Origin of the sequence: Methylobacterium platani, assembly GCF_001653715.1 — a bacterium.
GTDB classification, from domain to species: Bacteria; Pseudomonadota; Alphaproteobacteria; order Rhizobiales; family Beijerinckiaceae; genus Methylobacterium; species Methylobacterium platani.
Genome location: NZ_LWHQ01000047.1, coordinates 1 through 56,004, shown reverse-complemented (window position 1 = coordinate 56,004; position 56,004 = coordinate 1). Strand labels below are relative to the sequence as shown.

52 protein-coding genes and 1 pseudogene (1 of these 53 only partly in view) are annotated in these 56,004 nt (G+C 72.3%); 19 read left to right on the top strand and 34 right to left on the bottom strand.

The annotated features are described in order from the left end of the window. Positions 1–259 carry the 5' end (the start) of an AEC family transporter gene (locus A5481_RS22905; RefSeq protein ID WP_064504330.1) on the bottom strand. 674 nt of this gene lie to the left of the window's left edge, so the window shows 259 of its 933 coding nt (coding positions 1–259); it begins with the start codon at positions 257–259; its stop codon lies off the left edge, out of view. Positions 260–782: 523 nt separating this feature from the next. On the opposite strand from A5481_RS22905, the gene A5481_RS22900 reads away from it, so the two are divergent. Next, complete coding sequence (locus A5481_RS22900) at positions 783–2,465, top strand: methyl-accepting chemotaxis protein (RefSeq protein WP_064504358.1); 1,683 nt, start codon at positions 783–785, stop codon at positions 2,463–2,465. A 90-nt stretch (positions 2,466–2,555) separates the two neighbouring features. On the opposite strand, the gene A5481_RS22895 is transcribed toward A5481_RS22900, so the two are convergent. From A5481_RS22895 to A5481_RS22865, 7 genes are all read right to left on the bottom strand, one after another. Then, positions 2,556–4,667, bottom strand: coding sequence for an ATP-binding protein (locus A5481_RS22895; protein WP_064504329.1), 2,112 nt, complete (start codon positions 4,665–4,667; stop codon positions 2,556–2,558). Positions 4,668–4,771: 104 nt separating this feature from the next. After that, a complete protein-coding gene (locus tag A5481_RS22890; RefSeq protein WP_064504328.1) occupies positions 4,772–6,127 on the bottom strand; it encodes a hypothetical protein in 1,356 nt (451 codons plus the stop codon). 72 nt (positions 6,128–6,199) lie between these two features. Then, complete coding sequence (locus tag A5481_RS22885) at positions 6,200–7,492, bottom strand: adenylosuccinate synthase (protein ID WP_064504327.1); 1,293 nt, start codon at positions 7,490–7,492, stop codon at positions 6,200–6,202. Positions 7,493–7,634: 142 nt separating this feature from the next. Further along, a complete protein-coding gene (locus tag A5481_RS22880; RefSeq protein ID WP_064504326.1) occupies positions 7,635–7,997 on the bottom strand; it encodes a hypothetical protein in 363 nt (120 codons plus the stop codon). A 127-nt stretch (positions 7,998–8,124) separates the two neighbouring features. Further along, on the bottom strand, positions 8,125–8,445 hold the full coding sequence (locus A5481_RS22875) for a HigA family addiction module antitoxin (protein WP_064504325.1): 321 nt from the start codon (positions 8,443–8,445) through the stop codon (positions 8,125–8,127). A 47-nt stretch (positions 8,446–8,492) separates the two neighbouring features. Beyond that, entirely contained in the window at positions 8,493–8,738 is a 246-nt protein-coding gene (locus A5481_RS22870) for a type II toxin-antitoxin system RelE/ParE family toxin (protein ID WP_280946044.1), read from the bottom strand. Positions 8,739–8,969: 231 nt separating this feature from the next. Next, complete coding sequence (locus tag A5481_RS22865; RefSeq protein WP_064504323.1) at positions 8,970–9,821, bottom strand: D-amino-acid transaminase; 852 nt, start codon at positions 9,819–9,821, stop codon at positions 8,970–8,972. Between the two features lie 190 nt (positions 9,822–10,011). Between A5481_RS22865 and A5481_RS22860 the strand changes: the two genes are divergently transcribed. Further along, positions 10,012–10,938 (top strand): dihydrodipicolinate synthase family protein, encoded by a 927-nt coding sequence (locus A5481_RS22860; RefSeq protein WP_064504322.1) that lies wholly within the window; start codon positions 10,012–10,014, stop codon positions 10,936–10,938. A gap of 8 nt (positions 10,939–10,946) precedes the next feature. Here the strand turns inward: A5481_RS22860 and A5481_RS22855 are convergent, their stop codons facing one another. From A5481_RS22855 to A5481_RS22835, 6 genes and pseudogenes are all read right to left on the bottom strand, one after another. Then, positions 10,947–11,228 carry a helix-turn-helix domain-containing protein gene (locus tag A5481_RS22855; RefSeq protein WP_064504321.1) on the bottom strand — a complete coding sequence of 94 codons (282 nt, stop codon included), beginning with the start codon at positions 11,226–11,228 and terminating at the stop codon, positions 10,947–10,949. Then, positions 11,218–11,548: pseudogene (locus tag A5481_RS32725) on the bottom strand (type II toxin-antitoxin system RelE/ParE family toxin). Before A5481_RS32725 ends, A5481_RS22855 begins: the two are co-directional and overlap by 11 nt. 643 nt (positions 11,549–12,191) lie before the next feature. Continuing rightward, complete coding sequence (gene purB / locus A5481_RS22850) at positions 12,192–13,502, bottom strand: adenylosuccinate lyase (RefSeq protein ID WP_048436632.1); 1,311 nt, start codon at positions 13,500–13,502, stop codon at positions 12,192–12,194. A 160-nt stretch (positions 13,503–13,662) separates the two neighbouring features. Then, the gene (locus tag A5481_RS22845; RefSeq protein WP_053082567.1) at positions 13,663–15,555 is read right to left on the bottom strand and encodes an autotransporter domain-containing protein; all 1,893 of its coding nucleotides are present in this window, start codon (positions 15,553–15,555) and stop codon (positions 13,663–13,665) included. Between the two features lie 159 nt (positions 15,556–15,714). Beyond that, a complete protein-coding gene (locus tag A5481_RS22840) occupies positions 15,715–16,467 on the bottom strand; it encodes an arginyltransferase (RefSeq protein ID WP_048436631.1) in 753 nt (250 codons plus the stop codon). Positions 16,468–16,610: 143 nt separating this feature from the next. Beyond that, complete coding sequence (locus A5481_RS22835) at positions 16,611–17,132, bottom strand: RDD family protein (RefSeq protein WP_048436630.1); 522 nt, start codon at positions 17,130–17,132, stop codon at positions 16,611–16,613. A 305-nt stretch (positions 17,133–17,437) separates the two neighbouring features. Between A5481_RS22835 and A5481_RS22830 the strand changes: the two genes are divergently transcribed. Both A5481_RS22830 and A5481_RS22825 read left to right on the top strand, forming a co-directional pair. Beyond that, positions 17,438–17,722 (top strand): hypothetical protein, encoded by a 285-nt coding sequence (locus A5481_RS22830; protein ID WP_156312089.1) that lies wholly within the window; start codon positions 17,438–17,440, stop codon positions 17,720–17,722. Between the two features lie 391 nt (positions 17,723–18,113). Continuing rightward, a complete protein-coding gene (locus A5481_RS22825) occupies positions 18,114–19,091 on the top strand; it encodes a transporter (RefSeq protein ID WP_245239132.1) in 978 nt (325 codons plus the stop codon). A gap of 13 nt (positions 19,092–19,104) precedes the next feature. Here A5481_RS22825 and A5481_RS22820 read toward each other — a convergent pair whose 3' ends face one another. The 3 genes from A5481_RS22820 to hemB are packed head-to-tail and all read right to left on the bottom strand — an operon-like array spanning position 19,105 to position 21,824. Then, on the bottom strand, positions 19,105–20,346 hold the full coding sequence (locus A5481_RS22820; RefSeq protein ID WP_048436629.1) for a threonine ammonia-lyase: 1,242 nt from the start codon (positions 20,344–20,346) through the stop codon (positions 19,105–19,107). A 48-nt stretch (positions 20,347–20,394) separates the two neighbouring features. Beyond that, the gene (locus A5481_RS22815) at positions 20,395–20,778 is read right to left on the bottom strand and encodes a hypothetical protein (RefSeq protein WP_048436628.1); all 384 of its coding nucleotides are present in this window, start codon (positions 20,776–20,778) and stop codon (positions 20,395–20,397) included. Next, a complete protein-coding gene (gene hemB, locus A5481_RS22810) occupies positions 20,775–21,824 on the bottom strand; it encodes a porphobilinogen synthase (protein ID WP_048436627.1) in 1,050 nt (349 codons plus the stop codon). The genes A5481_RS22815 and hemB overlap by 4 nt, the downstream gene beginning before the upstream one ends. Before the next feature lie 266 nt (positions 21,825–22,090). Here hemB and A5481_RS22805 point away from each other — a divergent pair, with 266 nt between their 5' ends. From A5481_RS22805 to fcl, 5 genes are all read left to right on the top strand, one after another. Further along, positions 22,091–23,134, top strand: a complete 1,044-nt coding sequence (locus A5481_RS22805) for an enoyl-CoA hydratase/isomerase family protein (protein WP_048436626.1) — start codon at positions 22,091–22,093, stop codon at positions 23,132–23,134. Positions 23,135–23,137: 3 nt separating this feature from the next. Continuing rightward, entirely contained in the window at positions 23,138–23,599 is a 462-nt protein-coding gene (locus A5481_RS22800; RefSeq protein WP_048436625.1) for a DUF6163 family protein, read from the top strand. Between the two features lie 173 nt (positions 23,600–23,772). Then, the gene (ldtR, locus tag A5481_RS22795; protein WP_048436624.1) at positions 23,773–24,288 is read left to right on the top strand and encodes a transcriptional regulator LdtR; all 516 of its coding nucleotides are present in this window, start codon (positions 23,773–23,775) and stop codon (positions 24,286–24,288) included. Positions 24,289–24,609: 321 nt separating this feature from the next. Next, positions 24,610–25,722, top strand: a complete 1,113-nt coding sequence (gene gmd / locus A5481_RS22790; RefSeq protein WP_048436623.1) for a GDP-mannose 4,6-dehydratase — start codon at positions 24,610–24,612, stop codon at positions 25,720–25,722. Then, complete coding sequence (gene fcl / locus A5481_RS22785) at positions 25,712–26,671, top strand: GDP-L-fucose synthase (protein WP_048436622.1); 960 nt, start codon at positions 25,712–25,714, stop codon at positions 26,669–26,671. The genes gmd and fcl overlap by 11 nt, the downstream gene beginning before the upstream one ends. Before the next feature lie 40 nt (positions 26,672–26,711). Here fcl and A5481_RS22780 read toward each other — a convergent pair whose 3' ends face one another. The 9 genes from A5481_RS22780 to A5481_RS22740 form a co-directional block, all read right to left on the bottom strand. Continuing rightward, the gene (locus tag A5481_RS22780; protein ID WP_048436621.1) at positions 26,712–26,969 is read right to left on the bottom strand and encodes a DUF6894 family protein; all 258 of its coding nucleotides are present in this window, start codon (positions 26,967–26,969) and stop codon (positions 26,712–26,714) included. Between the two features lie 250 nt (positions 26,970–27,219). Next, positions 27,220–27,705, bottom strand: coding sequence for a F0F1 ATP synthase subunit B family protein (locus A5481_RS22775; RefSeq protein WP_156312091.1), 486 nt, complete (start codon positions 27,703–27,705; stop codon positions 27,220–27,222). Between the two features lie 23 nt (positions 27,706–27,728). After that, a complete protein-coding gene (locus A5481_RS22770; protein ID WP_048436619.1) occupies positions 27,729–28,307 on the bottom strand; it encodes a F0F1 ATP synthase subunit B family protein in 579 nt (192 codons plus the stop codon). A gap of 196 nt (positions 28,308–28,503) precedes the next feature. Continuing rightward, positions 28,504–28,731, bottom strand: a complete 228-nt coding sequence (locus A5481_RS22765; RefSeq protein WP_048436618.1) for a F0F1 ATP synthase subunit C — start codon at positions 28,729–28,731, stop codon at positions 28,504–28,506. A gap of 127 nt (positions 28,732–28,858) precedes the next feature. Continuing rightward, positions 28,859–29,614, bottom strand: a complete 756-nt coding sequence (locus tag A5481_RS22760) for a F0F1 ATP synthase subunit A (RefSeq protein WP_048430691.1) — start codon at positions 29,612–29,614, stop codon at positions 28,859–28,861. A gap of 90 nt (positions 29,615–29,704) precedes the next feature. Beyond that, positions 29,705–30,082 (bottom strand): AtpZ/AtpI family protein, encoded by a 378-nt coding sequence (locus A5481_RS22755; RefSeq protein ID WP_048436617.1) that lies wholly within the window; start codon positions 30,080–30,082, stop codon positions 29,705–29,707. 169 nt (positions 30,083–30,251) lie between these two features. Continuing rightward, positions 30,252–33,701, bottom strand: coding sequence for a chromosome segregation protein SMC (gene smc, locus A5481_RS22750; RefSeq protein WP_048436616.1), 3,450 nt, complete (start codon positions 33,699–33,701; stop codon positions 30,252–30,254). A 97-nt stretch (positions 33,702–33,798) separates the two neighbouring features. Next, complete coding sequence (locus A5481_RS22745) at positions 33,799–34,443, bottom strand: DsbA family protein (protein ID WP_048436615.1); 645 nt, start codon at positions 34,441–34,443, stop codon at positions 33,799–33,801. 200 nt (positions 34,444–34,643) lie between these two features. Then, the gene (locus A5481_RS22740; RefSeq protein WP_048436614.1) at positions 34,644–35,129 is read right to left on the bottom strand and encodes a DUF721 domain-containing protein; all 486 of its coding nucleotides are present in this window, start codon (positions 35,127–35,129) and stop codon (positions 34,644–34,646) included. Positions 35,130–35,302: 173 nt separating this feature from the next. Here A5481_RS22740 and mutY point away from each other — a divergent pair, with 173 nt between their 5' ends. Then, positions 35,303–36,535 (top strand): A/G-specific adenine glycosylase, encoded by a 1,233-nt coding sequence (gene mutY / locus A5481_RS22735; protein WP_064504320.1) that lies wholly within the window; start codon positions 35,303–35,305, stop codon positions 36,533–36,535. A gap of 6 nt (positions 36,536–36,541) precedes the next feature. Here mutY and A5481_RS22730 read toward each other — a convergent pair whose 3' ends face one another. Together A5481_RS22730 and A5481_RS22725 are read right to left on the bottom strand one after the other, a co-directional pair. Then, on the bottom strand, positions 36,542–37,147 hold the full coding sequence (locus A5481_RS22730; protein WP_156312129.1) for a hypothetical protein: 606 nt from the start codon (positions 37,145–37,147) through the stop codon (positions 36,542–36,544). A gap of 159 nt (positions 37,148–37,306) precedes the next feature. After that, the gene (locus tag A5481_RS22725; protein ID WP_082173555.1) at positions 37,307–38,497 is read right to left on the bottom strand and encodes a site-specific DNA-methyltransferase; all 1,191 of its coding nucleotides are present in this window, start codon (positions 38,495–38,497) and stop codon (positions 37,307–37,309) included. Between the two features lie 880 nt (positions 38,498–39,377). On the opposite strand from A5481_RS22725, the gene A5481_RS22720 reads away from it, so the two are divergent. From A5481_RS22720 to A5481_RS22710, 3 genes are all read left to right on the top strand, one after another. After that, a complete protein-coding gene (locus tag A5481_RS22720; protein ID WP_082984950.1) occupies positions 39,378–39,761 on the top strand; it encodes a septal ring lytic transglycosylase RlpA family protein in 384 nt (127 codons plus the stop codon). A 73-nt stretch (positions 39,762–39,834) separates the two neighbouring features. Next, on the top strand, positions 39,835–40,149 hold the full coding sequence (locus A5481_RS22715; RefSeq protein ID WP_048433130.1) for a polyhydroxyalkanoic acid system family protein: 315 nt from the start codon (positions 39,835–39,837) through the stop codon (positions 40,147–40,149). Between the two features lie 64 nt (positions 40,150–40,213). Then, on the top strand, positions 40,214–40,420 hold the full coding sequence (locus A5481_RS22710; protein ID WP_048433129.1) for a hypothetical protein: 207 nt from the start codon (positions 40,214–40,216) through the stop codon (positions 40,418–40,420). Between the two features lie 64 nt (positions 40,421–40,484). Here the strand turns inward: A5481_RS22710 and A5481_RS22705 are convergent, their stop codons facing one another. The 3 genes from A5481_RS22705 to A5481_RS22695 all read right to left on the bottom strand — a co-directional run bounded on the left by A5481_RS22705 (position 40,485) and on the right by A5481_RS22695 (position 42,997). Beyond that, positions 40,485–42,317 carry a gamma-glutamyltransferase family protein gene (locus A5481_RS22705; RefSeq protein WP_048433128.1) on the bottom strand — a complete coding sequence of 611 codons (1,833 nt, stop codon included), beginning with the start codon at positions 42,315–42,317 and terminating at the stop codon, positions 40,485–40,487. 130 nt (positions 42,318–42,447) lie between these two features. Then, the gene (locus A5481_RS22700) at positions 42,448–42,765 is read right to left on the bottom strand and encodes a BrnA antitoxin family protein (RefSeq protein ID WP_048433127.1); all 318 of its coding nucleotides are present in this window, start codon (positions 42,763–42,765) and stop codon (positions 42,448–42,450) included. After that, a complete protein-coding gene (locus tag A5481_RS22695) occupies positions 42,725–42,997 on the bottom strand; it encodes a BrnT family toxin (protein ID WP_048433126.1) in 273 nt (90 codons plus the stop codon). Before A5481_RS22695 ends, A5481_RS22700 begins: the two co-directional genes overlap by 41 nt. Positions 42,998–43,163: 166 nt before the next feature. Between A5481_RS22695 and A5481_RS22690 the strand changes: the two genes are divergently transcribed. The 4 genes from A5481_RS22690 to A5481_RS22675 all read left to right on the top strand — a co-directional run bounded on the left by A5481_RS22690 (position 43,164) and on the right by A5481_RS22675 (position 49,388). Next, positions 43,164–45,005, top strand: coding sequence for an ABC-F family ATP-binding cassette domain-containing protein (locus tag A5481_RS22690; RefSeq protein WP_048433125.1), 1,842 nt, complete (start codon positions 43,164–43,166; stop codon positions 45,003–45,005). Positions 45,006–45,387: 382 nt separating this feature from the next. Beyond that, a complete protein-coding gene (locus tag A5481_RS22685; RefSeq protein ID WP_048433124.1) occupies positions 45,388–47,019 on the top strand; it encodes a porin in 1,632 nt (543 codons plus the stop codon). A gap of 200 nt (positions 47,020–47,219) precedes the next feature. After that, positions 47,220–49,091 (top strand): OmpA family protein, encoded by a 1,872-nt coding sequence (locus A5481_RS22680; protein WP_048433123.1) that lies wholly within the window; start codon positions 47,220–47,222, stop codon positions 49,089–49,091. A gap of 9 nt (positions 49,092–49,100) precedes the next feature. Then, positions 49,101–49,388: a hypothetical protein gene (locus tag A5481_RS22675; RefSeq protein ID WP_048433122.1), complete on the top strand. Its 288-nt coding sequence runs from the start codon at positions 49,101–49,103 to the stop codon at positions 49,386–49,388. Between the two features lie 4 nt (positions 49,389–49,392). On the opposite strand, the gene A5481_RS22670 is transcribed toward A5481_RS22675, so the two are convergent. The 3 genes from A5481_RS22670 to A5481_RS22660 form a co-directional block, all read right to left on the bottom strand. Continuing rightward, a complete protein-coding gene (locus tag A5481_RS22670) occupies positions 49,393–50,586 on the bottom strand; it encodes an MFS transporter (protein ID WP_048433121.1) in 1,194 nt (397 codons plus the stop codon). A gap of 94 nt (positions 50,587–50,680) precedes the next feature. Next, positions 50,681–52,918, bottom strand: coding sequence for an OmpA family protein (locus A5481_RS22665; RefSeq protein WP_064504319.1), 2,238 nt, complete (start codon positions 52,916–52,918; stop codon positions 50,681–50,683). Between the two features lie 135 nt (positions 52,919–53,053). Beyond that, complete coding sequence (locus A5481_RS22660) at positions 53,054–54,085, bottom strand: DUF2865 domain-containing protein (protein ID WP_048436675.1); 1,032 nt, start codon at positions 54,083–54,085, stop codon at positions 53,054–53,056. A gap of 182 nt (positions 54,086–54,267) precedes the next feature. On the opposite strand from A5481_RS22660, the gene A5481_RS22655 reads away from it, so the two are divergent. Further along, complete coding sequence (locus A5481_RS22655) at positions 54,268–54,783, top strand: CreA family protein (RefSeq protein WP_048436676.1); 516 nt, start codon at positions 54,268–54,270, stop codon at positions 54,781–54,783. A gap of 190 nt (positions 54,784–54,973) precedes the next feature. Beyond that, positions 54,974–55,798 (top strand): septum site-determining protein MinC, encoded by an 825-nt coding sequence (gene minC / locus A5481_RS22650; RefSeq protein ID WP_197514228.1) that lies wholly within the window; start codon positions 54,974–54,976, stop codon positions 55,796–55,798. Positions 55,799–56,004 lie beyond the last annotated feature (206 nt).

The following is a 56,004-nucleotide window of genomic DNA, read 5'->3' as shown; positions in this document are numbered from 1 at the left end:
GCGGCCGCACCGCGATCACCAGCCCGGCGACGACGAGCGTCGACAGAATCAGGGTCAGGGCGAGCGCGCCCACCGGCACCGCCTCGACCCGCGCGGTGGCGAGGCTGTGGAAGAACAGGCTCGGCAGCAGCACGAAGTAGCCCAGCCGCTCGGCCTGCGGCCAGAAGGCTTCCGCGAGGAAGCGGCGGCGGCGCAAGCCGAAGCCGAGGGCGGTGAGGAGGACGATCGGCAGGAGGGCCAGCAGGACGGCGGCGGTCATGGGGTGGTTTCCAGGGCTGAGGCCGCCTTCCGGTCGATCTCGATCCAGGCGGGGATACCCGCAGCGAACCGGGACGGGAAGCGAGGCCTGGGTCAAGCCTGACCGTTGCCTGCAGGGTCGGTTGCCGGCGCGATGCAGGGACGGGAACTCGCGAAAGAGGGCACGATCTGCGATCCGGCCGCGCCCGCCGGAATCGGCAAGGTCCGGTTCCCGCCTCGCGGCCGCCGGGGAGTGCCTCTCCCGCCCACTGGGCGGCAGCTCCGGGCGATCGTCGCCGGAGGGCCGGAGCCGGCGCGCGGGCGAGGCCCGGCTCTGGGGTCGGAAGCAGTCGACCGAAGTCAATTGTCTAAGCAGATGCGATCTTGGGTTGTGTCGAGTGCTCGGACAGGAGGAAATATTCCCTATATAACTGCATTCCTCTCGGTAATGAAAGCGAATTTCATTGTAATGATACAAAAATTAACTTTTGGAATATAGATCTTATTTTCACAAAATGACGGCATTGAAAATAGGAATGCTGACGATGTTCGGGGTAAGCGGAAGAATATCCGCGGGATTTGCCGTGATCGGCCTTATCCTGATAGCGCTGGCGAGCTTCAGCATCATTGAGATGCGGCAGATCTCAGCAGGCCTGGGGATGGTCAACGACGTCAACAGCGTCAAGCAGCGCTACGCCATCAACTTCCGCGGCAGCGTCCACGACCGCGCGATCGGCCTGCGCGACGTCGTGCTGATGGGCGAGGCCGACCTGAAGGCCAATCTCGGCGACATCGCCCGCCTGGAGCAGCAATACGCCGCCTCTGCGGTCAAGCTCGATGAGATGATGGCGACGGGCGACGCGACCGCGGACGAGAGAGCCGTCCTGGCCGACATCAAGGCGGCCGAGGCCCACACCATGCCGCTCGTCGCGGCCGTCGCGGCCAGGAGGCAGGCGGGCGATCTCGCCGAGGCGACCGCCCTGCTCATCGGAAAGGCGCGGCCGGCCTTCATCGCGTGGCTGGCGCATATCAACCGCTTCATCGATCTCGAGGAAACGAAGAACCGGATCCAGACGGCCGAGACCCGCACCGTCGCCGCGGAGTTCCATTACCTGATGCTCGGCCTCTGCCTGCTGGCCGTCCTGGTCGCGGCGGGCGTCGCGGCCTGGAGCGTCGCGGCGATCCGGATGCTCCGCCCGATCTCGGTCTGGATGCGGGACATGGCGGCAGGAAACCTGGCGGTGGTGATCCCGGAGAGCCGCGGGCGCAACGAGATCAGCGCGATCGTCGTGGCGCTCGGGGTGTTCAAGGACAGCTTGATCCGGTCGCGCCGCCTCGAGGAGGAAACGGCCCTGGCCCGGGCCGGCGCGGAGGAGCAGCGCAAGGTGGTGATGCGCGACATGGCCGACGCATTCGAGCGCGCGGTGGGCGGCGTCGTCGGCATCGTCTCGTCCTCCGCCACGGAGCTGCAGGCGACGGCGCAGGAAATGACCGCGACGGCGGCCGAGACGGCGGCCCAGTCGAGCACCGTCGCGGCGGCCGCCGCGGTGGCGGCGGTCAATGTCGGCACGGTGGCGGCGGCCGCCGAAGAACTGGGGGCTGCTGTGCAGGAGATCGGCCGGCAGGTCGCCGGCTCGGCGGGCCTCGCCCAGGCCGCGGTCGCCGAGGCGGACCAGACCTCGCGCCTGGTGCAGGAGCTCAGCCAGTCCGCCGAGCAGATCGGGGCGATGGTCGGCCTGATCTCGTCGATCGCCGGCCAGACCAACCTGCTGGCGCTGAACGCGACGATCGAGGCGGCGCGGGCCGGCGAGGCCGGCCGGGGCTTCGCCGTCGTGGCGGCCGAGGTGAAGGAACTCGCCGCGCAGACGGCCAGGGCCACGGAGGAGATCGGCCGGCGCATCGGCCAGGTGCAGGGCGTGACCGGTCAGGCCGTCGGTGCCATCGGGGGCATCTCCGGGCGGATCCGGGAGATTGACGCCGTCGCGACCTCGATCGCCGCCGCGGTCGAGGAGCAGGGGGCGGCCACGCAGGAGATCGTGCGCAACGTAGCGCAGGCGGCCGGCGGCACGTCCGAGGTGACCGGCACCATCGCGGGTGTGGCGCGGTCCTCCGAGGATACCGGTGCGGCCGCGCATCAGGTGCTGGCCTCCGCCTCCGAGCTGTCGCGCCAGTCCGAGCATCTCTCGGCCGAAGTCGTCCGCTTCCTCGCCACCGTCCGGGCGGCGTGAGCGGCGCCGGCGCCGCTTCCGCGCCGGTCCGGCGGGCATGTCGGGGGCTCGCCGACGACGCGGCGCGATATCCGCGCGGCGCGAGCCCGGTCACCCCCCGATCAGCTCCCGGATGCGGGCCGCCAGGGCGTCGACCGCGAAGGGCTTGGTCAGCACGGCCATGCCGGGTTCGAGCTGGCCGTTGCTCAGGAGCGCGGTCTCGGCGAAGCCAGTGATGAACAGCACCTTGAGGTCCGGGCGCGTGACCCGGGCCGCATCCGCCAGCTGGCGGCCGTTCAGGCCGCCGGGCAGGCCGACATCGGTGATCAGCAGGTCGATCCGCGCCGCCGATTGCAGGACCGCGAGGCCGCCGCCGCCCTCCGCCGCCTCGATGGCCGCGTAGCCGAGATCCCCCAGCACGTCGGCGACCAGCATGCGCACCGACGGCTCGTCGTCGACGATCAGCACGGTCTCGCCGGCGGCGGCGACGGGGCGCAGGGCGCCCTCCGGCGCCACGGCCTCGCGCTCCGCCGGGCCGCGATGGCGCGGCAGGTAGATGCTGACGGTGGTACCCTCGCCCTCCTCGGAGTGGATCCGCACCTGCCCGCCGGACTGCTTGGCGAAGCCGTAGATCATCGACAGGCCCAGGCCCGTGCCCTGGCCCAGCGGCTTCGTGGTGAAGAACGGGTCGAAGGCCTTGGCGATCACCTCCGGCGGCATCCCGGTGCCGGTATCGGAGACGGACAGCGACAGGTACTCCCCCTCCGGCATGTCCTGGCGCTGCGCCGCCTGCCGGTCGATCCGGCGGTGGCCGGTCTCGATCGTGATCCGCCCGCCCCCGGGCATCGCGTCGCGGGCATTGATGCAGAGGTTGAGCAGCGCGTTCTCGAGCTGCGACGGGTCGACGAGCGCCGGCCACAGGTCGGGCAGGCAGACCGTGTCGATCCGCACGCTCGGTCCCACCGTGCGCTGGATCAGGTCGATCAGACCGGCGACGAGCTGGTTGACGTCGGTGGCCTTCGGGTCGAGCGTCTGGCGGCGCGAGAAGGCGAGGAGCCGGTGGGTCAGCGCCGCGGCGCGCCGGGCCGCGCCCTGGGCGGCCGTCATGTACTTGTCGATCTCGCCGAGGCGGCCCTGGCCGATGCGGGCGTTCATCAGCTCGAGCGAGCCCGAGATGCCGGCGAGCAGGTTGTTGAAGTCGTGGGCGAGCCCGCCGGTGAGCTGGCCCACCGCCTCCATCTTCTGCGACTGGCGCAATTGCTCCTCGGCCTGCATCAGCTCGGCCGTCCGCTCCGTCACCCGCTGTTCCAGGGTGCCGGTCAGCGCGCGCAGCTGGGCGATGGCGCGGTCGCGCTCCTGCTCGACGGCGCGGCGCTCCTCGACGTCGAGGAGCACGCCGGGGAAGCTCAGCGGCGTGCCGTCCGGCCCGCGATCGACGCGGCCGTTGGCCTCGATCCAGTAATACCGCCCGTCCGCGCGGCGCACCCGGTACTGGTGGGCGTAGGCGCCGCCCCGCGCGATCACCTCGTCGATCGCCGCGGCGAGGCCCGCCTGGTCGTCCGGATGGACCGTCGCGACGATCAGCGAGAGGGGAATGCCGTCCCGGCCGAGCGCCGGATCGAGGCCGAAGGCGCGGGCGAAGCCCTCGTCGACGGTGAAGCGGTCGGCGCGGATGTCCCAGTGCCAGGTGCCGATGATCGCCCCGGCCTCGAGCGCCAGCTGCACGCGCTCGACGTTCTCGCGGGCGAGCGCCTCGCTGGCGCGCAGGAGGTCCTGGGCGGTGCGCCGCTCGGTCACGTCGTTGAAGATGATGGCGATCTGCCGGTCCTCGGGGGCGCCGACCGGGACGGCCCGGACGTCGAACCAGCGCTTGAACGCCTCGGCGTAGCTCTCGAAGGTCGCCGGCTCCCGGGTCTTGGCGACGCGGCCGTAGGTCTCGAACCAGAACCGCTCCAGGTCCGGGGCGAACTCGGTCACCCACTTGCCGCGCAGGTTGACCCCGGCCTCGCGCTCGAAGGCCGGGTTGGCCTCGAGGAAGCGGTAATCCACCGGCCGGTCGTCGGCATCGAACCTGACCTCGACGATCGCGAACGCCGCCTCGACCGTGTCGAGGATCGTCCGGAAGCGCTCCTCGCTCGCGCGCAGGGCGGTCAGGTCGCGGCGCAGGCGGTCATTCTCCGCCTCGAGCTCGTCGCGCGACGGGATGTGCACGTCCCCGGCCACCGGTCAGCCTTTCATGAGGGACGTGCTTCTACCGGCAAGTCATGGCGCGCACAACGAGATCTGGCGAGGCCGGGAGGCCTCCCCCCGGGATCGGCCGCCCGCCGTCACGGCTGCCACTGCTCGAACGCCTCGCGCAGCACCTTCTCGCCGGCATTGCCCTTCTCGAAGGTCAGGATCGCCCGGTTGCCGTTGGCGTAGCGGATCGGCAGGTCGATCCAGTTGCGCTTGAGCAGGAGGTCGGTGTTGCGCTCGATATCGGCCTTGAGATTCGAGAGGCCGATCAGGAACAGGTTGTCGCGCACCGGCACCGGCAGGCCGGAGACCGGCGAGCCGCGGCCAGATTCGTCGTCCTTGAACTGGATCAGGCCGACGTCGCGCACCGTGCGGTTCGGGTCGGTCGAGGTGAAGGTGAGTTCGAGGATGTGCGAGGCCGGCAGCGTCGCGTCGGTGTTGCGGCGCAGGACCATGGCGAGGCTCAGGCCCGCATCCGGCACGTCGACGGTGGCGCGCACCACGGTCTGCAGCGGCTGGCCCTGGCCGGCATTGATCGCGTCGAGGCGCCAGACCACCCGGGCCTGGGTCGCCTTCGGGGCCGAGCCCTGCGGGCCGTTCTCCTCGTAGAGGGTGCCGCGCTGCGCCACCGCGATGTCGGAGGTCGGCGCCGGGCGCGGGGCGCCGCCCTGCGGCGCGGCGGCGGCGGGCGCGGGCGCCGGAGCGGGGGCTTGCGGCGCCCGCTCGCCGCCGACCCGGTCGGCGAATTTCGAATCCTGGTTCTCGGCCGGCCGGTTCGGGCCGTTCTCGGCAAAGCCCGTCGGCAGGGCGGCGGGGTTGTCGCGCAGGGACCAGGCGGTGAAGGCGATGGCGCCGACGACCGCCGCCAGCACCGCCGCGACGATGCCGTTGCGCACCAGCCGCGACCGGTCGCGCTTCGGCGCCACCACGTCGAGGCGCGGGCGCTGCGGCGCGGCGAGGCCGGCCTCCGGGCCCGCCGGCTCCTCGGCCGGCTCCGGCGCGCGGGCGCGCACCGGCGGCAGCTTCAGCTCGACCGGGGGACCGGCCTCCGGCAAGGCGTCGGCGTGGTGCGGGGCCGGCGGCTCGACCGGCGACGGCTCGGGCAGGGTCGCGGGAAGGGCGGCGCGGGGCGGCTCGGCCGGCCTGTCGCCCGGCGGCGCCACCCGCTCGGGCGGCCGCGACGGCTCGGGCGGCGGCTCCGGCGGGCGGGGCGGCTCGGGGGGCGCGGGCTCGGGCAGGCCGCCATTCTCGATCTCGAGCCGGGCGATCGCCCGGTCGAGGGAGACGCGCTCGGCCTCGATGTCGGCCTCGGACAGGGGCGGGTCGAGGGAGCGGAGCTGACCGATCAGCGCCGCGCGGGCGCGCTCGTAGACCGTGTGGCGCAGGTCGGGCGAGCGGTCGGGCAGGGCCTCGAGGGCGCGGGCGAGCAGGGGATAGTAATCGGCCATGGTCGCCGCATGCCTTGTCGTGCGGGGCGGCGGGCGTCAAGCTTCGCCCGCCGGGAACGCGGCGAAGTCCGCTCAATCCTCGAAGGGGTTGTGGACCAGGATGGTGTCGTCCCGCTCCGGCGAGGTCGACAGGAGCGCCACCGGCGCGCCGATCAGCTCCTCGATCCGGCGGACGTACTTGATCGCCTGCGCCGGCAGGTCGGCCCAGGAGCGGCCGCCCGCCGTGGTCTCGCTCCAGCCCTCGAAGGCCTCGTAGATCGGCTCGACCCGGGCCTGGTCGGCCTGGCTCGCCGGCAGGTGGTCGATCTCGCGGCCGTCGAGGCGGTAGCCGGTGCAGATCTGGATCGTCTCGAAGCCGTCGAGGATGTCGAGCTTGGTCAGCGCGATGCCGTGGATGCCCGAGGTCCGCACGGTCTGGCGCACCAGGGCGGCGTCGAACCAGCCGCAGCGGCGCTTGCGGCCCGTCACGACGCCGAACTCGCGGCCGCGCTCGCCGATGCGCTCGCCGATCGCGTCGGTGAGCTCGGTCGGGAACGGACCCTCGCCGACCCGGGTGGTGTAGGCCTTGACGATGCCGAGCACGTAGCCGATCGCCCCCGGGCCGAGGCCCGACCCCGTCGCCGCCTGCGCGGCGACGATGTTGGACGAGGTCACGTAGGGGTAGGTGCCGTGGTCGACGTCGAGGAGGGCGCCTTGCGCGCCCTCGAACAGGATCCGCTTGCCGGAGCGGCGGGCGTCGTCGAGGAGCGACCACACCGTGTCGGCGAAGGGCAGGATCTTCGGGGCGATGGCGAGCAGCTCGGCCTTCAGCGCCGCGCCGTCGATCTCGTCGATGCCGAGGCCCCGGCGCAAGGCGTTGTGGTGGGCGAGGAGCCGCGAGATCTTGGCGTCGAGCATCTCGGCATCGGCGAGGTCGACGACGCGGATCGCCCGGCGGCCGACCTTGTCCTCGTAGGCCGGGCCGATGCCGCGCTTGGTGGTGCCGATCTTCAGCACCGCGTTGGAGGTCTCGCGGAAATGGTCGAGCTCGCGGTGCAGCGGCAGGATCAACGTCGCGTTGTCGGCGATGCGCAGGTTCTCGGGCGTGATCGCCACGCCCTGCTGGCCGATCTTGGCGATCTCCTCGACGAGGTGCCAGGGATCGACCACGACGCCGTTGCCGATCACCGACAGCGTGCCGCCGCGCACCACGCCCGAGGGCAGCAGCGACAGCTTGTAGGTCACGCCGTCGATGACGAGGGTGTGGCCGGCATTGTGCCCGCCCTGGAAGCGCACCACGACGTCGGCCTGCTCGGAGAGCCAGTCGACGATCTTGCCCTTGCCCTCGTCGCCCCACTGGGCGCCCACGACGACGACGTTCGCCATATCACAAATACCCGTCCCTGCCCCGCCGCGCGAAAAGCCCCGGCGCGTGCAAGGCGCGGGGCTGATCGGCTGCGGATGGTGTCACGCGTGTGCGCTCTTCGGCGATCCCGGCCGGGAAATCAAGCGACGGCCGGATTCCGGCTCACTTGGCCTGGGTGTTCGGGCCCTGGCCCGGCAGCTCGCCCGGCTTGATCACCGGGGTCGAGTTCGGGGTCGGGTCCGGCGGCCTGACCGCCATGTCCGGGGTGCCGGTGGCCGGCGGCTTGATGACGCCGTCCGACTGCTGGAGCTTGTCGCTCAGGGTTGAGCCGGTGGTATCGGACTTGTCGGCGTTCGAGGTCGCGTCGCCGGGCCGCACCTTCTCGGGGATGGTCTGGTTGAGGGGCGGCAGGTTCGGGTCGCGGTCGCGCCCCTTCAGGGGCACCTCGGGCGACTGGGCGAGGGCGGCGGTGGCGCCGGCCACGATCGCCAGCGCCGCCAGCCCGCCGCGCATCAGCTTGGTCATCGGGTTTCTCCTGAGGGTGGAGTCTCCCCAGGGAAACCGGGCCGGCACGCGAGGGTTCCGGCTGCGCTTGGCTTTGCGACCGGGCTCGCCTCGATCCGCGGTCGCGCTTCGCTTCCTGCCGCGTGTGCTAAGCGGCCGCTCGCTCCAATGGCCGGATCTCATCCATCTCCGCGCCGATCGCGTTGCGGGCTGTCAGAAGATCGAAGCGACTCTGAAGGTTCACCCACACCTGTGGGTCCATTCCGAAGTAGCGTCCAAGCCTCAAGGCCGTATCGGCGGTGATCCCGATCTCCTCGCGGGCAATGCGCTCGATCCGCGTGCGCGGCACGCGGCACGCCTTCGCGATCGCATAAGCCGTCAAGTTCAGCGGAACCATGAACTCCTCCCGCAGCACCTCACCCGGGTGCATCGGCGGCAGGACGGTCTCGGTCTCGTACGCGGTGCTCATGACCGTTTGTCTCCGAAGGAGTAGGGCGCTGCCCAGAACGGTGGTCGTCAGTGATAGTCCACGATCTCCACGTCTTCCGGTCCCGTCTCGGTCCAGCGGAAGCACAGCCGGAACTGGTCGTTGATCCAGATGGCGTGCTGCCCGGCCCGCTCGCCGAGCAACGGGTGCAACTTGTTGCCCGGCGGGGCCTTCAGGGCGTCGAGCGAGGTCGCCGCGTCGAGATAATTGAGCTTGCGCCGGGCCGTCTTGAGAATGGCAGCGGGGATCCCTCTTGGGCTTCGCCCCTCGAACACATCCCGGGTCCGGCTATCGGCAAAGCTGCGGATCGCGATGCGAGGCCCTCGACGACGGAAGGTATCGCACAGTGATACATTCTGGTCAAGGAGAACGTATCACTGTGAGATACCAACAGCGTCGTCGCCCGCACCCTTTTTGTCTGCATGTCATGGCAATGCCCGAGGACGTCCCGGGCATTCCGGAGGCGGATCAGCCTGGATCCGCCGACCGATCGTCGAAAAGGGCGCTCAGCCCGCCTTCGCCATCTCAAGGTAGAGGTCGCGCAGGCGCCGGGTCATCGGGCCGGGCTGGCCGCCGCCGACGCGGGTCCCATCGATCTCGACCACCGGCATCACGAAGGCGGAGGCCGAGGTGAAGAACGCTTCCGACGCGGCTATCGCCTCCGCGACCGTGAAGGCGCGCTCCTCGACGCTCAGCCCGTTCTCCTCGGCGAGCCGCATCACCGCCCGGCGGGTGATGCCGGGCAGGAGCGCCGTCGAGAGCGGCCGGGTGACGATGCGGCCATCCTCGGTGATGATGAAGGCGGTGGAGGAGCCGCCCTCGGTGACGAAGCCGTCCTCGTGCATCCAGGCTTCCGCGACGCCAGCGGCCGCGGCCTGCTGCTTGGCCAGCACCTGGGCGAGCAGGGCGACCGACTTGATGTCCCGGCGCTTCCAGCGCAGGTCCTCGACGGTGATGACCTTGGCGCCGCGGTCGGCGAGCGGGTTCGCCGAGACGTTCTTTCCTTGAGTGAACATCACCACGGTCGGCGGCGTGCCCTCGGGCGGGAAGGCGAAGTCGCGCTCGGCGACGCCGCGGGTGACCTCCATGTAGACGAGGCCTTCCCGCAAGGCGTTGCGGGTGACCAGCTCCTCCTCGAGATGCGTCCACTCGGCGATGGTGTGGGGGTTGCGGATGCCGATCTCGCCGAGCGAGCGGTCGAGGCGGGCGAGGTGGGCCTCGTTGTCGACGAGGCGCCCGTCCAGCACCGCGCTCACCTCGTAGATCCCGTCGGCGAACAGGAACCCGCGGTCCATGATCGGGATCGTCGCCTCCTCGAAGGGCACGAAGCGGCCGTTGACGTAGACGATGCGGGACATGCGGGTCTTCCTCTCGCGGGGCCGGTCGCCCGACTGGGCAAGCCGCCCTTGAAGCACCAGCCGGAGCCGGGCCGCAAGCGCGTTTCCGGCCGCCCCGCCTTGCACGAATCGTGCAGGCAGGTCGCGCGCGCAGCGGTTGCGCTGGCCGGCGGCCACGACCTATCGTCCGGCGAACACGAGAGGAAACGACATGCGGCTCACCCCCGACGCGACGGGCGTCTTCCCCATCGCCCCGACCCCGTTCCACCCGGACGGCCGCATCGACGAGGCCTCGATCGACCGGATGACCGACTTCTACGGCGAGATCGGCGCGACCGGCCTCACCGTGCTCGGCATGATGGGCGAGGCGCCCAAGCTCGACGGCGCGGAAGCGGTGGCGGTGGCCTCGCGGGTGATCCGGCGCACCACGCTTCCGGTCATCATCGGCGTCTCGGCCCCGGGCTTCGCCGCGATGGGCTCGCTCACCCGCGCCGTCATGGATGCGGGGGCGGCGGGCGTGATGATCGCGCCGCCGCCGTCCCTGCGCACCGACGACCAGATCGTCGGCTACTACGCCCAGGCCGCCGAGGTGATCGGCCGCGACGTCCCGTTCGTGATCCAGGACTATCCCCTGACCCTGAGCGTGGTGATGACGCCGGGCGTGATCCGCCGCATCGTCACCGACAACCCGAACTGTGTCATGCTCAAGCACGAGGACTGGCCGGGGCTGGAGAAGATCTCGGCGCTCCGCGCCTTCCAGCGCGACGGCTCGCTGCGGCCGATCTCGATCCTGTGCGGCAACGGCGGCCTGTTCCTCGACTTCGAGTGCGAGCGCGGCGCCGACGGCGCCAATACCGGCTACGCCTTCCCGGAGATGCTGGTCGACGTGGTGCGCCTCTCCGCGGCCGGCGAGCGCGAGCGCGCCCACGACGTCTTCGACGCCCACCTGCCGCTCCTGCGCTACGAGCAGCAGCCGGGCCTCGGCCTTGCCGTGCGCAAATACGTGCTGATGCGCCGCGGCATCCTGGCCTCCGACGCCCAGCGCAAGCCGGCGGGCGGCTTGTCGGCGACGGCGAGGGCCGAGGTGGACTTCCTGCTGGAGCGGCTGGGGCGGCACGATCCGCGGGCGCGGCTCTGAAGCCCGCCTCAGGCGGCGTCGTCCAGGTGGATGCGCAGGACGAAGCCGGCCGCGGTCGCGATGTTGACGAGCGCGTCGAGCGAGAACTTGTCGAGCTTGCCGCGCATCAGGTCGTTGAGCCGCGGGCGGGTCAGGTTCAGGCGGGACGCCGCCTGCTCCTGCGGCAGGTTCCAGCTCCGGATCCGCTCCCGGATCCGGAGCAGCAGGTCCGCCCGGGCCGTCATGTTCGCGGCCTCCACCGGGTCGTCGGTCAGGGCGTCGAGGACGTTTGCGAAGGTTTCAGGTGTCATGTCGTGCCTGCCAATCCCTGAGCCGCTTGGCGGCCAGCTCGATGTCGGTGCGAGCGGTCTGCTGTGTCTTCTTCTGGAATGCGTGCAGCACCAGCACGCAGTCCGATAGGGTTCGCGAGATAAATGATCCGGAACGCGCCGGACACGTCCCTGATGCGGACCTCCCTGACACCCGGGCCGACCGTGCGCATCGGCTTCCAGTCGTTCGGGTCGAGGCCCTCCTGCACGGCCCTCAACTCGACCCCGGCTTGGTAACGCGCCGCATCCGGGAAATGCTGCAGCACGCTGCGGCTGTCGCCGAGGAAGGTGATCGGTTTCACGTCCCCTGTGTATCAGAATCGATACATCTCGGCGAGGCCATCCTTCCCCCGCCGCCCGCACCGCCCCCTCTCCCGGGCCTCCTTCCGCCCGCCGCAGCCGCGCCTCGCCCTCCGCGATGTAGTCGCGCGTCAGCGGCACCACGTCGTGGCGCCGGGAGCGTGTTGCGGCCGAGGCGGCGCACGGCGACGAGCGCCCGCATCCGGCGCAAGGACGGCTCGCCGCGGTTGCGCCCGAGCAGCACCGTCGTCAACTCCGGCAAGGTGCCGGATTCGAGGATGAGGCGCCGGTCGGTATAGAGCTCGCCGAATTTCATCTCGGGATCGAGGAGCAGCTCGCGCTCCGCCACCGCGTCGGCGAAGCGGATCGCCACTGCCGGGCCGTCGCCGGCCCGGAAGCGGCGACCGGCGGCCGTGATCGCCGTCAGGGGCCGCTCAGGGCACCGCCGGAGAACGCCGTTTCCAGCAGATGATCGAGGACCACGCCGCCACCCCGGGGGACAGGAAAATGCTCCCTCCGTACAAGAGTTTGCGTCGTGGCCCTGGGGCGTCAAGGTCGCCGGACCGGCTCGCCTTGCCCTGTGCTCTGCGCCCGTCGCAGGCCAGCCCGGTGGTCGGGCGCGGCGTCCGCGCCCGGTCCGTCGTCTCAGGCCTCGGAGCCGAACACGCGCCGGAAGATCGTGTCGACGTGCTTGAGATGGTATCCGAGGTCGAAGCACTCGGCGATCGCCTCGGGCTTGAGCGCCGCGGTCACCTCGCGGTCGGCCTGGAGCAGGGTGAGGAAGTCGCCCTCGCCGCGCCAGACCGGCATCGCGTTGCGCTGGACGAGGCGGTAGGCGTCCTCGCGCGATACGCCGGCTTGCGTGAGCGCCAGCAGCACCCGCTGCGAGTGGACGAGGCCGCCGAGCCGGTCGAGGTTGCGCTGCATCTGCTCGGGATAGACGAGCAGCTTGTCGATCACGCCGGTGAGGCGGGCGAGCGCGAAATCGAGGGTGATTGTAGCGTCGGGGCCGATCATCCGCTCGACCGAGGAGTGCGAGATGTCGCGCTCGTGCCAGAGCGCCACGTTCTCCATCGCCGGGAGCGCGTAGGCGCGGACCATGCGGGCGAGGCCGGTCAGGTTCTCGGTCAGCACCGGGTTGCGCTTGTGCGGCATCGCCGAGGAGCCCTTCTGGCCCTCGGAGAAGTATTCCTCCGCCTCCAGCACCTCGGTGCGCTGCAGGTGGCGCACCTCGATCGCCAGCCGCTCGATCGACGAGGCGACGACGCCGAGCACCGCGAAGAACATCGCGTGGCGGTCGCGCGGGATGACCTGGGTCGAGACCGGCTCGACCGTCAGACCCATCTGCGCGGCGACGTATTCCTCGACCCGCGGGTCGATGTTGGCGAAGGTGCCGACCGCCCCCGAGATGGCGCAGGTCGCGATCTCGGCCTTGGCCGCGACGAGGCGGGCGCGGTTGCGCTCGAACTCGGCATAGGCCTGGGCGAGCTTGAGCCCGAACGTGACCGGCTCGGCGTGGATGCCGTGCGAGCGGCCGATGGTCGGGGTGAGCTTGTGCTCGAAAGCCCGGCGCTTGAGCGCGGCGAGCAGCCCGTCGATGTCGGCGATGAGCAGGTCGGCGGCGCGGGCGAGCTGCACGTTGAGGCAGGTGTCGAGCACGTCCGACGATGTCATGCCCTGATGGACGAACCGCGCCTCGGGCCCGACGATCTCGGCGAGGTGGGTCAGGAACGCGATCACGTCGTGCTTGGTGACGCGCTCGATCTCGTCGATGCGCGCGACGTCGAACACCGCGTCGCGGCCCTTCTCCCACACCGTGGCGGCGGCCTCCTTGGGCACCACGCCGATCTCGGCGAGCGCGGTCGTGGCATGGGCCTCGATCTCGAACCAGATCCGGAAACGCGCGTCCGGCGACCAGATCGCCGTCATCTCGGGCCGGCTGTAGCGGGGGATCATCGTCGGGGCTCCTGCGCGATAAGGCGGGGTGGGATGCCGCGACGGCTATGGGATGCGGGGCGAGAAGGCAAGGAAGGGGAGGGCGATCGCGCCAGGGCGGCCGGTGGACGAGCGGGGCCCGGCCCGTCCCGGATCCGGGACGGGCCGGGAATCGACGCGGTCAGAACCGCATCGTCAGCCCGCCATTCACCGCGTAGCCGTCCCCGCCCGTCCGCGCGAAGGTGGTGCCGCCGGTGAGGGTCAGGCTCACCCCCGGGGTCACGTCGGCGGAGAGCCCTGCCTCGACGAGGCCGTAGGTGCCGCGCGCCGCCCGGCCGAGTGGGGTGAGGATCGGCAGGAGCGGCGTCGAGGTGAGGGAGGTCACCAGCGTCCGGCCGCCGTCCAGGAATTCGTGCTCGGCGGTGACGTTGACGAAGGCCCGCACCGGCAGGCCGGCGAAGCCGAAGGGCGCGGCGCGCAGCTGCAATCCGGCGCGGCCGACCAGCGATTCGATGCCCGTCGCGCCGACCCGCTGGGTCAGCACCGGGTCGCCCCGCTCGGTATAGGCGCCGACCCGGGTGGTGGCGTAGGTGAGGCCGACGATCGGGCCGAGCCGCACCGGGCCGAGCGTGTCGAACAGGTAGCCGGCCTTCGCCGCCACCGCGACGCTGTCGCCGCCGGCGGCCCCGTCGAGCGGGTCGACCACGCCCGGGCGGGTCACGGCGTAGTCGTGGCGGCCATAGGCCAAGACCGCGTCGGCGAACAGGTTGGTCCCGGTGAACGACCCGTAGGCGGCGAAGCCGTAGCTGTCGATGTCGATCGAGCCCGCGCCGCCGCGCAGGTTCGCGTGCGGGTTGGCGTAGTTGAAGGCGAAGCCGAAGCGCACGCCCGGCATCGGTGTCGCCTCCAGCCCGATCGTGCCGCTCGGGCTGTCGTAGTCGTAGCCGGTAGCGAATCCCCGCGTCGCCCGGCTGCCGCCGGCATAGCCCCCCTGGCCCCACACGATGAGCGGGCTCGCCGGTGCTCCGAGGGGCGCGACGCCGGTGGCACCCAGCGCACCCGTCGCCTCGCCGGGCGCGGGGGCGAAGAGCCGGTAGGCGTCGAGGCGCTGGAGCAGGGCGCCGGCGAAGCTGGTTGTGCCGATCTGGCCGAGCTCGGCCTGGGCGGCGATTCCGTTCGGTGCCGCGACGGCATTCGCCATGTAGCGCGACAGGACGAGGTAGCCGCCCTCGGTCAGGTGGACCCCGTCGAGGGAGAGGAAGGTGTTCTGCACCGCCTTCGGGGCGTCGATGCAGGACGCGACCAGCGCGCAGGGCGTCGAGGTGTTGGCGAAGCCGTAGCGGCCCGGATCCGCGATGATGCGCTGGAAGATCTGGCCGTTGTCGAGGAGGAAGATGCGGGTGCCGGCGGCGGCATACGGCGCGAGACCGGCCTGGAGCCCGTCGAAGTAGGAGCGGGCGAACAGATCGCCGGCGGCGGCATTGCCCGAGGCCGCGACCCGCGGCAGGCCGTTGAGCGTGGTGAAGCCGTTGAACACGATCGTCCGCGCGCCGGCGCCAACGAGCTGGCCGACGCTGCCGACGGCGTTCGCCGCCGAGGCCCGGCCGAGGAGCGGCGCCTGGGCCTGGGTCAGGCCGGAGAGCGTCGCCGCGATGCCGTCGTTGCCGCCGATGTTGATGGCGACGAGGGTGCCGGGGCCAGGGCGCTGGCCGCTTGCCAGGAACGCCGCGACCTCCTGGGTCAGGCCCGGCAGCAGGGGCGAGCCGACGTTGCCGGTGCCGGTCTGGGCGCCGCCGACGGCGTAGTTGGTCACGGCCGCGTCGGGCAGGCCGTAGAGCGCCTGCAGCCCGTCGACGAAGTTGGCGCCGTTGGAGTAGCGGCCGTTCACGTAGGGAAAGCCGAGGGGCCGGCCGGTGAGGCGCACCACGTTGCCGGTGTCGGCGTAGCTGTCGCCGAAGACCGTGAGGCCGGTCACGCCCTGCGCGGCCGCCCCCTGCAACCCCGCCAGGATCGTTCCGGCGAGCCATGCCGCCGCCATGCCCGCCCGGTGCCGGCGCCCGAAGCCGTTGCCCATCCCGCATCTCCCCCGCGCCGGCGGCCTTGCGTGGTCGCTTCGGTGCCGTGATTGGGACAGAGCCGGATCGGCCCGGTCAAGGTTCGCGCGGTCGCGTTACGGAGCCGAAAAGGTGGGAGATGCGGCCTGTGGCCGGGCGGTGACAGTCGCGGGCCTGCCTCAGCCCTCCTCGACCCGGGCCCAGCCGTTCGGCATCAGGCGCTCCTGGGGGGTGAACTTCGCCTTGTACTGCATCTTGCGCGACCCCTCGACCCAGTAGCCGAGATACAGGTAGGGCAGGCCGAGGCTGCGGGCGCGCTCGATGTGGTCGAGGATCATGAAGGTGCCGAGCGAGCGGTCGGCCTCCGCGGGATCGTAGAACGAGTAGACCATCGACAGGCCGTCGGCGAGCACGTCGGTGAGGCAGACCGCGACCGGCGCACCGGTGCCGCGGCCGTTGATCGCGGTGTCGGGGCCGCGCCGGCGATAGACCACGAGATGGGTCTCGACGTGGCTGTCCTCGACCATCATGGCGTAGTCGAGCACGGTCATGTCGACCATGCCGCCGTCGCCGTGGCGGGCGTCGAGGTAGCGGCGGAACAGCGCGTACTGCTCCGAGGCCGGGCGGTTGGCCTGGGCCTGGCCGACGAGGTCGCGGTTGCGCTTCAGCACCCGGCGCTGGCTGTCGCTCGGTCTGAAGTCGCCCACCACCACCCGCACCGAGATGCAGGCCCGGCAGGTCTCGCAGGCCGGCCGGTAGGCGATGGTCTGCGAGCGGCGGAAGCCGCCCTGGGTCAGGATCTCGTTGAGGTCGCGGGCGCGCCGGCCGACGAGATGCGTGAAGACCTTCCGCTCCTGTTGCCCCGGCAGGTAGGGACAGGGCGAGGGCGCCGTGAGGTAGAACTGCGGTGCGTCCCGCGGATGGCTGGTCACGCTTCGTCGTGCTCGCAGGCAGAAGGCCGACGGGTTCGCCGTCGGGACGGACAGGATAGCACCGGTGCCGCCCGCCTCAACAGGCGGAAAGCGGCACCGGATCCTGCGACTTTAAGCGCGGCAGGGCGCCGAAGGTTGCAGCCTCATGCGTCGCGCACCACCGCGAGGTCGATGACGAGGTCGTGTCCCATGCGCCGGTCGGCCCGGACCACGCCGATGCCGATGTCGAGCACCCAGAGCAGGAAGGTCGAGAGCGCGACGTAGAACAGCAGCGCGTGCACCCCCGCGGTGATCCAGTCCACCGGACCGCCGGTGGAGGCGCGCACCGCCCGCAAGCCCAGCATCCGCATGCCGAGCGTGCTCTGGCGCGGCCCGCCGACGGTGATCGCGCTGTAGAGGATGCCGCTCGCCGGCAGGATCGCGTACAGCACCCAGGCGACCCCGAAGGTGATCACCCCGAGGAACGAGATCGCCAGCCACAACAGGCAGCTGAAGCCGAAGATGAACACGATGTCGAGCAGGTAGGCCATGAAGCGCCGCGACAGCGAGCCGTGCGCCACCAGCACCGGCGGTCCGGCCCAGCCGGGCGCGGGGCCCTGCCGGTAGGGGTTGCCCGCGGCGGGGCCGCCATAGCCATAGGGGCCGCCTTGCCAGGAATTCGCCATCGCGCCGTCTCCGCCTCTTCGCCCGCTCGATAAGGTGGGCGTGGCCGGGGCCCGGCTCAAGGGCGGCGATCCGTCCCCGCCGCGGCGTTCGCGGGATTTCGCATCTGCGTCATCCCGAGGATGTCTCGTCGTCCTGTCGGCCGCGTGCCTCTGCGCACATTGCTTTAGAGTTGGCGGGATTAAATTGGGATATATTTGATGTGCGTGGGCGCACATCAGTAAAATCTGTAATGATCCATCGTCTCGACATGGAAATCGGCGGGATCGTCCCTTGGGGAATCCCGCCCCGAACCGAGGACGATCCCATGACGATGCGCCATCTCACCCTGCTCGCCGCCGCCCTGGCGCTGCCCCTGCTCGCGGCCGGTGCCGCCCGGGCCGACGGCGGCGGCGAGGGACGCATGCCGGCGGGCGGCGGCCACATGAGCAGCTACGTCGGCAGCCCCTACCACGACCCCCGCTCGGCGCATTCGCAGCGGAACGGCACCGGGCAGATCCTCGGCGCCCCGATGATGGCCGATCCGGCGACGCGGCTCCTGCCGCGCGGCGCCGGCCAGCCGACCTGGGCGGCCCAGCCGGGTCGTCGCTGACGGGCGGTGCGGGGCGCCCCGCGGCGGGGGGCTCGCGGCCCTCCCCCGGTCGTGCGGAGCCGTTCGAGGGAAACCCCTTCGACGATCGAGTGCGGGCTCCTCCCTCCCGGGCGGGAGAGGGGAGGACCGCCAGTCCTGCCCTCGGACAGACCTGCGGGATGTCGGGAGAGGAAGGGGTTCTCGCCGCATCGCCGCTCGCAAGCGAGCGGCGCGCCTGACGTGTCGACGTGATCGTCTCATCCATACGACATAAAAAATAACGACGTTGACCGCGCGAAGACGTCATGGATTCCTCTGCGCAAGTCGAATGGAACGACGATCGAGAACTAACAAATATCTCAGAACAATCACAGGGCCGCGACAGCCGCGGCTGAGATCTGGGGGGAACGGCATGGACATGCCGCATGGGACGGCGCGGCGACGCGATCGTCGGGCGGGCCGGCGGGTCACGCCTGCCAGAACGCCGCGGACGGGCGGCTTTCACCACGGGACCCGGCACGGACCGCGACGGAGGGTCCTCGCGGCCGCCTGCCTCGCCTCGATCCTGGGTGGCGCCGGCCCGGCCTCGGCCGGCTCCGCCGCCCAGCCCGGGCAGTCGGTCGGCCTGCCCACAGGCGCGCAGATCCCGCACGGCCTCTACTTCATCACCGCGTCGAATTTCGGCGTGCGCGACACCGCTCCGGGCGTCACGCCCCTCAACGTCAACACGGCGACGCTGGCCTGGGCGACGCCGTGGGACCTCCTCGGCGCGCGGGTGCAGCTCTTCGCCGGCATCCCGTTCTCGGCGATCGGTCCGCAGGACCGCGGCTGGCAGAGCGGCGTCGGCCAGCCGCTGCTCGCCGGCCAGCTCGCCTGGGATCTCGGCGGCGATGTCGGCTTCAGCTACCTGCTCGGCGGCTATCTCCCGAGCCGGACCGGCTTCACCACGCAAGTCCCGTCGCTGACCCACCGCTTCGCGCTCAGCTACGTCGGCAACGACTGGAACCTGACCGGCCACCTGTTCTACGGCCACTTCCTCGGCGACCGGCCCCCGCCCGGGGTGGCGACCTATCCCGACTACCTGAACCTCGACCTGACGGCGACGAAGAAGTTCGGCAAGTGGCAGGTCGGCGCGGTCGCCTTCGCCTCCACCGACCTGCCGACCGGCGTCGCGGGATACCGGTCCCAGGGGCAGGTCGCGGTCGGCGGCCTCGTCGGCTACAATTTCGGCCCGGTGAACCTCCAGGCCTTCGTCACCCGCGACGTGATCGACCGCAATTACGGCGGCCGCGACACCCGGGCCTGGCTGCGGGCGGTGATCCCGCTCTACCAGGACAGGCAGGAGGCCGCCCCCGGCCGCACCCTGGTGACGCGCGAGCAGTCGCGCTGACGGGGTCGGGGGATCAGCTCCCGGTCGCCGCGGTGCCGTGCGGCCCGATCCGCCGCGGTTCCAGCCCCTCGCGGCCGAGCGTGTCGAGGATCTCGGCGGTGTGGCCCGGCCCGCGCGTCTCGATCGTCACGTCGATCGAGACGCTTTTCGCCGGCACGTCGAGGTGCAGGCGGCCGTGCGACACCTCCAGGATGTTGGCTCCCAGCTCGCCGAGGCGCCCGGCCACCCGGCCGAGCACGCCGGGCCGGTCGCTCGCGGTCATCCGGAACGAGATGATGCGGTCCTCGCGTTCCAGCTCGCGCACCATCACCGAGGCCAGCAACCGCGCGTCGATGTTGCCGCCACACAGCACGAGGCCGACGGTGCGGCCGGCGAACAGGTCGGGCCGGGCCAGCAGGGCGGCGAGGCCGGCGGCGCCCGCGCCCTCGGCGAGGCTGCGCTGCAGCGTGGCGTAGTCGTGCACCGCCCGCTCGATCTGCGGCTCGTCGACGAGGACGATCTCGCGCACGAGGTCGCGGATGATCGGCAGGGTCAGGCGGCCGACGGTCTTGACGGCGATGCCCTCCGCCAGGGTCGGCCCGCCGATCGGCCGGTCCACCCCGTCGATGGCGTTGAGGAAGGAGGGGTAGAGCGCGGCCTCGACCCCGTAGAGCGCCACCCGCGGCCGCAGGCTCGCGCCCACCGCGATGCCGCTCATCAGCCCGCCGCCGCCGATCGGCACCACCAGGCAGTCGAGGTCGGGGGCGTCCTCCAGCATCTCGAGCGCGATCGTGCCCTGGCCGGCCATCACCAGGGGATCGTCGTAGGGGTGGACCAGCACGAAGCCGTGCGCCGCGACGAGGCGATCGACCGCGGCGGCGGATTCGACCAGGGTCTCGCCCTCCAGCACCACCGTGGCGCCATGCGCCCGGGTGTTCTCGACCTTCACCAGCGGCGTCGTCGCCGGCATCACGATGGTGGCCGGGATGCCGACGCGCTTGGCGTGGTAGGCCACGGCCTGGGCGTGGTTGCCGGCCGACATCGCCACGACCCCGCGGCGGCGCTCGGAGGGGTCGAGCGCGCTCAGGCGGTTGACCGCGCCGCGTTCCTTGAAGGCGCCGGTCGCCTGCATGTTCTCGTGCTTGACCAGCACCCGCGCCCCGGTGAGCTCGGAGAGGCGCGGCGCCGGCACCAGCGGCGTGCGCAGCACGTGGCCGCGGATGGTGTGCGAGGCCCGGACCACGTCGTCCGGGGTGATGGCGTAGGGCTGGCTCACACGGGTGCCTCCGAGGAGGCGGCACTGTAGGGCGGGCGGGGCCGCGCGTCAGCCCGCCCCCGGCTCGGCCTGCGCCGCGTCCGGCGTGTCGAGGTAGTAGTGCTTGAGCAGGTAGAGCGCCGCGCCGCCGACCGCGCCGCGGTCGCTCGTCAGGCCCGAGAGGTCGGTGCGGCTCAGCCCCGAGAACTCGCAGACCGCGTAGCGCGGCAGCGGGGTGCGGCCGTCGCGCTCCTGCGCGAAGTCGATGCGGATGCTGCGGTCCCGCGGCCCCGCAGCGGTGCGCAGGACCGTGATGCGGGCGCCCTCGGGCACCAGGGTCGGCAGGGCGCGGCGGCAGGTGCGGGCCTGCTCGGCATCGACGCTGCCCGAGCAGGCGCCGAGGCCTGCCAGGGCGGCGAGGGCCGCGAGCCGTGCCCTAGCTCCAGGCCTCACCCCTGTCGCAGCCGCTCGGCCACCCGCGGGGCGAAATAGGTGAAGATGCCGTCGGCGCCGGCGCGCTTGAAGGCGGCCAGGCTCTCCATCATGGCGCGCTCGCCGTCGAGCCAGCCGTTCTGGGCGGCGGCCGCGATCATCGCGTACTCGCCCGAGACCTGGTAGGCGAAGGTCGGCACGGAGAAGGTCTCCTTCACCCGGCGGATCACGTCGAGATAGGGCATCCCGGGCTTGACCATCACCGAGTCGGCGCCCTCGTCGAGGTCGAGGGCGACCTCGCGCAGGGCCTCGTCGGTGTTGCCGGCATCCATCTGATAGGTGCGCTTGTCGCCCACCAGCGTCGCGCTGGTGCCGATCGCGTCGCGGAACGGGCCGTAGAAGGCGCTGGCGTACTTCGCCGCGTAGGTCATGATCTGGACGTCGCGGTGCCCGGCCCGGTCGAGCCCGGCCCGGATCGCACCGACCCGCCCGTCCATCATGTCGGAAGGGGCGATCACGTCGGTGCCGGCCTCGGCCTGGATCAGGCTCTGCTCGACGAGGAGCGCCACCGTCTCGTCGTTGACGATCACCCCGTCCTCGAGCAGGCCGTCATGGCCGTGGCTGGTATAGGGATCGAGGGCGACGTCGGTGATGAGGCCGATCTCCGGCACCGCCTTCTTCACCGCCCGCACGGCGCGGCAGACCAGGTTGTCGCGGTTGAGCGCCTCCGAGCCGGTCGGGTCGCGCAAGCTCGGCTCGACGAAGGGGAAGAACGAGATCGCCGGGATGCGCAGGGACGCCGCCCGCTCGGCCGCCCGCACCGCCTCGTCGACCGACAGGCGCTCGACACCCGGCATCGAGGCGACCGGCTCGCGCCGGCCCGTGCCCTCGATCAGGAAGATCGGCCAGATCAGGTCGTCGACGGTCAGCGTCGTCTCGCGCACCAGGCGGCGCGACCACTCGGCCTTGCGGTTGCGCCGCGGGCGCTGGGTGAGGCCCAGGGAGGCCGGCTCGGTCCGGGCGGCTTCCCGGGCGAGCGGCCGGGGCATCGGCTGGATCTGCGACATCCGGGGTCGGGCCTCCTCGTGGCCCGCTCCGCGCCGGGCCTGGGGTTCTAGGTCGAATTCGTCCAATCCGCAGGTAGCACGTTCCGGCAGGCGCCAGAACCCGGGCGGAGGTGCGGAGTCGGGCCGGGAGCGCATGGCAGGGCCGCACGCGCTCGGCAGGGCCGTCGCAGGGCTGAGGCGCCTCATCCCCGGGGGCTTGCCCGCCCTCGCGCCGTTGACGCGGCGGCTCGAGGCCGGTTAACCGCCTTTAACCGGGAGGCGGCATCATGAGCGAGACGGCGGACGGCACGGTTCTGTGCGAGCGGCGGGGCGCGGCCGGCCTCATCACCCTGAACCGGCCGAAGGCGCTCAACGCCCTCAACCTCGAGATGGTGCGTGCGCTTCGCGCCGCCCTCGACGCCTGGGCGGCGGATCCGGCGGTGACCCGGGTGGTGGTGCAGGGCGCCGGCGAGCGCGCCTTCTGCGCCGGCGGCGACATCCGCCGCATCCACGAGGAGGGGAGGGCGGGGCGTTACGCCGAGGCCGAGACCTTCTTCCGCGAGGAATACGAGCTCAACGCGCTGATCCAGCGCTACCCCAAGCCCTACGTCGCGCTGATCGACGGCATCGTGATGGGCGGCGGCGTCGGGGTGTCGCTGCACGGCTCGCACCGGGTCGCGGCCGAGCGCACGGCCTTCGCCATGCCGGAGACCGGCATCGGCTTCTTCCCCGACGTCGGCGCCACCTACGCCCTGCCGCGGCTGCCCGGCTTCGTCGGCACCTATCTGGCGCTCACCGGCGAGCGGATCGGCCAGGGCGACGTGCTCGCCTTCGGGCTCGCCACCCATGCGGCCCCGGCCGCCCGCTTCCCCGAGATCCGCGAGGCGCTCGCCGAGGGCGGGCCGGTCGAGGCGGCGATCGGTGCCGGTGAGGCGCCGGCTCCCGGGCCGGTCCATGCCGAGCGGGCGCTGATCGAGGCCTGCTTCTCGGCCGACGGCGTGCCCGCGGTGCTGGCGCGGCTCGACGCCGACGGCTCCGACTTCGCGCAGGCAACCGCCGCGACGATCCGCACCCGCTCGCCCACGAGCCTCACCCTGGCGCTGGCCCAGATGCGCCGCGGCGCCGGCCTGTCCTTCCCGGAGGCGATGCGGCTCGAATACCGCATCCTGTGCCGGATCCTGCGCGGGCACGACTTCTACGAGGGCGTACGCTCGGTGCTGATCGACCGCGACGGCAAGCCGGACTGGCAGCCCGCCACCCTGGAGGCGGTGCGGCCGGAGGAGGTCGAGGCCCATTTCGCGCCGATGCCCGGCGAGCCGAGCTTCACTTAGGCCATGCGCTCGCTCAGCAAGGTCCGCGGCGGCCCCCGGCGGGCCGTTCCCGAGGAGACGGCCGACCGCATCGAGCGCCGGGCCCCGCGGCCCGAGACGCGCTGGGACGTGGTGCTGGTCTGGCTGATGCGGGTCGTCGCCGTGGTCTGGATGGTCAAGGGCCTGAGCGCCTGGGCCGAGATCCTCGGCGCCCGCCCCAACGCCGCGCCGTTCGAGACCGCGCCGATCGGCCGGCAGGCGGTGATCGTCTATTTCGGCGTCATCGACCTCCTGGCGGCGGTGGGCCTGTGGCTCGCCACCGCCTGGGGCGGGGTCGTGTGGCTGCTCGCCGCCACCTCGGCGATCGTGCTCGCCCTGCTGACGCCGCAGCTCCTGCCGATGTCGCTCCCGAGCCTCGCCTTCGACAGCATGATCATCGTGGTCTACTTCGCGGTGTCCTGGCTCGCCTCGCGCGAACTACGCTGATCCTCAACCTTTCTCGAAAGTGAACGATCTGGTTCATCTTCGGTTTACCGACAGAGGTAAATCGAGAATTTATCCTGTCGTTTAAACTCACATTCACGGGGTCGGCCTAATTTGAACTCATAAGCGGAGCGGGACACACCGCCGAGCACCCCCGTACAGAGTGAGGCGTTCCGATGAAGACCCAGGCGACGAAGGTGGCGCAGACGATCTCCGCTCCCGAGACCGAGACCGCCGTGCGCCCCCACTACCTCGAGGCCCTCCACCTGGTGGAGCGCCTGCACCGCCGGCTCCTCGACGTGATCAAGGACGAGTTCGAGCGCCGCGGCCGCGAGGACGTCAACAGCGTCCAGGCGCTGCTGCTCTACAACATCGGCGACAAGGAGCTGACCGCAAGCGAGCTGCGCACCCGCGGCTACTACCTGGGCTCCAACGTCTCGTACAACGTCAAGAAGCTGGTCGAGACCGGCTACCTGCACCACGCCCGCTCGAAGACCGACCGCCGCTCGGTCCGCATCAGCCTCACCGACAAGGGCCGCGAGGTGCACGAGATCGTCCGCGGGCTCTACGACAAGCACGCCAAGACGATCCAGCCGATCGGCGGCATCTCGGAGGACGATTTCGGCCGCCTCAACCTGGCGCTCGCCCGCCTGGAGCGCTTCTGGACCGACCAGATCCGCTACCGCCTGTAAGGCGCCGTCGCGCGCTCCTCGGCGGCGATGAAGCCCTCCCTCCTCGTCCCGGAGCCGCGCAGCGGAGCCCGGGATGACCGGAAGGGCCGCAGCCCCGCCGGAGGGACCAAAGACGCCGCCGGATCCGTCGAGGGCGCGGCCCGGTGCCGCATTCGCGCAGACTACCGATGCCGAAGAAGCCCGCCTTGAACTTTCCCGATCGTTGACGGTCTCGCCGCGTCGAGATGTTCTACCTGATTTATTCGCGTTCGTCGGATTGCCACCGAAGTCGTTCATCCGGTATGATTGCGTCAATACGTACGTAATTCTCATGGGCGGCCGATGACAATCGATCGATCGAAGAAAGTTGCCTTGATCACCGGCGTGACAGGACAGGACGGAGCCTACCTGTCGGAGATCCTGCTGCGGAAGGGCTACGTCGTCCACGGCATCAAGCGCCGCTCGTCGTCGTTCAACACCGGGCGGATCGAGCACCTGTACCAGGATCCGCACGTCCTCGATCAGCGCTTCGTGCTGCATTACGGGGACATGACCGACTCGACCAACCTGATCCGGGTGATCCAGCAGGTTCAGCCGGACGAGATCTACAATCTGGCGGCGCAGAGCCACGTCCAGGTCAGCTTCGAGACCCCCGAATACACCGCCAATGCCGACGGCCTCGGCACGCTGCGGATCCTCGAGGCGATCCGGATCCTCGGGCTCACCCAGAAGACGCGCTTCTACCAGGCCTCGACCTCGGAGCTCTACGGGCTGGTCCAGCAGGTCCCGCAGAGCGAGACGACGCCGTTCTATCCGCGCAGCCCCTACGCCGCGGCCAAGCTCTACGCCTACTGGATCGTGGTGAACTACCGCGAGGCCTACGGCATGCACGCCTCGAACGGCATCCTGTTCAACCACGAGAGCCCGCTGCGCGGCGAGACCTTCGTGACCCGCAAGATCACCCGCGCGGTGGCGGCGATCCGGCACGGGCTCCAGGACACGCTCTACCTCGGCAACCTCGACGCCCGGCGCGACTGGGGCCATGCCCGCGAATACGCCCGCGGCATGTGGATGATGCTGCAGCAGGACGAGCCCGACGACTACGTGCTGGCGACCGGCGAGACGACCCTGGTGCGCGACTTCGTGACCGCCGCCTTCGCGCAGGCCGACATCGCCCTCGACTGGTCGGGCCACGGCGTCGAGGAGCGGGCGCGGTGCGCCCGCACCGGCCGGGTTCTCGTCGAGGTCGATCCGCGCTACTTCCGGCCGACCGAGGTCGACCTGCTGATCGGCGATCCGACCAAGGCGCGGGACAAGCTCGGCTGGACCCACGAGACGACATGGCGGGAGCTCTGCGCCGAGATGGTGCGCCACGACCTCGCGACCGTCGCCCGCGAGCAGCACCGCGATGCGGAGTATCGCCGCGATACGGAGTATCGCCGCCATGCCGAGTGACGTCCTCTTCCCGCTCGCCGGCAGGCGCGTCTGGGTCGCCGGGCACCGGGGCATGGTCGGAAGCGCGGTGGTCCGCCGGCTCGCCGGGGAGGGATGCGAGATCCTCACCGCCGACCGCGGCGCCGTCGACCTGACGCGCCAGGCCGAGACGGAGGCGTGGCTGGCCCAGGCCCGGCCCGATGCGATCGTGCTGGCGGCGGCCAAGGTCGGCGGCATCCTCGCCAACGCCACCTACCCGGCCGATTTCCTGTACGCCAACCTGATGATCGAGGCGAACGTCGTCGAGGCGGCGCGCCGCACCGGGGTCGCGAAGCTGCTCTTCCTCGGATCGAGCTGCATCTACCCGAAATTCGCCCCCCAGCCGATCGCCGAGGACGCCCTCATGACCGGGCCGCTCGAGCCGACGAACGAGTGGTACGCGGTCGCCAAGATCGCCGGGATCAAGCTCGCCCAGGCCTATCGCCGCCAGCACGGCTGCGACTTCATCGCGGCGATGCCGACCAACCTCTACGGGCCGGGGGACAATTTCGACCTCGCCGGCAGCCACGTCCTGCCGGCCCTGATCCGCAAGGCGCACGAGGCGAAGCGGCGCGGCGACGAGGAACTGGTGATCTGGGGTACCGGCACGCCGCGGCGCGAGTTCCTGCACGTCGACGATTGCGCCGACGCGCTGGTGTTCCTGCTCAAGACCTATTCCGCCGACGGGCACGTCAATGTCGGGTCGGGCACCGACATCGCGATCTACGACCTCGCCGAGATGGTCGCCGAGGTCGTGGGCTTCCGCGGGCGGATCGCCCGGGACGTCGCCAAGCCCGACGGCACCCCGCGCAAGCTGATGAGCGCCGAGGTGCTGCGGGGCATGGGATGGGCGCCGCGCATCCCGCTGCGGGACGGGATCCGTTCGGTCTACGCCTGGTTCCGGGAGAGCCGGGCCGACGAGGCCGCGTAGCCCGGCATCCGCGGCGCCCGGCCCGCGCGCCGCGGATGGATCAGTTCACGAAGGCCCGGCTGCGATTGTCCCTGGCCTGCACCGAGGCCATCGGCAGGCGGAAGACCCGGCGCTGGTGCTGGTCCTCGACCCGGAAGGCGCTGCGGCGCCAGTCGCAGGCGACCTCGCGGTCGCCGAGCAGGCCGGCCGCGAGTTTGGCCGCGACCTCCAGGGCGTCGGCCGGGCTCTGCAGCTCGACCCCCTCCGGGTCCATGATCAGGCGGTGCCCCGACTGGAAGTGGAAGAAATAGACGGTCATCACGGGCCCGGCGCCGATTCGTCAGCTTTTATGCCACAAAAAAATACAGGGCGCGATCCGGTCGCGGTTAGTCGCGCGATCTGAGAGAATCTTCAGGATTTCGCCGCCCCGTCCGGGTGTCGTATCTTGAAATAATTCCTGTGCCGCGAGCCGACGACTGTGGGTCATCTGACAGTCCGGTTGTCGCAGCCTGCCAATAAGAAAGCCGCCCGGAGGCGGCTCTCAAGGTCGTACCGACGGGCTGGTCTGATCAGGCGCGCAGGCGCGTCCGAACCTCGCCGAGGCTGCGGCGGACGAGGTCCTGCGCCGCATCCCCGCTGACCTTCTCCCGCAGGATCGTCTCGGAGACCCGCACGGCGGCCTCCGCCGCGGCGGCCCGCACGTCGGCGGCGGCCTGGGCCTCCGCCTGGGCGATCTTGGTCTCCGCCGCCTTGGTGCGGCGGGCGACGAACTCGTTCAGGCGGGCATGGCCCTCGGCCGCGGCCGCCTCGGCCTCGGCGCGGGCATTGGCGACGATCTCGGCGGCCTCGCGCTCGGCCTCGGCGCGGCGGCGCTTGAAATCCGCCAGGACGGCCTGGGCTTCCTCGCGCAGGCGACGGGCCTCGTCGAGTTCCTTGCGCACGCGGGCGCCGCGCTTGTCGAGCCCGCCGATGATCTGCTCGAACAGACCCATCTTCCAGGCGATGCCGCAGAACACCACGAAGGCGACCGCGACCCAGAACTCCGCATCGAACAGCATGATGGTGATCTCCTGCGGGGTCAGTGCACGGACAGCGGCCGCGGGGCGGCGACGCGGTCGTAGGCCGCCTCGACGGCGCCGCGCTCCGGCGCCTGGCCGGTGAGGCGCTCGACGATGGCGGTCGCGGCGTCGGCGGCGACCTCGCGCACGCTGCTCATCGCGGTGGCGGTGCGGGTGCGGATCTGGCCCTCGGCCTCGGCGAGCTTGGTCGCGAGATCGGCCTCGAGGGACTTGCGGCGGGTCTCGGCCTCGGAGGCGAGCTGCTCGCGGGTGGTCTGGGCGATGCCCTTGGCCTTGTCCTGGGCGTCCTTGAGCGCGCGCTCGTAGGTGTCGCGGGCGCTGTCGGCCTCGGCCTTGGCGCGGGCGGCCTGGTCGAGGTCGCCGGAGAGGCGGGTCTGCCGGTCGTGCAGGATGCCGGCGATCTGCGGCAGCGCGATCTTCGACATCAGGTAGTAGAGCAGGCCGAAGGCGAGCGCGAGCCAGAGGGTCTGCGCCGCGAAGGTGCTGCTCTCGAACGGCGGGAAGCCGCCGCCGTGCTCGGAGGCCGGCTCGTGAATGATCCCCTCCTTCAAGGGGGCGGGTGCGTGGGGCTGCGCCATGGTGTCGTCCGGGTGTGGGGGAGACGAAGCGCTCCCGCCGAGCGCTCGGCCGGGCCGGCCGTCGCGCCGCCACGCCTCAAGCTGGGGCGGCGGCTGCACGAAGTGGTGTCGGGGTGCCCTTAACGCACGCGCACCGGAGCCTCGTTTGAAGGCCCGGTGCGCGGGTGGACCACCTCTTTCGGTAATCCTCGCCGGATCAGACGGCGAACAGCAGCAGCAGCGCGACGAGCAGCGAGAAGATGCCCAGCGCCTCGGTCAGCGCGAAGCCGAGGAGCAGGTTGGCGCGCTGGCTGTCGGCCGCGGAGGGGTTGCGCAGGGCGCCGGCGAAGAACTGGCCGAACAGGTTGCCGAGGCCCATGGCGGCGCCCGCCATGCCGAGGCAGGCGAGGCCGGCGCCGATGTACTTCGCAGCAACGGGATCCATCGTGATGCTCCTAAGGTCGTCTAGTCGTCTGGCGGGTGGTATCCGGCCGCGACACGGCGAACCGGGGTGGGAAGCTCTTTGGGCTGATCGCGGGACGGGACGGGGCCTCGGACGAGGCCCGCGGTCCTTAGTGGCCCGGATGCAGGGCGTCGCTGAGGTAGATCGAGGTCAGCGTCGCGAAGACGTAGGCCTGCAGCACCGCGACCAGCATCTCCAGCGCCGTGACGGCGACCGAGAGGGCGAGGGGCAGGGGCGAGAGGATGCCCCAGACGCCGGCGGCGAGCAGGGCCGGGACGAAGCCCGCGAAGATCTTCAGCGCGATGTGGCCCGCCAGCATGTTGGCGAAGAGACGGACCGAGAGGCTGATCGGCCGCGAGATGAACGACACGACCTCGATCACCACGATCAGCGGCTTGAGCCAGCCCGGCACGCCGGGGGGCACGAACAGCCCGAGGAAGTGGGTGCCGTGGGCCATGAAGCCGTAGATCACCACGGTGAGGATCACCACCAGCGCCAGCATGAAGGTGACGATGATGTGGCTGGTCACCGCGAAGGCGTAGGGGATCATCCCGAACAGGTTCAGCAGCAGCACGAACATGAACAGGGAGAAGACCAGCGGCACGAACCGCTCGCTGCCGTGGCCGGCCGACTGGTGCACGGTCTGGCCGATGAACTCGTAGAACACCTCGGCCAGCGACTGCGCCCGGCCCGGCACCACCGCGCGGCTCTTCGTCGCCCAGATCGTCAGGAGCGCGATCAGCCCCACCGCCAGGAACATGTACAGCGCCGACTGGGTGAAGGCGATGTTCTGGTGGCCGATATGCCCGAACGAAACCAGCGGCTTCAGCTCGAACTGGTGGATCGGATCCATCTTGACGGCCATGCCGGTCCCGCCCCCTCGTGTGTCGCTGCCGCGGGTCTTCCCGCCGCGCTGCCAATCCGTGCAGGCGGATGCACGGCATCCACCGGATGATCAAGGCCCTGGCGGGCCTTTCTTCGTGTCCACGCTCGGAAAAAATCCGGAAACGCGCATCACGTTGTAAATTCCGGCTCCGAAGCCCAGGACGAGCAGGACGATCAGGCCCCAGGGCTTGGTGCCGAGGAGTCGATCGCAGCCCCAGCCGAGAAGGCCGCCCGCCAGGACGCCGGCCACGAATTCCGTGGACAGCCGCATGGCGATGCCGAGGGACGAAGGCCCGCCGCTCCCTTGACGCGACGAAGGATCGGGAGCCGCCGCGGGGCGCTTCCGGTCGATCTGCATCTCGAGACGCTTGAGCCTCGCGGAGAGGTCGTCGTCGGGGGAGGAGCCCTCACCGGTGCCGTCCTTCCCCCGCGGGTCGTTGCCGTTCATGGCGAAACCTCGCGCGTGAAGGATGACGAGATCCGGTCCGGCTACCCCCGTCGAGCGGGCGCACCATAGTTTCGCCCACCTTGGGTGTCAAGGCACCCCGGAGCCTCGGTAAGTCATTGGACTTTCGGCGGATTTCGCGCCGCACACAGGGCCCGGCGCGCGGCCGCGGTCAAACCGTCTCGGCCAGCCGCTCGGCGGTCGCGAGGTCGACCGAGACGAGCTGCGACACCCCCCGCTCGGCCATCGTCACGCCGAACAGCCGGTCCATCCGCGCCATGGTGATCGGGTTGTGGGTGATGACGATGAAGCGGGTGTCGGTGTCGCGCGCCATCGCCGCGAGCAGGTCGCAGTAGCGCTCGACGTTGGCGTCGTCGAGGGGCGCGTCGACCTCGTCGAGGACGCAGACCGGCGACGGGTTGGTGAGGAACACCGCGAAGATCAGCGCGGTCGCCGTCAGGGCCTGCTCGCCGCCGGAGAGCAGCGTCATCGTCTGCGGCTTCTTGCCCGGCGGCCGGGCCAGGATGTCGAGCCCCGCCTCCAGGGGATCGTCCGAATCGACGAGGGTCAGCTCGGCGGTGCCGCCGCCGAACAGCGTCGTGAACAGCCGCTCGAAATGCCCGTTCACCGCCGTGAAGGCGGCGAGCAGGCGCTCGCGCCCCTCGCGGTTGAGGCTCTGGATCGCGCCGCGCAGGCGCCGGATCGCCTCGATCAGCTCGTCGCGCTCGCGCCCGAGCTCGTCGCGCCGCCCCTCGGTCTCGCGCAGTTCCTCCTCGGCGCGCAGGTTCACGGCGCCGAGCCGGTCGCGGTCGGCCTTGAGCGCCGCGGCCTCGGCCTCGACCGCCGCCGCCTCCGGCAGGGGATCGCCGGGTGTCGCGCCGGCCAATCCGAACAGGCCTTCCGGGGTGGTCTCAAGGCCATCGGCGATCGCCCGGACGACCTCGGCGAGGCGCCGCTCCAGGGCCTCGTGCGCGGCGGCCGCCGCCGCGCGCGTCTCGCGGGCCTCCGCGAAGGCGTCGAGGGCTCGGCGCGCCCGCGCCTCGGCCTCGGCCAGGGTCGCCTCGCCGTCGGCGAGGAGCCCGCCGGCCCGCGCCCGGGCGGCGGCCGCCGCCTCGGTCGCGACCGTCAGCCGCCGGCGCTCCTCGGCGAAGGTCTCGGGCGCCTCGGCGAGTTCCGCCTGCTCCTCCTCGGCCGCGGCCAGCCGGTCCTCGAGTTCCTCGAGCACGGCGTCCGCCCGCTCGGCCCGCTCCTGCCAGCGCGCCCGGTCGGCGGCGAGGGCGGCGCGGCGGGCCGCCGCCTCCTCGGCGGCGCGGGCGAGCGCGAGGCGCGCGGCCCGGGCCTCGGCGGCGAGGAGGCGCTGCGCCTCGGCCTCGCGGCGGGCGGCATCGAGTCGCGCGCTCAGGTCGTCCGGCTCGTCGAGGGCGGCCAGCGCCTCCTCCGCGGATTCGGCCCGGGCTGCCGCCTCCTCGGCATCGGCGGCGATCCGCCCATGCGCCTCGGCCAGGGCCGTCCGGCGGGCGGCGGCCTCGGCCTCCCGGCGCTCGGCGTGGCTCAGGGTCTCGCGGGCGCCGTCGAGGGTGCGGCGGGCGAGCCGCACGCCCTCGGCGGCGCGCAGCTCCGCGGCGGCCGCCTCCTGCGCCCGGGCCTGGAGCGCGTCGTGGGTCTCGCGGGCGGCCTCCGCCCGGTCCCGGGCGAGCGCCGCCGCCTCGTGCAGCGTGTCGAGGCGGTTGCGCTCCGACAGCCGCCGCGCCGCCGGCCGCGGCGCTTCCGCCGCAGCGGTGAAGCCGTCCCAGCGGGTGAGGTCGCCGCGCTTCGTGACGAGGCGCTGACCCGGATGCAGGTGCTCGCGCAGAGCCGCGGCGTCCTCGCTCGCGACCAGCCCGACCTGTCGCAGGCGGCGGGCGAGGGCCGGCGGGCCGGTGACCACGTCGGCGAGCGGCCGGGCACCTTCAGGCAGGGCCGGATCGGTGCCGGGATCGGGGATGACCGTCCAGCGGGTCGGGGCCTCCGGGTCGGTCGCGGCGTCGAGATCGTCGCCGAGGGCCGCGGCCAGGGCAGCCTCGTAGCCTGCCGCGACGGTCAGCGCGTCGAGGATCGGCGGGAAGCGCGCCTCCGCCACCGGTGCCACCAGGCGGGCGAGGGTGCGGGCCTCGGTGTCGAGCCGCGCCGCCTCGCGCTCCGCGGCCGCCAGGACCGGCCGGCCCCGTGCCTCGGCGTCGCGCGCCTCGGCCACGGCGTCGCGAGCGGCGGCTGCGGCCTCCTCGGCGCTCTCGGCGGCCGCCTTGGCCTCGTCATGGGCCTCGTGCAGGGCGGCGAGCCGCTCCGTCCCGGCGTCGCCGGCGGCGGCGGCCTCGCGGGCGAGGCGGGCCTGCTCGGCGGACAGCCGCCCGGCCCGGGCGCGCTCGTCCGACGCGGAGCGGATCAGGGCGCTGCGGCGCGCGGCGTGCTCGGCCTGCGCGCCTTGCGCGGCCGACAGCGCCGCCTCGGCGGTGGCGAGGCGGGCCTCCGCCTCGGTCGCCCGGGCCTCGGCGGAGGAGCGCGCCGCCTCGCCGTCATCGGCCCCGGCCAGGGCGGCGGCCTCGCCGTCGAGGCGCTCCAGGGTGGTGCGCGCATCGTCCCGGGAGGCGGTCTCGCGGGCGAGGTCGCGGCGCAGGTCGGCGATCCGGCGGCCGAGGTCGCGCAGGCGCTCGGCGCTGCGGCGCTCCTGCGCCTCGAGCTGCGCCGCCGCCAGGGTCAGGCGCTGCAGGTCCTCCGCCGCGGCGCCTTCCGCCTCGCGCAGGCGCGGCAGGGCGGCGGCGGCGATCCCTTGCGCGGTCGCGGATTCGACCTGCTCGGCCTGCGCCGCCGCCAGCCGGTCGAGGGCCTGGGCGAGCGCTCCTTGCGCGGCCAGCACCTCGCGGCGGGCCTGCGTGTGTCCGATCAGCAGCAGCAGCGCCTCGTGGCGGCGGATCTCGGCGGCGATCGCCCGGTAGCGCTGGGCCGAGCGGGCCTGGCGGCGCAGCGAATCGACGCCGGCGGTGATCGCCGTCAGCACGTCCTCGACGCGGGCGAGGTTGTCCTCCGCCGCCCGGAGGCGCAATTCGGCCTCGTGCCGGCGGGCATGCAGGCCGCCGATGCCGGCGGCGTCCTCCAGGATGCGCCGCCGCGCCTGGGGCTTGGCCGCGATCAGCTCCGCCACCTGGCCCTGGCGCACCATGGCGGGGGAGCGGGCGCCGGTCGCCGCGTCGGCGAACATCAGCTGCACGTCGCGGGCCCGGACCTCGCGGCCGTTGACCCGGTAGGTCGAGCCGGCGCCCCGGTCGATGCGGCGCGACACCTCGAGCAGGTCGGCGGCGTTGAAGGCGGCGGGCGCCGTGCGGGCGCCGTTGTCGAGGCTGAGGGTCACTTCCGCGTGCGAGCGTCCGGCCCGCCCGCCCGAGCCTGAGAAGATCACGTCGTCCATGCCGGAGGCCCGCATGCTCTTGTGCGAGCTCTCCCCCATCACCCAGCGCAGGGCCTCGACGAGGTTCGACTTGCCGCAGCCGTTCGGCCCGATCACCCCGGTCAGCCCGGGCTCGATCAGGAACTCGCTCGGCTCGACGAAGGTCTTGAAGCCGACGATGCGCAGGCGCGTGAATTTCATGGGGTGGCGCGGTGCGCGGGTTTCCCCCTCCCCCGCAGAGGGGGGAGGGGAGGTGCTTCACTGTCTCGGCGAAGAGGGACCGCATGCCGTCCCGTCGCTACGCCCCCACGATCGGCTTGATCACCTTCTCCATGCCCTCGATCGTCATCTCGCCCTGGTACTTCTGGCCGTTGATGAAGAAGGTCGGCGTGGCGTTGACCTTGAACACCGTCATCGCCTTCTCCTTCACGGCGTTGACCGCGTCGTAGAGCTTCTGGTCCTTCAGGGTCGCCTCGAACTTCTCCTTCGAGAAGCCGGCCTGGCGCATCATCTGCTCGAGGGCGTCGAGGGGCTTCGGCACGAAGGCCCAGTTCGCCTGCTGGTCGAACAGCATGTCGGTGATCGGGTAGTAGCGCGCCGCGTTGTCGGCCCGGGCCAGCATGAAGGCCGCGGTGGCGAGCGGGTCGAGGGGGAATTCCCGCAGGGTGAAGCGCACCTTGCCGGTGTCGATCCAGCGCTCCTTGAGCGCCGGCCAGGTCGTCGCGTGGAAGGCGGCGCAGTGCGAGCAGGTCATCGAGGCGTACTCGATGATGGTGCAGCGGGCGGTGTCGGGCCCGAGCCAGACGTCCCCGAGGGGGCCGGGCTGCATCAGGCCGTCCACCACCGGCCCTTGGGCGAGAGCGCGGAACGGCAGGGCCGGGGCGAGCAGGGCCGCGCCGAGGGCCGAGCCGGTGAGTGTCAGGGCCTCGCGACGGGTGAGCATGGCAGGCGTCCTCGTGGAGGGTGCGGGAGGGTCCGCGGTCGTCAGTGCGGTAGAATCCCGGCCGCCTCGTGGCAAGCAGCCTGCGCATCAACTTCCTTTGTGCCGTCGCGGGCTGCGACGGCGTCCGGCGCATGGGCGCCGGCGCCCGGTCGGGCCCGCGCCCGCGGAATGCCCGCGGAATGCGCGCGGGCGATCGCGCGTCAGCGCGAGCGCTGCGCGCCCAGGACCGCGAGGCCGAGGCGGTCGAGGGCGTCGCGGAGCGCCGCCTCGCTCACCGTGGAGACGGCCAGGGCCACCTCGCCGCGGCGCACCGGGTCGAGGGGCGGGGGGGCGGCCTTCCGGCGCTGGGCCTGGGCGACCCGGTCCTGGCGCATCCGGATCTTGCCGACGCAGGCCCAGCCGTAATGGCGGTTGATGCGCTCGATCACCAGCGGCCCGAGATGCTGGAGCTCGAGGGCGAAGGCGCCCTCGACCCGCACCGTCAGGGTTCCGGGCTCGGGCCGCTCGCGCGTGGCTCCGCGCCGGCGCGACCATTCGAGCTTCTCCGGCTGGCAGGCCTTGGCCAGCCGCTCGCCGACGATCTCGGCCCAGGAGGCCAGGATGTCGGTCGAGGCGAAGCCCTGCGCCGCGAAGACGGGGCCGAGGGACCGCTCGATCAGCTCGCTCAAGGGTTTGGGCCGCGCCATCGCCCGTCCGTCCTGGTGGATCGCCGTGTCCGGCGTGACGCCTCGACCGATAGAGCCGTCGCGTGAGGGAATGCTTAACCCTCGAACCCCACGCTGGCCAGGATCGCTTCCGACGGCGACGGCATGCGAAATCCCGCTCCCGCCGTCGCGGAAAACCGGGTAAGGCGGACCGCATGGTAGCGCCCGCCGCGTCGCATTCGAGGCCGGATGCCGCCGACCTCCTGGTCTGGTACGACCGCCACCGCCGCGCGCTGCCCTGGCGCGCGCTGCCCGGCGTCGCGCCCGACCCGTACCGGGTCTGGCTCTCCGAGATCATGCTGCAGCAGACCACGGTCGCTGCGGTGAAGCCCTACTTCGCCCGCTTCCTGGAGCGCTTCCCGACCGTCGAGGCCCTGGCGGCGGCGCCGGAAGAGGCCGTGATGGGCGCCTGGGCCGGCCTCGGCTACTATTCGCGCGCCCGCAACCTGCATGCCTGCGCGAAGGCGGTGGCGGAGGCCGGCCGCTTCCCCGACACGGTGGACGGCCTGAGGAAGCTGCCGGGAATCGGCGCCTACACGGCAGGCGCCATCGCGGCGATCGCCTTCGACCGGCCGGCGGCGGCGGTGGACGGCAACGTCGAGCGGGTGGTGTCGCGGCTCTACGCGATCGAGACGCCGATCCCCGCCGCCCGCCCCGAGATCCGCCGCCTCGCGGAAAGCCTGGTGCCGGACAAGCGCCCCGGCGACTTCGCGCAAGCCGTGATGGATCTCGGCGCCACGCTCTGCACCCCGAAGCGGCCGGCCTGCGCGCTCTGCCCCTGGATGCAGCCGTGCCGCGCCCGGGCCGAGGGCCTGCAGGAGACGTTTCCGCGCAAGGTGAAGAAGGTGGCGGGGGCCCTTCGCCGCGGTGCCGCCTTCGTGGTCTTGCGGGCCGGCGACGACGCGGTGCTCCTGCGCACCCGTCCGCCGGAGGGGCTGCTCGGCGCGATGGCCGAGCCGCCGACGAGCGAGTGGCGGGCCGATTACGACCCGGCCCAAGCGCTGCTGGACGCCCCCCTCGACGCGCGCTGGAAGCGGCTGCCGGGAAGCGTGCGCCACGTCTTCACGCATTTCCCGCTCGAGCTCACGGTGTTCCTCGCCCGGGTCGCCGCCGGCACGCCGGCCCCCGAGGGCATGCGGTTCACCCCCCGCGCCGGCCTCGAGGCCGAGCCGCTGCCCGGCGCGATGAAGAAGGTGCTGGCCCACGCCCTCGAGCAGAAGCTGGCGGCGCCTCCGCCCGCCCCCGCGCCTCCGCCGCCGCCCGACCTCGCGACGCTCCCCGAGCCCGAGGCGCCGCCGCGGCGGGCGCCGCTGCCGAAGGTGCTCTCGCGCCGCCCGGCCTCGGCCGCCCCGGTGGTCAAGGCGCGGGGGCGGCCGAAGGGGAGCTGAGGCGGGTCAGGCGCTTGCGGCGAGCCAGGCCTTGAAGCGGCGGGCGAAGTCGTTGGCGGCGCGGTCGAACTGATCGTCCATGCCGCCGGCCGTGAGCGCCCCGTCGACGACCACGCCGAGCACGCCCTGGCCGGCCGGCCGCATGCCCTGGTCGCCGGAATAGGTGCTCAGGACCGCGCCGGTGCGGGCATCGACGATCTCGATCGTGGCGCGGACGGTCGGCGAGCCGCCGATGAGGATGCGCTGGGCCGCCGACGGGATGTCGGCCGCGACCAGGGTGACCACGAGCCGGGCCGGGCGCGCGCCGTCCGGTCGGGAGGCCAGCGCCCGCTCCACGGCCGCCTTGAGGCGCCGTCCGGCGAGATCGCGGATGTAGCCTTGAGCCTCCGGCGTCCGCACCAGCGCCGGGTCGGTCAGCGACAGGTTGCGGCTGCGCAGGTACTCGTCCTCGGCGCCGGTCCAGTTGATCGCCGCACCGGCGGTCCGGACCTCGATGCCGGTGAAGCGCAGCTGCGCCGTGTCGGCGAGCGACAGGCGGTTGGGCGCCACCGTGTTGCACGCGGCCACGCACAGGCTCGCCAGCACGGCGAGCACCCACGACCATCGACCCATCGCTGAAACCCCTCCCGCTTCCCGCGCCGCCTGGCGCGGTCGCAGAGAGCGTGGGGTGACTGACGCAAGGTCAATCGACAAGCGGGATGTTTCTGTTTCGTTAACCGAGGCGGTGCCCGTGGCCGCAGGGCCACAGGCTCTCGACCGTCGTGGCAGTCGTCAGGCGGCGGAACCCATCCCGGCCCGCATCGTGCCGCGGAAGTCGTCGATGCAGACGAGCTTGCCGCCGCGCTCGGCGTGCCAGAAGGTCCAGCCGTTGCAGGCCGGCAGGCCTTGCACGAGGGCGCCGATCTTGTGGATCGAGCCCGAGGCGGGGCCGACCCCCAGCGTGCCGTCGGGGCGGACCAGGGCCTTGTGGCGGCGTCGCTCGTCGGTGAGCGTCTCGCCGGCCCGGACGTGGCCGGCCTCGAGCAGGCTCAGGAAGGGCACCCGCGGCTCGGCGCGCTTCGTCGGCGCGGTGAGGAGGGCGGCGCGCGACAGGGGTTCGATGCCGGCGATGCGCGCGCGGGCGGCGGCCGCGTAGGCCGGCTCCTGCTCGATGCCGATGAAGTGCCGGCCGAGCCGCTTGGCGACCGCCCCGGTGGTGCCGGTGCCGAAGAACGGGTCGAGCACCACGTCGCCGGGATTGGACGACGACAGGATGGTGCGGGCGAGCAGCGCCTCGGGCTTCTGGGTCGGGTGCAGTTTCCGCCCGTCGTCGCCCTTCAGGCGCTCGTCGCCGGTGCAGAGCGGGATGAACCAGTCCGAGCGCATCTGAAGGTCGTCGTTGCCGCCCTTCAGCGCCTCGTAATGGAAGGTGTAGCCCTTCTGCTCGCTGCGCGAGGCCCAGATCAGGGTCTCGTGGGCGTTGGTGAAGCGCTTGCCGCGGAAGTTCGGCATCGGGTTGGCCTTGCGCCACACGATGTCGTTCAGGATCCAGAAACCAAGATCCTGCAACGCGCTGCCGACGCGGAAGATGTTGTGGTACGACCCGATCACCCAGAGGGTGGCGGTCGGCTTCATCACCCGGCGGCAGGCGGCGAGCCAGGCGCGGGTGAAGGTGTCGTAGGCCTCGAAGCTGGCGAACTGGTCCCAGTCGTCGTCGACCGCGTCGACGGTGCTCTGGTCCGGACGCAGCAGGGCGCCGGCACCGAGCTGGAGGTTGTAGGGCGGATCCGCGAAGACCAGGTCGACACTGGCCGGCGGCAGCCGCTCGAGGGCGCTGAGGCAATCCCCGAGGATGACCTCGTCCAGGGGAAGGCGCTGTGCGGGGGTAACGAGACCCATCCGCGGCGCCGACACCACTCGCCCGGTACGCGAGACCTGATTCCGGGCGGCGGTGCCGGCGACCGCGGTACGCGGGGAAGCCATGGCAAACACCGGTTACGCGACTGACACCCAGACATTGCGACGGCTACGGTAAAGGTCACGTTTCCCGCAGACACGATTTGCGTCTCGAAATGGGGCTGCAGTTCTTGCCGGGTGGGCGCCTGGACCGAACCATCCGTTAATGAAAGGCTACGATCGGCGGGCTCGACGGGGCTTGATCGGTCCGAGGGTGTCCGCGCGGGCATCCGTCGTGCTTGAGCGTCTTCATCATCGCCGAAAGCGGCGCCGGCTTCCCGCTCCCCGCCCGCGCCGGGGCTGTGCGGGGAAAAGACGAAGCGCGAGCTTTTTCCCTCCCCCCGCAGAGGCAGGGCTGTCCGGGGAAAGGAGGAGCGCGGGATCCCCGCTCCAGGCGATGCCGGGCTTGCCCGGTATCGCTGCAAGGTGTGGGAGAGGGGTAGGGGCGATCGAAGATCGCGCAGGGTGACACGGTTCTGAGTCTAGCTCCGAACGTCCCGCTGCCAGCACGACGCGCAGAGCTTTACACGGGCGCGTGTCACCCTCACCCCCTACCCCTCTCCCACACGGGAGAGGGGAGACGCGCCCCTTCTTTTCCCAGGACAGCCCTGCCGCAGAGGGGGAGGGAAAAGCCCGCGCCCCGCGCGCCGACGCCCCGCTCCGACCCGGCGCCGCCCGCCCGCCCCCGTCGCATCTCGCGAATGCTGAAAACCCCGAATGCAGCCGCCCGGCATCGCAAGTTACCAGTAAGATTTCGGCCTGTCCGACAACTTGCAAGATCAATCCTTAACGGACTGCAAGATATCGGCCGAGAATGCGGCGCGATCTGCCACAAATCGGGCGGTCATATTTTCGTCCTGTTTGGTCTCGATTGGCAGGGTCATCAGCAACCACCAAGGACAGTGGAATGAACAGCGCCCAGCCTGCGCGTCGGTCGAACGCGGCCCGCATCGTGGCTCTCGCGGGGGGCGTCGCCCTCGCCGGATTGGGAAGCCTCGCGATGGCGTCGACGGCGCAGGCCCAGAGCGGCAAGGCCTCCTGGTATGCGTCCGGCCACCGCACCGCGAGCGGCGAGCGCTTCAACCCGAACGGCCTCACCGCGGCGCATCGCAGCCTGCCCTTCGGCACCCGGGTGCGGGTGACCAACCAGTCCAACGGCCGCTCGGTGGTGGTGCGGATCAACGACCGCGGGCCGTTCGCGCACGGCCGCATCATCGACCTCGCCCGCGGCGCCGGGAAGGCCATCGGCATGAACGGCGTCGCCCGCGTCGCCGTGGCGGTGGTGGACTGATCGGCCGGCCCGGCGTTGCCGTCGGGCGACGCCTCCCCACATCAGGCTCATCGTGCGAGCGGAGCGTGACGTGATGGCAAAGCCCCTGGTTGTCGTGATTCCCCATCAGCTCGGCCGGGCCGAGGCCCGCCGCCGGCTGGAGAACGGGATCGGCCAGGCCAAGGAGATGCTGCAGAAGGCGGGTCTCAGCATGGCCGACGCGACCTGGACCGGCGACCGGCTGTCGTTCCTCGTCGCCGCCATGAACCAGCGCGTCGACGGCGACATCGACGTCGAGGACGACGCGGTGCGGGTCGAGGTGCGGATGCCGCTCCTGCTGTCGATCTTCGCCCACAAGATCCAGCAGATCGTCAGCCAGAACGGCACCAAGCTCTTGACCAAGCAGTAGGCTCGACGCTGCGGAACCGGGGCCGGGCGCCCCGGTTTGGATTCGACGAAGAGAGGAGCGCTCGATGTCGAATCCCGGCCCGATCCCGGACCAGCCCTACGATCCCGTGCCCCCCACACCCGGTCCCGATACCCCGAACCCGGGAGGGCCCGAGCTGCCGAGCGAGGCCCCGGGCGACCGGCCGGTCGAGATCCCGGTGAACGATCCGGGCAATTCCCCGGCAATCACCCCCGACCCGTCCCCGACCGGCCCGGCCAACCCGACCATGTAGCAGCGGCGCGAGCAGCGCCCGGCCGCACCGCGGCCGGGCGCTGCTCGCGCTCGATGGCGATGCCCTACCGCCCGGCGGCGTAGCCCTGCATGCCGCGGGGATTGGCGGCGGCCTTGAGGCGCCGCCCGTCGCGGCTCGCCGCCGTCAGCCGCCCCTCCGACCAGTCCGATCCGATCTCGACGACGTGGCCGCGGCGGCGCAATTCGGCGATCGTGCCGGCGCTGATCCGGTTCTCCACCACCACGACCCCCGGCCGCGCGGTGCGGGGCCAGAACGACGACGGGAAGTGCTCGGTGTGCCAGGCCGGCGCGTCGATCGCCGCCTGCAGGTTCATGCCGGCATGGACGTGGCGCAGGAAGAATTGCGGGATCCACTGGTCCTGCTGGTCGCCGCCGGGCGAACCCCAGGCGAGGTAGGGCTGTCCGTCGCGAAGGGCCATCGTCGGCGACAGGGTCGAGCGCGGCCGCTTGCCGGGCGCGAGCGCCGAAGGATGCGCCTCGTCGAGCACGAACATCTGCGCCCGCGTGCCGAGGCAGAAGCCAAGCGCGGGAATCACCGGCGAGGATTGCAGCCAGCCGCCGGACGGCGTGGCGGCGATCATGTTGCCGTGCCGGTCGATGATGTCGAAATGCACGGTGTCGCCGCGCACCACGCCGGAGCGGGCATCGTCCGGCGGCACGCTCGCCTCGATCTTGCCGACCGTCGGCTCGCCCGCCCCGGACGAACCCACCGCCGTCCGGGCGCCCGTGCTCACCCGGGCATCCAGCGCCTTGCCGAAGCCGGGAATCGTGCCCGGCCGCTGCTCCAGCGAGGCGGTGTCGCCGACGAGCGCGCGGCGCTCGGCGTTGTAGGCGTCCGACAGCAGGGTCTCGACCGGGACGTCGACGAAGGCGGGATCGCCGTAGAACGTGTCGCGGTCGGCGAATGCCAGCTTGGCGCACTCGACCTGGAGGTGGATGAAGTCGGGCCCGGCCGGGTCGAGGCGGTCGAGGTCGAAGCCCTTGAGGAGCGCGAGCTGCTGCAGGGTCGCGAGCCCCTGCGTCCAGGGTCCTGCCTTCAGCACGGTGTAGCGGCCGTACTCGTACCCGATCGGCGCCTCGACGCTCGCCTGCCAGGCCGCCATGTCGGCCCCGGTGAGGAGGCCGCGATGCGGCTTGCCCGTCACGTCCATCACCGGTTCGCCCTTGCAGAAGGCGTCGATCGCCTGGGCGACGAAGCCCTGCGACCAGATCCGGCGGGCGCGCTCGATCTCCTGGTCGCGCGTGCCGCCGGCGGCCTCGCGCACGATGCGGGCATAGGTCTCGGCGAGAGCCGGATTGGTGAACAGCGTGCCGGGCGCCGGCACGCCGCCCTCCTTGAGGTAGGTCGCCGCCGAGCTCGGCCAGTGCTCGCGAAACAGTCCCTCGACGGTGGCGATGGTGGCCGAGACCCGCTCGACCAGCGGGAAGCCGTCGCGGGCGTACCCGATCGCCGCCTCCAGCACGTCGGCGAGGCGCCAGGTGCCGTGGTCGCGCAGGATCAGCATGTAGGCGTCGAAGGTGCCGGGCACGCACGGGGCGAGCAGCCCGGTGCCCGGCACGAGGTCGAGGCCGAGATCGTCGCGCAGGTGCGCGATGGTGGCGGCCTGCGGCGCCGGGCCCTGCCCGCACACCACCTGCGGATGCCCGACCCGGACGTCATGCAGGATCACCGGCACGTCGCCGCCCGGCCCGTTGAGATGCGGCTCGACCACCTGGAGCACGAAGGCGGTGGCGACCCCGGCATCGAAGGCGTTGCCGCCCCGCTCCAGCACGCCCATGCCGACCGCGGTGGCGATCCAGTGGGTCGAGGCGACGACCCCGAAGGTGCCGTCGATCTCCGGGCGCGTGGTGAAGGGATCGGGGGTGACGAAGCTCATCGGGAATCCTCTTCCGGGCGGCCCTGGCGCAAGGCTTCGCGGCAACGGGCCGCCATTCTAGGCTCTAACTCGCGGCGGGAACGATGCAATCCGTCGGGGTCGGCGATGCGGAGCCGTGCCTTGCCGATGCCTATGGCATCGCCTCGCGCAAAACCGCATTCATCCGGGTCTGCCAGCCCGGGCCGCTCGCCTTCCAGCGCTCGACGACATCGGGGTCCAGGCGCAGCGTGACGAGCTTCTTGGTCTGTGTCACGGGAGGTCTGCCCCGTCCGCGACGGATCAGGGTCGCGCCCCGATAGGTGTCGGCCGCCTTAAGATCCGCTTCGGTGAGTTCCGGCAACTCATCGTATTCCTCGGCCGTGATGGTGTGGGCATCGACCTTAGCGAAGTCGGTCGCCCCATAGGCGTCAGGGGAAAAGGTGGGCGTAGCGGGCTTGCTCGCGCTCATTGCACTTTCTCATCGTGAAGACGTGACGGTCCTCGCCACGCGGGGTCCAGCCGATCATGACCATGCGTCCGTCGAGGTGCCCGATCGTGATGTTGCGGGGCTCCCCATAGTCGCGCCGGGCATCCGGCCACGTGTGATGCAGGCCGGCGAACACGGCCTCGGCGGACAGGAAGTCCAGGCCCCGCTCGCTCAGGGCGCGGTCGCGCTTGGGCGGATCGACGGTGATGGCCATCTATTTATCGTAGCTACGATATTCGAGGGGGGTGATGTTGTCGAGGGGCCCGACACGATGCACTCCGTTTCCGGAGGATGGGCGAGGGACGATCATGGCGACGTAGTCCGCTGCCGCCCCCACCCGGGCTCGCCTTTCGCGAAGGGCTGCCGTAATCCCCCACCCCATGGCCGCTCCTCCGCTCCTCACCCTCCAGGGCATCGCGCTCACCTTCGGCGGCACGCCGCTGCTCACCGGCGCCGACCTGTCGCTGGCCCCCGGCGACCGTACCTGCCTCGTCGGCCGCAACGGCTCGGGCAAGTCGACCCTGCTCAAGGTCGCCGCCGGGCTGGTCGAGCCCGACAAGGGCGTGCGCTTCCTGCAGCCCGGCACGACCCTGCGCTACCTCGCCCAGGAGCCGGATTTCTCCGGGCACGCCACCACCCTGTCCTTCGTCGAGGCCGGGATGGGGCCAGGCGACGAGATGTACCGGGCGCGCTACCTGCTGGAGAGCCTGGGGCTGACCGGCGAGGAGGATCCGAGCCGGCTGTCGGGGGGCGAATCGCGCCGCGCGGCGCTGGCCCAGGCGCTGGCGCCCGAGCCCGACATCCTGCTCCTCGACGAGCCGACCAACCACCTCGACCTGCCGGCGATCGAGTGGCTCGAGGCCGAGCTGAAGGGCAGCCGCTCGGCGCTCGTGCTGATCAGCCACGATCGCCGCTTCCTCGAGTCGCTGTCGCGGTCGACCGTCTGGCTCGACCGCGGCACGACGCGCCGGCTCGACCAGGGGTTCTCCGCCTTCGAGGGCTGGCGCGACCAGGTGTTCGAGGAGGAGGAGCGCGACCGCCACAAGCTCGACCGCAAGATCGCCGCCGAGGAGGACTGGCTGCGCTACGGCGTGACCGCGCGGCGCAAGCGCAACGTCAAGCGCCTGGCCGGCCTGCACGACCTGCGCCGCCAGGCCCGCGAGCATCGCGGGCCCGTCGGCGCGGCGACGCTGACCGTGAGCGAGGCCGAGGCCTCCGGCGCCCTGGTGATCGAGGCGCGCGACGTCGCCAAGTCCTACCCCGACAAGTCCTACGGCGAGCGCCCGATCGTCCGCGACCTGTCCCTGCGCATCGCGCGGCGCGACCGCCTCGGCATCGTCGGCGCCAACGGCACCGGCAAGACGACGCTCGTCAACCTCCTCACCGGGCGCCTCCCGCCCGATTCGGGCGTGGTGAAGGTCGGGGCGAACGTCACCCTCAACCTCCTCGACCAGCGCCGCAGCGCCCTCGACCCCGAGCGCACCGTGGCCGACGTGCTGACGGGCGGCGGCAGCGACACCGTCCAGGTCGGCGGCCAGAGCCGCCACGTCATCGGCTACATGAAGGACTTCCTGTTCTCGCCCGAGCAGGCGCGCACGCCGGTCGGCGTGCTGTCGGGCGGCGAGCGCAACCGGCTGCTGCTGGCCCGCGCCCTCGCCGAGGCCGGCAACCTGCTGGTGCTCGACGAGCCGACCAACGACCTCGACCTCGAGACCCTCGACCTGCTCCAGGAGATGCTCGGCGACTATGCCGGCACCCTGATCCTGGTCAGCCACGACCGCGACTTCCTCGACCGCGTCGTCGATACGGTGCTGGTCTCGGAAGGGGAGGGGCGCTGGATCGCCTATGCGGGCGGCTACAGCGACATGGTCGCCCAGCGCGGCGTCGGCGTGCAGGCCCGCGGGGTGGTGCAGGGCGGCCGCCCGGACGCCGCCAGGGGCGCGAAGGAAGCCGGGCAGCCCGCCCCGGCCCGCCCGGCGGCGAAGAAGCGTCTCGGCTTCAACGAGCAGCACGAGCTCAAGACCCTGCCGGCCCGCATCGCGGCCCTGGAGGGCAACCGGGCCAAGCTGCGGGCCGCCCTCGACGACCCGACGCTCTACGCCCGCGATCCCGCGCGCTTCGAGGCGATCTCCCGCACCCTGGCGACGACGGAGACCGACCTCGCCGCCGCAGAGGAACGCTGGCTCGCCCTCGAGTTGATGCGCGAAGAACTCGAGGGTTGAGGCGCTGACGCAACCGGAGCGTGAATCCCGCGCTCTCCGATACCCAACGGACCGCGAGAGCTGCCGGGAGGACGGCCGCCGGAGCACCAGTCCAGGCGGCCGGGAACCGTAAGGTTAGCTGACCCGTGCAAGGTTTCGTGGCGTCCGTGCAACATTCCGGCCGAAACCCGGCGACTTGACGGTTCCGGGCCCGGATGCCGGTTGATCCCTACCGGCGCCTCGCACATGGTGCCTCTGCGCCGGGCACAACCCGGCGAGGTCCGGATGACATCCCAGCAGGGAGCGCCGGGCGCAAGGGGATAAGAGTGGCGTGGTTCGGCTCCAGTAGGATCGTCGGGACACAGTCGTTCACCCCCAGGGTCTCGAAACTTTGGAGGTCTCGATGAAGCTCGTGAAGAGCCTTCTGCTGGGTTCGGCTGCCGGTTTGACCGTGGTGGCTGGCGCACAGGCTGCCGATCTGCCGATCAAGAAGGCGGCGCCTGTTGAATTCGTTCGTGTCTGCTCGGCCTACGGGGCCGGCTTCTTCTTCGTCCCGGGCACCGATACCTGCCTGCGCGTCTCGGGCCGCGCCCGCTTCGAGGCCGGCTACTCGCAGGGTTACACCCGCACCGGCAACAACGGCGACCTGATGGGTTACCGCGGCCTCGGCCGCCTCAACCTCGACGCCCGCACGCAGACCGCCTACGGCACCCTGCGCGCCTTCGTCCGGTTCGAGCTCGCCTCCCGCACCGGCGCCTACCTGACCTCGGGCACGCAGAACCGCATCGCCAACGGCTTCCCGGGCATCGGCGTCGACACGTTCGGCCGCTCGCAGCAATACGTGAACGTCGACAAGGCCTTCATCCAGTTCGCCGGCCTCACCGCCGGTCGCGCGGCCTCGTTCTACGACTTCTACGCCCACGACTTCGAGATCATCGGCACCTCGCTGGGCTCGGACGTCGCCTCGACCAACCTGCTCGCCTACACCGCCACCTTCGGGAACGGCTTCTCGGCGACGGTGTCGGTCGAAGACCCGATCTTCCGCAAGACCCCGCTGTTCGGCACCGCCACCGCCGGCAACACGGCGAGCTCCTTCGCGGTCTTCACCTCGGCCACCGCCAACGTGACCCCGGTCGTGGCCTTCGCCAACGGCGTCCCGGTCGGCGAGGCGTTCTACGACCTGCGCCAGACCTCGCGCATGCCCGACTTCGTCGGCGCGCTGCGCTACGACGCCGCCTGGGGCTCGGCCCAGCTCTCGGCCGCCGTGCACGAGCTGAACGCCGGCAACGCCTCGACCGTCCTCGGCTTCGGCGGCGCCGCCATCGCGGCCGGCTCGGTCATCACCCCGCGCGTCAACAGCGAGTACGGCTGGGCGGTGCAGGGCGGCCTGAAGTTCAACCTGCCGTTCATCGCCGCCGGCGACGCCCTGTACCTGCAGGGTTCGTACGGCGAGGGTGCCCAGCTCTACACCGGCTACTCCTCGTATATCGGTTCCTACACCGTCAGCGCCGGCAACACCCAGGGCTCGCCGTTCGCCACCTACTTCGCGGACGCGGCGGTCAACCCGCTGACCGGCCGGATGGAGCTGTCGACCAGCTGGACCGTCGTCGGTTCGTACCTGCACTACTGGGCGCCCGAGTGGCGTTCGGCGGTGATCGGCAGCTACGGCGAGATGTCGTTCGGCAAGACCAGCCGCAACCTGCTCGGCGCGCTGAACTTCAACGGCCTCGGCAACCCGGTCAACAGCCCCGGCGCCTTCCTGTACAGCGCCGCGCTGCGTGACACGAGCCAGATCGTCGTCGGCGCGAACCTGATCTGGTCGCCGGTGAAGGACCTCGATATCGGTGTCGAGGGTCTCTACAACCGCGTCGACCTGAAGGGCGGCGCCGTGGTCGACCAGAACAAGGTGTCGGGCCTCGCCGTCGCCGGCGTGAACGCCGCCGGCCTGCCGATCGCCGCCAACGGCGCCGTGCTCCCGACCGCCAAGTCGGCCGACACGTTCAACATCCGCATGCGCGTCCAGCGCGACTTCTAAGTCGCGTCGGCGGCCCCCCGCGGGGGCCGCCCCTGGACGAAGCTTTCGGACGATCCTTCAGGGTCCCGGTGCGAGCCGGGACCCCTTTTTGCGTCTGGTGTTCCGTTCGGGCCGTCGCGCCTTGCTGATGCCGGAAACCGGCGCCAGGGTGGCGGGCCCGCGCGACGTCTCCCGCCGCGCGGCATCCCGGGACGAGGTCCATGGTGGCGATTCGCTCGATCGGCTGGCTCGCCGGCCTTCCCCTCCTCGCCGGGGCCTGGTTCGCCGCGACCGGGTGGGCCGAGCCGCGGCTCGAGGCCGCCCTGGAGGCGCCGGCCGACGCCGTCGCCGCGGCCACCGCCCGCGACGGCGCCGAGCCCTGGCTGCGGGTCGAGGCGCGGGGTCGCGACCTGGTGGCGAGCGGCGAGGCGCCGGGGCGGGCCGCCCTCGACGACGCCCGCACCACTCTCGCCGCTCTCCCGGGTCCGCGCCGGATCGTCGACCGGCTCGGCCTCGTCGCCGAGGCCGCGCCCTTCGCCTGGGCGGTCGTCCACCGGGCGCCCGACCGTCTCGACCTGATCGGCCACCGCCCGGCGGAACTCGGGCGCGCCGCCCTGGCGGAGGCCTTGAGCCGGAGCCTGCCCGCCGGGATCGCCGCCGGGATCGTCCTGCGCGACACGGCGCGCGCCGCCCGCGGTGCGCCGGACGGCTTTCCCGAGGCGGCCCGCTTCCTCGTCGCCCAGGTCCTGCAGCTGAAGCCCGGCGCCACCGCGGCGATGAGCGACCGCATCCTCTCCTTGCGCGGCGAGGCGGCGAGCGTCGAGGCCTATGCGGCGCTCCGGGCCGATCTCGCCCGCCCGCCCGCCGGCTTTACCGTCGGCGAGGTCGCGGTCGAGCCGGCCGTGGTCTCGCCCTTCGTCTGGTCGGCGAGCCGCGGGCCGGAGGGGCTGCGCCTCGACGGCTACACGCAATCCGAGGCCGACCGCGCCGCGATCCTGGCCGCCGCGCGCCTCGTCGCCGACGGCGCCCCGGTGACCGACGCGATGCGGACCGCCCGCGGCCTGCCCGCCGGGATCGATCCCCGGGCGCTCGTCGACCGCGCCTTCGCGGCCCTGGCGCTGGTGCGGGAGGGCGATGTCGCGCTCGAGGGGGCGGCCCTGTCGATCCGCGGCACCGCCGTCGACACCCAGGCCGTGCGCGAGGCCGAGGCGCTCGCCGCCGGCCTGCCGGCCGGCCTGTCCCGCGGCACCGTCGCCCTGACGGCGAGCCCGGTCTCGCCCTACCTGGCCACGATCCGGCGCGGACCGGACGCCTTCACGATCACCGGCCACCTGCCGGATGCCGAGGCGCGCAACGCCCTGCGCGCCGCCCTGCGGCCCTACCTCTACGGCGAGCGGGTAATCGACCGCAGCCGCCTCGCCGACGGCGCGCCGCCCGCGCTCGTCGAGGCCCTGACCGCCGGGATCGGCGCGCTCGGCCAGCTCGCCGAGGGCGAGATCACGGCCCGCGACGAGAGCCTGCGCATTGCCGGGGAGGGGCTCTATCCCGAGAGCGCCCGCCGCGTCGCGGCCGAGGCGGCGCGGATCGCCCCGGCCGGGTGGCGGACCGAGGTCGCGGTCGGCGCCCGCGGCGCGGCACCGGGCAGCGACCCGGCGGCCTGCCGCGACACCTTCGCGGCCCTGGCGGGCGAGTCGACCCTGCGCTTCGATCCCGGCAGCGCCGACCTGAAGCCGGCCTTTTATCCCGTCCTCGACGAGGTCGCGGGCCTCGCCCGTGCCTGCCCGCAGGCCCGGATCGAGGTCGCCGGCCACGACGACCCGCCGGGCACCGTCCTGCCGCCGGCGCCCAGGGAGGTCCCCGCGCCGCGGGAGACGCCGAAGGGCAAGGCGGCGAAGCCCGGCAAGCCGGTCGACAAGGCGGCCGAGAAACCCGCCGAGAAACCAGCATTGCCCGATCCCGGCCTGCCGCAGCGGCGCGCCGCGGCGATCGTCGACTACCTGCTCAAGGCCGGGATCCCGGCCGGCCGGATCGCCCCCGCGCCGGCCGAGGCCTCCATCGACCGCCGGGCGGTCGTCTTCGCGCTGCGTTCCTGAGATCCCGACGTGCTCCTCCTCGCTTCCGTCGCCTGGCCCGGCCTCCTCGCCGCCCTCCTGATCGGGGCCGGCACCGGATGGTGGGCCGGTCCCCCCACCACGACCGGGGCGCGCCTCTCCGCCGCCGCGGTCGCGCTCCTCGCCGTCGCCGCCGGGGCGGCGGCGCTCGCCGGGCTCGTCCTCAAGGGCCTCGCGGTGCCGGGGCGGGAGGGCTTCCGGCTCGAGACCGCCGCCCTGATGCTGGCGGCCTACCTCGTCGGCTGCGTCCTCGGGGCGCTGGTGCCGCGGCGGGCGTGAGGGATCACGCCGGCTCCGGCAGCCGCGCCAGCCGGAGGGCGATCGCGAGCGCCGCGAGGTAGAGCCCGCCGACGAAGCCGACGAGCCCGCTCCACCCGGCATGGGCGAAGACCCAGCCGCCGAGGGTGCCGGCCACCGACGAGCCGAGATAGTACAGGCAGAGATAGGTCGAGGAGGCCTGCGCCCGGTCGCGCAGGGCCCGGCGCCCGACCCAGCCGCTCGCCACCGAATGGGCGGCGAAGAACCCGACCGTCGCCACCACGATGCCGCCGACGACGAGGACGAGGCTCTCCGCCGCCGTCAGGGCGATGCCGCCGAGCCCGACCGCGATGGCGAGCCACAGCACCCGGCGCCGGCCGATCAGCCCCGCCGCATGCCCGACCAGGGTCGAGGAGGCGGTGCCGGCGAGGTAGACGACGAAGATCGCCGCGACCGCGCTCTGGCTCAGGGAATAGGGCGGGGCGAGCAGCCGGAAGCCGACGTAGTTGTAGAGCGTGACGAAGCCGCCCATCAGCAGGAAGGCTTCCGCGTAGAGCCACGGCAGGCCGGCATCGCCGAAATGGCCGAGGAAGGTGCCGGGCAGGGCCCGCCACGGCAGCGGATGCGCCGCGAACCGCGACGAGGCCGGCAGGCAGCGCCAGAACGCCAGGGCCGCCGCGAGCGCGAGCAGGCCGATCACCACGAGGGCGACGCGCCAGCCGTAATGGTCGGTGAGGACGCCGCTCAGGAGCCGGCCGGTCATGCCGCCGAGCGAGTTGCCGCCGACGAGGAGCCCCATGGCGAGACCGATCGCCCGGCCGTGCATCTCCTCGGCGAGGTAGGCCATCGCCACCGCCGGCACGCCGCTCATGGCGAGGCCGGCGAGCGCCCGCACGACGAGGAATCCGGTCCAGCTCGGCATGCAGGCGGCGACGAGGGTCAGCAGGGCGGAGGCGACGAGGGAGGCCAGCATCACCGGCTTGCGCCCCCAGACCTCCGACAGGGCCGAGACGACCGGCATCGCCACCGCCAGGAGGCCGGTGGCGAGGGAGAGCGACAGGCTGCTCGCCGCCGGGGTGACGCCGAAGGCCTCGGCGAAGACCGGCAGCAGCGGCTGCACCGCGTAGAGTACCGCGAAGGTGGAGAAGCCCGCCGCCGCGAGCGCGAGCGCGCTGCGGCGGAAGGCGGGAGTTCCGATCTCGATGCCGCCGCTCTCCACCCGCCGGTCCTCCGCGTCGCGAGGACCCGCAGGTGACGCACGCGGCGGTCCCGGTCAACGGGCCGCCCCCGTGCGGGGCGGCCCGGGGGCGGGTTCAGCGCTGCTGCGGGGGCTGCTGGGCCTGCTGCTGGATCAGCGGGGTGATGCGCCGCACGGTGACCCGCCGGTTCTCCCGCGAGGGGCCCTGCGTGTTCACCTTCAGGTACTGCTCGCCGTAGCCCTGGGTGGTCAAGTTCTCCGGCGGCACCTTGAAGTCGCGGGTCAGCACCTCCGCCACCGATTGCGCGCGGCGGTCGGAGAGCGAGAGGTTGTCGACGTCGCTGCCGACGGCGTCGGTGTAGCCCTCGATCAGGAACACCTCCTGCGGGTTGTTCTGGACCGCCTGGTTGATCGCCGCCGCGATGGTGGCGAGGCGGCGGGCCTGGTCGGGCGTGACCTGCCATGACCCGGTGTCGAAGGTGATGGTGTCGATGTCGACGCTGCGCATGCGGGCGCGCAGGGTCGGGCTGTAGCGCACCTGGTCGAGGGTGTAGCGCCGCTCGACCGGGGCGACCGGGGGGGCGGTCAGCGCCTCGTAGATCGCACCCTCGTCGGCCCGGTCCGCCTCGACCACGTAGCGATCGCGGGGGATGCGGATGTCGGGCGGCGGCAGCACGACGACGTCCTGCTCGATCGACCGCGGCGGGCCGGCGTAGGAATTGTCGATCAGCACGACCTCGCGCCCGTCCGGACCGCGGCGGTAGCGCCGCAGCAGCCGTCCGTCGTCGTCGACCACCGTGAAAACCTGGTATCCGCCGGGGCGGTCGATGATCGTCACGGTATCGCGGCCGCGGCGCTCGATGCGGGCGTCGCGGTCGAGCAGGCGGAAGCGCTCGGTCTCGTCGTGGCGCAGGAAGTAGCGGTCGTCGTCGCGCACGATCACCCGGCCGGGCTCGCGGATGATCAGGCGGCCGCCCTCGTTGAACTCGCGCCGGGCGCGGCGCACATCCTCGTAGGTCCGCACGTCGACGTCGCTGCGGCGGAAGCCGCCCGGGACGTAGTCCGGCGCGTCGCGACGATAGCCGCCGGGCAGGTCGCCGCGATCGTCGAACCCGCGACGGTCGTCGAGGCCACGCCGGTCGCCGTCGCGACGGTCGAAGTCCCGGCGGTCCTGATCCCGGCGATCCTGGTCGCGCGGATCGCGGCGGTCGAAGCCGCGGTCGTCCGGACCCGGGCCGCCCGGCACGAAGGGCCGGCCGGGCACGCCCGGCTGCTGGTTCGGGGGCAACGGCGCGCCGTTCGGCCCGGCGCCCGGGGCGTCCGGACGGCCGGGTCCGCGGCCGGGCTGCGCCTCGCCGGCGGGCGGGCGGCCCGGCTCGGCCTGGCCGGGACCTCCGGCCGGCGGCACCGGCCGGCCCGGGGCTTGACCCGGGGCTTGGCCCGGAGCGGGGGGTTGGCCGGGGGCGGGCGGCTGGCCCGGGCCGCGCTGGGCCGGGCCGCCCGGCGCATCGGGCCCGCGGCGATCGTCGCGGCGGTCCTGACGGTCCTGCTGGCGGTCCTGACGGTCCTGCTGGCGGTCCTGGCGATCCTGCTGCCTGTCCTGACCCGCCGGACGATCCGGCCGCGCATCGGGCGCCGGGCGCTCGCGCGGCTCCGGCCGGCCGGCGGGACCGCGATCGGGACCGCGATCCTGCGGCGGGGCCGGCGGACGGCCGGGCTCCTCGCCGCGCGGGCCGCGGGGCTCGCGCTGGTCCGGCCGCTCGCGCGGCTCGGGCCGTCCCTGCGGCCCGCGATCCTGGGAATCCGGCCGCTCGCGCGGCGCTTCGGGCCGCCCCTGCGGCTCCTGACGCTCGCGGGGCGCCGGCCGCTCGCGCGGCTCTTGTCTGTCGGGCCGCTCGCGCGGCTCTTGCCTGTCGGGCCGCTCGCGCGGCTGCGGTTCGGGCCGCTCGCGCGGCTCGGGCCGTTCCTGGCGCGGCTCCGGCCTGGGGGCGGGTCGTTCCTGGCGGGGTTCCGGTCGTTCCTGGCGGGGTTCCGGTCGTTCCTGGCGGGGCTCCGGACGCTCCTGGCGGGGCTCAGGGCGTTCCTGGCGCGGCTCGGGCCGCTCGCGCGGCCCGCCGCCGGGGCCGCCGCGCTCGCCGCCGGGTCCTGCGCCACCATGCCCCGGTCCCCCGGGACCTCCCGGTCCGCCGGGACCACCCCGTTCCCCGGGGCCGCCCGGACCGCCCTGGGCCAGCCGGATCGCGTCGTCTCCCCGCGCCGCCGCTTGGGTCGCCACTTGGGTCGCAAGAAGGGGCTGGAGCAGCAGCGCCGGCAGGATCGTGCCGGTCAGCAGCAGCGCGCGGGCAGAACGCATCGGGAGAACCTCTCGTCCGTCGTCGGTTCGTTCGAACATCTTGACGGCGAGATGGTTCCCGCGGGTCAGCCGGCGGGGCGGCCGACCGGCGTCTTGGAAGTCGCGGCGCGAAGCCCGGAGGTCGCGGCGCGAAGCCTACGGCGTGGCGACCGGGGCGGCGCCCGGGGTCGCGACGGGGGCGGCGGCGGCCTGCGGGCCGTCGGCCTTGGCGCTGAGCGGCACCGGGATCAGGTTGGGGGCGATGATCCGCACGGCGGGGCGCTCCTCGGGGCCGGCCGGGCGGGGCGCCTCGCCGGCTTCCGGCGGGCCGTCCTCGGCCCGCGCCGCGGCGGTGGCGGCGAGCGTCGCCGCGGCCCGGTCGGCGCGGCCGACCAGGGTCAGGCGCACCTTCGGCCGCGACATCGCTTCGGCCTGGGCCGGGGTGACGAAGATGTCGCCCTTGTGCCGCACCAACATGCTCTCGGCCTTGACCAGGGCCTGGGCCCAGGTCTGCGTGCCCTTGCACGAGCAGTTCGGCACGAAGGTCTTCTGGAACTTGAAGGCGTTCGGCAGGGCCGAGTAGGCGCGCCTGGTCTGGACCGCGGCGGCCTGGGTCAGGCCGCTGTCGGTCGGCGGCATCGAGTAGGCGGCGGCCTCGGCCCCCGGGCAGAGCGCCTGGCACATCTCGTCGGCGCCCTCGCGCCCGTCGGGCAGGTTCGGCATCGGGAAGTAGGCGCCGTCGCACATCCGCACGCAGATCACCTGCGTGCCGCCGCGGCCGAAGCCGTCCACCGGCTTCGATTGCAGCGCGGCGTTGCTCGGCAGGCCGGTGCAGGCGTCCTTCACGGCGGCGATGAGCTGCTCGCGGCGGGCGTTCGACACCTCCCGGGCGCCGGCGCCGTAGCCGGAATTGAGGGCGCGGATGCGCTGCTCGACCTGGGCGCATTGCGGCGGCCGCATGTCGAAGAACAGGAAGCGCCCGCCCTCGCAGCCGATCGACTGGCGGTAGGCGACGAGCTGCTGGATCTCCTCGATCTGGCCGCGGTTCGATTCCCGCTGCAGGCCGGCGAGCTCGGCGCGGAAGCGCTGGCAGGCGGCCGCGTTGGGCTCGGCCAGGACAGCCTGACACAAGGACAGGGTCGCGAGGATGCCGGCGACGAGCCGGACCGTGAAGCGAAGCAGCGGCATGGCGTTCGGGGACCGGCCGGTATGCGGGGGACGATCCGCCCCGGAGGGCGGACGAGAACAGGCCGCCCCGCGCGCTGATGCGCTAAGCGTGGCGGGACGGGACCGGATCGTTCTACCCGCCCTCGCCGCCGCGCGACAGCCTCCCTACATACGTTAAGCTTGTTTGCGGAAAGGTTGACGCGATGGTGTGGCGGCGGGGTCTCACGGCGCTTTGCGCGGCGGCTTGTCTCGGGGCCGCCTCCGGCGCGGCGCTCGCGCAGGAGCCGGACCGGATCTTCGACAAGTCGACGGTGTGGCGCCCGCTGACGCCGAACGACAAGCTCGTGGTCTACGGCATCGACGACCCGGACGTGGCCGGCGTCGCCTGCCACTACACCCAGCCCGAGAAGGGCGGCATCAAGGGCACGCTCGGCCTCGCCGAGGAGGTCTCGGACATCTCGCTGTCCTGCCGCCAGGTCGGTCCGGTCAAGTTCAAGGGCAAGATCAAGCAGGGCGAGGTCGTGTTCAGCGAGCGCCGGTCGCTGATCTTCAAGAGCATGCAGATCGTGCGCGGCTGCGACGCCAAGCGCAACACCCTGATCTACATGGTCTACTCCGACAAGGTGGTGCAGGGCTCGCCGAAGAACTCGACCTCGACGGTGCCGCTGATGCCGTGGGGCGCCGAGCCGCCGCCGAAATGCGGCGACTTCATGGGATGAGGCCCGTATCGTCGATCGACGTCTTGAAGCGGGGGCTCGCGTCGGCGCGGGCCCCTTTTTTCTGCCTGACGATCCGCGCGGATGCTCGCGACCCACGGCCTCGGCCGCTGTGCTCCATCGGCCCGCCCGTCGTCGAATTCTTGACGGTGCCGGGGGCCATTAACGATCCGGTAACCACGATGCGCGCTTCATGGCGATCAGTAACAACTCGTCAACCGCCGTGACCAGCATCAGCCTCACCCGCCCCTCCCTCCCGCTGCGCGGCCGCTCCTTCCGGGCGCTCGTGCTCGCGCCGGAGACGCCGCTCGGCGACTGGTTCTCGCACCTGGATGCCCTGGTGCAGCGCTCGCCGACGCTCTTCTCCGAGCGCGCCGTGATCCTGGACGTCTCGGGCCTGGCCAAGGACTCCCCCCGGGGAGACCCGACCCGCCCCGAGGCGGCCGAACCCGCCGAGGCCGACGAGCCTGAGACGGCGGCGACGCCGGACATCGCCGGCCTCGTCGACGAGCTCAAGCAGCGCGGCATCCGCATCATGGGCGTCGAGAAGGCCGAGCCGGCCTGGCTCGGCCCGGCGCTGCCGCCGCTCCTCAGCGGCGGCCGGCCGGCCGAGATGGCCGCCCCGGCGGACGCCCCCGCCGAGGCCGCCCCAAAGCCCGAGGCGCCGAAGGCGCCCGAGCCGCGCAAGCCGAATTCCCTCGTCCTCGAGACGCCGCTGCGCTCGGGCCAGTCGGTCTACCACCCCGAGGGCGACGTGACCGTGATGGGCTCGGTCGCCTCGGGCGCCGAGATCCTGGCCGGCGGCTCGATCCACGTCTACGGGGCGCTGCGCGGCCGTGCCATCGCGGGAGCGGGCGGCAACCCCCGGGCCCGCATCTGCTGCCGCAAGTTCGAGCCCGAGTTGATCGGCATCGACGGCCTGTTCCGCACCGCCGACACCACCGACCCGAAGCTGCGCAAGAAGGCGGTCCAGGTCTGGCTCGAGGGCGAGACCCTCCGCATGGCGGCCCTGGACTGAGCGCGACGCGAGACGACCGGGCGGGATCCCGCGGGCGACGCCGCCCCGGGCCGTCCGGTCGAACGACATCCGAAACCCCACCCGCGCGCCTCCAGGACCGCGATCCGGACGCCGCATCATCCCGACCGCTCTGGGGGAGCACGAGAATGGCCAAGATCATAGTGGTGACGTCCGGCAAGGGCGGCGTGGGCAAGACCACCACGACG

Coding starts and splice junctions, on each gene's coding strand:
- A5481_RS22900 (WP_064504358.1), top strand. CDS start 783: ATGTTCGGGGTAAGCGGAAGAATATCCGCGGGATTTGCCGTGATCGGC.
- A5481_RS22890 (WP_064504328.1), bottom strand. CDS start 6,127: ATGGCCGATTACTATCCCCTGCTCGCCCGCGCCCTCGAGGCCCTGCCC.
- A5481_RS22885 (WP_064504327.1), bottom strand. CDS start 7,492: ATGGCGAACGTCGTCGTCGTGGGCGCCCAGTGGGGCGACGAGGGCAAG.
- A5481_RS22880 (WP_064504326.1), bottom strand. CDS start 7,997: ATGACCAAGCTGATGCGCGGCGGGCTGGCGGCGCTGGCGATCGTGGCC.
- A5481_RS22875 (WP_064504325.1), bottom strand. CDS start 8,445: ATGAGCACCGCGTACGAGACCGAGACCGTCCTGCCGCCGATGCACCCG.
- A5481_RS22865 (WP_064504323.1), bottom strand. CDS start 9,821: ATGTCCCGCATCGTCTACGTCAACGGCCGCTTCGTGCCCTTCGAGGAG.
- A5481_RS22860 (WP_064504322.1), top strand. CDS start 10,012: ATGCGGCTCACCCCCGACGCGACGGGCGTCTTCCCCATCGCCCCGACC.
- A5481_RS22855 (WP_064504321.1), bottom strand. CDS start 11,228: ATGACACCTGAAACCTTCGCAAACGTCCTCGACGCCCTGACCGACGAC.
- purB (WP_048436632.1), bottom strand. CDS start 13,502: ATGATCCCCCGCTACAGCCGGCCCGAGATGACGGCGATCTGGTCGCCG.
- A5481_RS22845 (WP_053082567.1), bottom strand. CDS start 15,555: ATGGGCAACGGCTTCGGGCGCCGGCACCGGGCGGGCATGGCGGCGGCA.
- A5481_RS22835 (WP_048436630.1), bottom strand. CDS start 17,132: ATGGCGAATTCCTGGCAAGGCGGCCCCTATGGCTATGGCGGCCCCGCC.
- A5481_RS22830 (WP_156312089.1), top strand. CDS start 17,438: ATGACGATGCGCCATCTCACCCTGCTCGCCGCCGCCCTGGCGCTGCCC.
- A5481_RS22825 (WP_245239132.1), top strand. CDS start 18,114: ATGGACATGCCGCATGGGACGGCGCGGCGACGCGATCGTCGGGCGGGC.
- hemB (WP_048436627.1), bottom strand. CDS start 21,824: ATGTCGCAGATCCAGCCGATGCCCCGGCCGCTCGCCCGGGAAGCCGCC.
- A5481_RS22805 (WP_048436626.1), top strand. CDS start 22,091: ATGAGCGAGACGGCGGACGGCACGGTTCTGTGCGAGCGGCGGGGCGCG.
- A5481_RS22800 (WP_048436625.1), top strand. CDS start 23,138: ATGCGCTCGCTCAGCAAGGTCCGCGGCGGCCCCCGGCGGGCCGTTCCC.
- ldtR (WP_048436624.1), top strand. CDS start 23,773: ATGAAGACCCAGGCGACGAAGGTGGCGCAGACGATCTCCGCTCCCGAG.
- gmd (WP_048436623.1), top strand. CDS start 24,610: ATGACAATCGATCGATCGAAGAAAGTTGCCTTGATCACCGGCGTGACA.
- fcl (WP_048436622.1), top strand. CDS start 25,712: ATGCCGAGTGACGTCCTCTTCCCGCTCGCCGGCAGGCGCGTCTGGGTC.
- A5481_RS22780 (WP_048436621.1), bottom strand. CDS start 26,969: ATGACCGTCTATTTCTTCCACTTCCAGTCGGGGCACCGCCTGATCATG.
- A5481_RS22770 (WP_048436619.1), bottom strand. CDS start 28,307: ATGGCGCAGCCCCACGCACCCGCCCCCTTGAAGGAGGGGATCATTCAC.
- A5481_RS22765 (WP_048436618.1), bottom strand. CDS start 28,731: ATGGATCCCGTTGCTGCGAAGTACATCGGCGCCGGCCTCGCCTGCCTC.
- A5481_RS22760 (WP_048430691.1), bottom strand. CDS start 29,614: ATGGCCGTCAAGATGGATCCGATCCACCAGTTCGAGCTGAAGCCGCTG.
- A5481_RS22755 (WP_048436617.1), bottom strand. CDS start 30,082: ATGAACGGCAACGACCCGCGGGGGAAGGACGGCACCGGTGAGGGCTCC.
- smc (WP_048436616.1), bottom strand. CDS start 33,701: ATGAAATTCACGCGCCTGCGCATCGTCGGCTTCAAGACCTTCGTCGAG.
- A5481_RS22745 (WP_048436615.1), bottom strand. CDS start 34,443: ATGCTCACCCGTCGCGAGGCCCTGACACTCACCGGCTCGGCCCTCGGC.
- A5481_RS22740 (WP_048436614.1), bottom strand. CDS start 35,129: ATGGCGCGGCCCAAACCCTTGAGCGAGCTGATCGAGCGGTCCCTCGGC.
- mutY (WP_064504320.1), top strand. CDS start 35,303: ATGGTAGCGCCCGCCGCGTCGCATTCGAGGCCGGATGCCGCCGACCTC.
- A5481_RS22730 (WP_156312129.1), bottom strand. CDS start 37,147: ATGGGTCGATGGTCGTGGGTGCTCGCCGTGCTGGCGAGCCTGTGCGTG.
- A5481_RS22725 (WP_082173555.1), bottom strand. CDS start 38,497: ATGGCTTCCCCGCGTACCGCGGTCGCCGGCACCGCCGCCCGGAATCAG.
- A5481_RS22720 (WP_082984950.1), top strand. CDS start 39,378: ATGAACAGCGCCCAGCCTGCGCGTCGGTCGAACGCGGCCCGCATCGTG.
- A5481_RS22715 (WP_048433130.1), top strand. CDS start 39,835: ATGGCAAAGCCCCTGGTTGTCGTGATTCCCCATCAGCTCGGCCGGGCC.
- A5481_RS22710 (WP_048433129.1), top strand. CDS start 40,214: ATGTCGAATCCCGGCCCGATCCCGGACCAGCCCTACGATCCCGTGCCC.
- A5481_RS22705 (WP_048433128.1), bottom strand. CDS start 42,317: ATGAGCTTCGTCACCCCCGATCCCTTCACCACGCGCCCGGAGATCGAC.
- A5481_RS22700 (WP_048433127.1), bottom strand. CDS start 42,765: ATGAGCGCGAGCAAGCCCGCTACGCCCACCTTTTCCCCTGACGCCTAT.
- A5481_RS22695 (WP_048433126.1), bottom strand. CDS start 42,997: ATGGCCATCACCGTCGATCCGCCCAAGCGCGACCGCGCCCTGAGCGAG.
- A5481_RS22690 (WP_048433125.1), top strand. CDS start 43,164: ATGGCCGCTCCTCCGCTCCTCACCCTCCAGGGCATCGCGCTCACCTTC.
- A5481_RS22685 (WP_048433124.1), top strand. CDS start 45,388: ATGAAGCTCGTGAAGAGCCTTCTGCTGGGTTCGGCTGCCGGTTTGACC.
- A5481_RS22680 (WP_048433123.1), top strand. CDS start 47,220: ATGGTGGCGATTCGCTCGATCGGCTGGCTCGCCGGCCTTCCCCTCCTC.
- A5481_RS22665 (WP_064504319.1), bottom strand. CDS start 52,918: ATGCGTTCTGCCCGCGCGCTGCTGCTGACCGGCACGATCCTGCCGGCG.
- A5481_RS22660 (WP_048436675.1), bottom strand. CDS start 54,085: ATGCCGCTGCTTCGCTTCACGGTCCGGCTCGTCGCCGGCATCCTCGCG.
- A5481_RS22655 (WP_048436676.1), top strand. CDS start 54,268: ATGGTGTGGCGGCGGGGTCTCACGGCGCTTTGCGCGGCGGCTTGTCTC.
- minC (WP_197514228.1), top strand. CDS start 54,974: ATGGCGATCAGTAACAACTCGTCAACCGCCGTGACCAGCATCAGCCTC.